Here is a 57671-nt window from a genome sequence, read left to right on the forward strand (position 1 = left end):
CCTGTGCCGGGCGGTCCAAGCAGTAACAGGTTATGCCCGCCAGCGGCAGTGATCTCCAGGGCGCGACGTCCTTGCTCCTGACCGATGATTTCGCTGAGATCCTGGCTTTCCTGTTGCAGCGCCTCAGGTTGATAATGCGCAACGGTGAGTGTCGATTGGTTATGCAGGAAAGCGCAGATCTCGAGCAGATGTTTACCGACAAGCGTTTCCCCTTGTTGGATCAATCCGACATCCTGTTGATTCTCTTCAGCTAACACCATCTGCCTGCCGGCCTGCAATGCGGCCATCGCTGCTGGAATGGAGGCCTGAACGCCACAGAGCGCGCCGTTCAGTGCTAACTCCCCCAGGAATTCATAGTGAGCCAGTTTCGCGTCAGGAAGCTGCTCTGAGGCCGCGAGAATCGCAATGGCGATGGGAAGGTCGTAGCGTCCTCCCTCTTTTGGCAGATCGGCGGGGGCCAAATTGATGGTGACGCGTTTAGCAGGGAAGGTGAATCCGCTATTGATAATGGCACTGCGCACCCGTTCCCGCGCTTCCTTCACCGTGGTTTCAGGCAAGCCAACCAGCGTTAAAGCGGGCAAGCCCTTGCTGATATGCACCTCAACCGTTACTAATGGCGCCTGCACACCGAGCGCCGCGCGAGTGAGAACCTTTGATAAAGACATAACCACTCCTTGTTGTCTTCATCATGCGAGGAGTAAATTCAGATTGCGAATGCGATTTAAAAACATCAGCGCCGGGTTCCAGTGAATCGACGGTTTTTACATTGTTTTCGCCGCAATTGAGGTCGATATCGCAGAAATAACAGAGAGGTTACGCAGTGTGCGTAATGAAAATTTTTCACAACTAAAAATAACCTTTAACTTACAAGGCGATAACCCACACCCATCGCTTGCGTCATAAAAAAACATTATGAAAATAATTGTCAATGCGTAGATAACTATGGTAACTCTGTAGGTATTACTTCGAACAATCGAAAAAACAGACAACACATGAAAGCCCTTCTACAAGTGATTAGCCTAGTCGTGATTAGCGTGGTGGTGATTATTATCCCACCGTGCGGGGCATCGCTTGGAGAAAGAAAGGCTTAAAAATCAAGCCCGGAATTCCAAAAACCCCCGCACCGAAAGGTCCGGGGGTTTTTTTTCGACCTGGCTAAATATCAGCGAATCAGCGAGGAACAGATTATGAGCAGTAGCATAAAATTCTGTTGTTCCACCAGGAATACAGGAGAATAACGATGACAGGTGCACAGTGGGTAGTTCAGGCTTTACGCGCGCAGAGTGTCGACACAGTGTTTGGCTATCCTGGCGGCGCAATCATGCCAGTGTACGATGCGCTCTACGATGGCGGCGTGGAACACCTACTGTGTCGTCATGAACAAGGTGCAGTGATGGCGGCAATCGGTTATGCGCGTGCCACCGGTAAGACCGGCGTTTGTATTGCCACTTCCGGCCCCGGCGCCACCAACCTGATCACCGGTTTAGCAGATGCGTTTATGGATTCAATCCCGGTTGTCGCGATCACCGGTCAGGTTTCATCTGCGTTCATCGGCACCGATGCCTTCCAGGAAATCGACGTTCTCGGCCTGTCATTAGCCTGCACCAAGCACAGTTTCCTGGTTGAATCCCTCGAAGATTTGCCTTCCGTGATGGCCGAAGCCTTTGCCATCGCCCAGTCTGGCCGTCCCGGTCCGGTTCTGGTGGATATCCCGAAAGACATCCAAATTGCCAGTGCCGATTTAACCCCACACTTGCTGCCGGTTGAAGAGGCGATCAGTCACTCGCCAGAGCATATCGCGGAAGCCCGCGCATTGATGGCGCAGTCGCATAAGCCAATGCTGTATATCGGCGGCGGTGTTGGCATGGCACAAGCGGTGCCTGCATTACGTGCCATGGCTGAAGCAACCGGCATCCCAACGGTGTCCACGTTGAAAGGCCTGGGAAGCGCAGACGCCAGCAGCGATCTCTATCTCGGCATGTTGGGTATGCACGGCACCAAAGCTGCCAACCTTGCCGTGCAATCCTGTGATTTGCTGATTGCCGTTGGTGCGCGCTTCGACGACCGCGTGACCGGCAAATTAGACACCTTCGCCCCGCATGCGAACGTCATTCATATCGATATCGATCCGGCCGAGTTGAACAAACTCCGTCGCGCGCACGTTTCGTTGCAAGGTGATTTGAACCAGGTGCTGCCCGCGTTGAGTATGCCAATGCAGATTGAAGGCTGGCGCACCGAAGTTAAAGCGATGAAAGCCGAGTTTGACTGGCGTTACGATCATCCAGGCGAGGCCATTTACGCGCCGCTGCTGCTGAAACAGCTCTCCGATCGTAAAGAAGACAGCGCCGTAGTCACCACCGATGTTGGGCAGCATCAGATGTGGGCTGCGCAGCATATGAGCTTCACCGCGCCAGAAAACTTCATCACCTCCAGCGGCCTGGGCACCATGGGCTTCGGTCTGCCTGCCGCCATCGGTGCGCAGGTTGCTCGCCCGGAAGACACCGTGATCTGCGTGTCAGGTGATGGCTCAATCATGATGAACATCCAGGAACTGGGCACCATCAAACGCGGCAAGCTGCCGGTGAAAATCCTGCTGCTGGATAACCAACGTTTGGGCATGGTGCGTCAGTGGCAGCAGCTGTTCTTTGATGGTCGCTACAGCGAAACCATCCTCACCGATAACCCCGATTTCCTCACGCTGGCCAGCGCCTTTGATATCCCAGGCCAGCACATTAGCCGTAAAGATCAGGTCGACGCCGCGATAGATGCTCTGCTGAACAGTGAAGGTCCTTACTTCCTGCATGTTTCGATTGATGAGCATGAGAACGTCTGGCCATTGGTACCACCGGGTGCCAGCAACGCAAACATGATGGAGAAAACCGCATGAATCAGCATCAATTGTCTATCGAAGCCCGCTTCCGCCCTGAAATATTGGAGCGCATTTTGCGTGTCGTCCGCCACCGTGGCTTCCAGGTGTGCTCGATGAACATGGCATCTGCGATCAACGCTGAGAACATTAATATCGAGATGACCGTTGCCAGCCAGCGTTCTGTCGATTTACTGTCTTCGCAGTTAAGCAAACTTATGGATGTCGCCTGTGTCGAGATCCAGCAACAGACATCACAACAAATCCGCGCTTAGTCGCCAAAGGAAATAGCAATGAGTACGAAGAAAGCAGACTTTATTTGGTTCAACGGGGAGATGGTTAAGTGGGAAGACGCCAAGGTCAGCGTCATGTCTCACGCACTGCACTACGGTACTTCAGTGTTTGAAGGCGTACGTTGCTACGACTCACACAAAGGCCCAGTGGTGTTCCGTCACCGTGAACACATGCAGCGTCTGCACGACTCCGCCAAAATCTATCGTTTTCCTATCGCCGCCTCTGTTGATGAGTTGATGGAAGCGTGCCGCGAAGTGATTCGTGTGAACAAACTGAAAAGCGCTTACATTCGTCCATTGGCGTTTGTTGGCGACGTAGGCCTGGGTGTGAACCCACCAGATGGCTACACCACCGACGTGATCATCGCTGCTTTCCCATGGGGTGCTTACCTGGGTGCTGAAGCACTGGAAAACGGTATCGATGCGATGGTGTCTTCATGGAACCGTGTTGCACCGAATACCCTGCCAACCGCGGCTAAAGCTGGTGGTAACTACCTCTCCTCACTGTTAGTTGGCAGCGAAGCGCGTCGCCACGGTTATCAGGAAGGTATCGCTCTCGACACCAACGGCTATATTTCAGAAGGTGCTGGCGAAAACTTGTTCGAAGTGAAAGATGGCATTCTGTTCACACCACCGTTCACTTCTTCAGCACTGCCGGGCATCACTCGTGACGCCATCATCAAACTGGCGATTGATCTGGGTATCGAAGTGCGTGAGCAAACGCTGTCGCGTGAATCTCTGTATCTGGCTGATGAAGTGTTCATGTCGGGTACTGCGGCAGAAATCACCCCGGTACGTAGCGTTGACGGCATTCAGGTCGGTGCGGGCAAACGCGGTCCAGTGACCACCAAAATTCAGAGCGCATTCTTCGGCCTGTTCACGGGCGAAACCGAAGACAAGTACGGCTGGTTGGATCAAGTTAATCCATAACAAGACAGTAACGCGGGTGCCGCTGCGCCCGCGTCATATTTCAGACTGGAGTAAATAGAGCATGCCTAAGTACCGTTCTGCCACCACCACCCATGGTCGTAACATGGCGGGTGCACGCGCCTTGTGGCGCGCCACAGGAATGACCGACGCCGATTTCGGTAAACCGATTATCGCCGTGGTTAACTCATTCACCCAATTCGTGCCGGGCCACGTGCACTTGCGCGATATGGGCAAGCTGGTGGCTGAGCAAATCGAAGCCGCCGGTGGTGTCGCCAAAGAGTTCAACACCATCGCGGTGGATGACGGTATCGCCATGGGTCATGGCGGCATGCTGTATTCACTGCCTTCGCGCGAGCTGATCGCCGATTCCGTGGAGTACATGGTGAACGCGCACTGTGCCGATGCCATGGTGTGTATCTCTAACTGCGACAAAATCACCCCCGGCATGCTGATGGCATCACTGCGCCTCAACATCCCAGTGATCTTTGTGTCCGGCGGTCCGATGGAAGCTGGCAAGACCAAACTGTCAGACAAAATCATCAAGCTGGACCTGGTTGATGCGATGATTCAGGGGGCTAACCCGAACGTCAGCGATGAAGACAGCGATAAAATCGAACGCTCTGCGTGCCCAACCTGTGGTTCTTGCTCAGGCATGTTTACCGCGAACTCGATGAACTGTCTGGCGGAAGCGCTGGGTCTGGCACAGCCGGGCAACGGTTCACTGTTGGCGACCCACGCCGACCGTAAAGAACTGTTCCTCAACGCCGGTAAGCGCATCGTTAGCCTGACCAAAAAGTATTACGAGCAGGATGATGAGCGCGTACTGCCACGCAACATCGCCACCAAAGCCGCGTTTGAGAACGCGATGACGCTGGATATCGCCATGGGCGGTTCCACCAACACCGTTCTGCACCTGCTGGCAGCGGCGCAGGAAGGCGAAATCGAATTCAACATGTCGGATATCGATCGCCTGTCGCGCAAAGTGCCGCACCTGTGCAAAGTGGCACCGAGTACGCCGAAATATCACATGGAAGATGTGCACCGTGCCGGTGGCGTTGTCGCGATTCTGGGCGAGCTGGATCGTGCCGGGCTGATCGACACCAGTGCGCGCAACGTTCTGCAGCAGAGCATGCGTGAAACCCTGGATCAGTACGACATCATGCTGACCCAAGACGAAGCCGTGAAGAAAATGTTCCGCGCGGGCCCAGCGGGTATCCGCACCACCCAGGCCTTCTCACAAGACTGCCGTTGGGACACGCTGGATGATGACCGTGAAAATGGTTGTATCCGTACCCGCGAACACGCGTTTTCTCAGGATGGCGGTCTGGCCGTGCTGTACGGCAACATCTCTGAAGATGGCTGTATCGTAAAAACCGCCAGCGTTGACGCTGAGTTGCTGACCTTCAAAGGCCCGGCAAAAGTTTACGAAAGCCAGGATGATGCGGTAGAAGCGATCCTCGGCGGCAAAGTTGTGGCTGGCGATTGCGTTGTCATCCGTTACGAAGGGCCAAAAGGCGGTCCGGGCATGCAGGAAATGCTCTATCCGACCACCTATCTGAAATCCATGGGCTTGGGTAAAGCTTGTGCGTTGATCACAGATGGTCGCTTCTCCGGCGGTTCTTCCGGTCTCTCTGTTGGTCACATCTCACCTGAAGCGGCGAGCGGCGGCACCATTGCGCTGATCCAGGATGGCGACATGATTGAGCTGGATATCCCGAACCGTCGTATCCATCTGGACCTGCCGGACAACGAAATCCACGCTCGTCGTGAAAAAGAGTTGGCGCGTGGCGAAGCGGCTTACACCCCGCACAACCGCGAACGTGCCGTCTCCTTCGCGCTGCGTGCTTATGCATCACTCGCGACCAGTGCTGATAAAGGCGCGGTGCGCGATAAGTCCAAGCTGGGAGGCTAACAACGAATGGCTGAGTCTCAACCGCTACCCGCGTCGCCTAACGGCGCGGAGTATTTGCGCGCGGTGCTGCGTGCGCCTGTGTATGAAATTGCGCAGGTCACGCCGCTGCAAAAAATGGAAAAAATTTCATCGCGTCTCGGCAACACCATTTTGGTGAAGCGTGAGGATCGCCAGGCTGTACACAGCTTCAAGCTGCGTGGGGCCTACGCGATGATTGCCGGACTGACCGAAGAGCAAAAAGCACGCGGCGTGATTACGGCTTCGGCCGGTAACCACGCACAGGGTGTGGCACTTTCGGGGAGTCGGCTTGGCATCAAATCACTGATTGTGATGCCGGTGGCCACGGCAGACATCAAGGTTGATGCAGTGCGCGCATTTGGCGGTGAGGTTTATCTGTTTGGTGCTAACTTCGACGAGGCAAAAGCCAAAGCCATCGAGCTGGCCGAGCAGCAGGGTTACACCTTTGTGCCGCCGTTTGACCATCCGGCAGTGATTGCCGGGCAGGGCACGCTGGCGATGGAACTGCTGCAACAAGATGCACATATCGATCGCGTGTTCGTGCCGGTCGGCGGTGGTGGCCTGGCAGCTGGCGTGGCGGTGCTGATCAAACAGCTGATGCCGCAGATCAAAGTGATCGCGGTAGAGTCGGAAGACTCAGCCTGTCTGAAAGCGGCGCTGGATGCGGGCGAGCCGGTGGATTTGGCGCGTGTCGGCTTGTTTGCTGAAGGTGTGGCGGTGAAGCGCATCGGCAACGAGACTTTCCGTCTGTGCAAAGAGTATCTCGATGACATCATCACTGTGGATAGCGATGCCATCTGCGCGGCAGTGAAAGACTTGTTCGAAGATGTGCGTGCGGTAGCGGAACCTTCGGGTGCGCTGGCGCTGGCGGGCATGAAGAAGTACATCCAGCAGCACGACATCAAAGGCGAGCGCCTCGCGCACGTCTTGTCGGGCGCCAACGTCAACTTCCACGGTCTGCGCTATGTGTCGGAACGCTGCGAAATTGGCGAACAGCGCGAAGCGTTGCTGGCGGTAACGATTCCCGAACAGCAGGGCAGTTTCCTCAAGTTCTGCCAGACGCTGGGTGGCCGATCGATCACCGAGTTTAACTACCGTTATGCGGATGCCGATAACGCCTGCATCTTCGTCGGCGTGCGTTTAACGCGCGGTCTGGAAGAGCGCAGCGAGATCATCAGTCAACTGAATGAGAGTGGCTATAACGTCGTGGATCTGTCGGATGACGAGATGGCGAAACTGCATGTGCGCTACATGGTGGGCGGTCGTCCGTCGAAACCGTTGCGCGAACGTCTGTTTAGCTTTGAGTTCCCGGAAGCACCCGGCGCGCTGCTGAAATTCCTGCAGACGCTGGGCGCGCACTGGAATATCTCGCTGTTCCACTATCGCAGCCACGGCACCGATTTTGGTCGTGTGCTGGCGGCCTTCGAAGCCAACGATCAAGAGCCGGATTTTGAAACGCATCTCACGGCGTTGGGCTACGAATGGCACGATGAGGCGAACAACCCGGCGTTCCGTTTCTTCCTCGCTGGGCAGTAGTTACAGCAGGTTCCAGAAAGCACTGATAAGCGGCTCCCCGAGCCGCTTTTTTTGTACACAGACGCCCAGTTCCAGCGGCGCGACCGACTCCACATTCTCCAGCGTCAGTACGCGATTGCGTACCGGCTCCGGGCTGTTCTCCAGCACCACATCTGGCAGCAGCGCAATACCACATCCCAGCGCCACCATTGAGACAATCGCCTCATGCCCGGACACCGTGGCATAAATTTGCGGATTGGGGATGCGATGGCGACGGAACCACAAATCGATACCGCGCCGCACCGGGCCTTGTTCCGGCACAATAAACGGAATCTGCGACCAATCAGGTTGCGCCTGTGTGGCCTGGCTGCGCACCGCACACGGCAGGGCGGGCGCGATCAGCACCAGCGGAAGAATGGCGAGCGGCGTGAAGTCGATGCTGGCGGGCAGCGATTCCGGACGTCCGGCAATGGCCAAATCTGCCTCGCCAGATTGCACCATCTCAATTGCGTCGGCGGCATCGCCGGTGGTGAGTTTGATTTCCACCTGCGGATGTTCGGCGCGGAAGCGGTCGAGAATCGGCGGCAAATGGCTGTAAGCGGCGGTCACCGAGCAAAATATGCGCAGTTCGCCGCTTAGGGACGGGCCGTTCAGATCCATCACGTGGCGCAGTTGTTGATATTGCAATAAGGTTTGTTGTGCAAACTGCTTGAGGCGTTCACCGGCTTCAGTGAGCGTGACGGTGCGGTTATCGCGCAGAAACAGCGCGTGACCCACATCTTCTTCAAGGCGCTGAATCTGGCGCGATAGCGTGGAGGGACTGACGTGCATAGCACGCGCGGTGCGACCAAAGTGACAGCTTTCGGCCAGATGAAGAAAGAGCTTCAGGTCTCGTAAATCCATGCGCGTTTCACCTCAAAGGGTTGTTGCAAATTCTGCAATGTGACCTTGCTAATATATCAATTTAAGCAATAGATTTCCTGTCATATGATGGGGTCATTCGCGGCACTGAACAGGGTGTCGTTACCGAACAAAAGCAATCACAACATCTAACCGGAGTACCCATGGCTAACTACTTCAACACATTGAATCTGCGCAACCAGTTAGCGCAGTTAGGCAAATGTCGTTTCATGTCACGCGATGAATTCGCGGATGGCGCAAGCTTCCTGAAAGGCAAAAAAGTCGTTATCGTTGGCTGTGGCGCTCAGGGTCTGAACCAGGGCCTGAACATGCGTGACTCCGGTCTGGACATCGCTTATGCACTGCGTGCTGAAGCGATCGCTGAGAAGCGTGCTTCTTTCCGCAAAGCGACCGATAACGGCTTCAAAGTAGGCACCTACGAAGAGCTGATCCCACAGGCGGATCTGGTGGTTAACCTGACGCCAGACAAACAGCACACCGCAGTGGTTCAGGCGGTTCAGCCTCTGATGAAAGATGGCGCAGCGCTGGGTTACTCACACGGTTTCAACATCGTTGAATCGGGCGAAACCATTCGTAAAGATATCACTGTGGTGATGGTTGCACCGAAGTGCCCAGGTACTGAAGTGCGTGAAGAGTACAAGCGTGGTTTCGGTGTTCCAACCCTGATCGCGGTTCACCCAGAAAACGATCCAAAAGGCGAAGGCCTGGCGATTGCGAAAGCTTGGGCTGCTGCAACCGGCGGTGACCGTGCTGGCGTCCTGGAGTCTTCCTTCGTTGCAGAAGTGAAATCTGACCTGATGGGCGAGCAGACTATCCTGTGCGGTATGCTGCAGGCCGGTTCTCTGCTGTGCTTTGACAAGCTGGTGGCTGAAGGTCACGATGCGGCTTATACCGAAAAACTGATTCAGTTCGGCTGGGAAACCATCACCGAATCACTGAAATTCGGTGGTATCACCCTGATGATGGATCGCCTGTCTAACCCGGCGAAAATCCGTGCTTACGCACTGTCTGAGCAGCTGAAAACCATCATGGCTCCGCTGTTCCAGAAGCACATGGATGACATCATCTCGGGCGAATTCTCTTCCGGTATGATGGCTGACTGGGCGAACGACGACAAAAACCTGCTGACCTGGCGTGAAGAGACCGGTGCAACTGCATTCGAGAACGCACCACAGTTCGACGGCAAAATCGAAGAGCAGGAATACTACGATAAAGGCGTTGTGATGGTTGCCATGGTGAAAGCGGGCGTTGAGCTGGCCTTCGAAACCATGATCGACGCAGGCATCATTGAAGAGTCGGCTTACTACGAATCACTGCACGAGCTGCCGCTGATCGCGAACACCATCGCACGTAAGCGTCTGTATGAAATGAACGTGGTTATCTCTGATACTGCAGAATACGGTAACTACCTATTCTCCTTCGCGGCAGTACCGCTGCTGAAAGAGTTCATGACCACGCTGCAGCCAGGCGATCTGGGTAAAGCAATCGAAGGCACTCAGGTTGATAACGCACAGCTGCGTGACGTCAACGAAGCCGTTCGTCAGCACCCAATCGAAGCGGTTGGCCGTAAACTGCGTGGCTACATGACCGACATGAAACGTATCGCGGTTGCTGGCTAAGCCACACGCGACACAGTTTTCAGCATAAGAAGAACCCCGGCTTGCCGGGGTTTTTTTATGCCTGAACAGATAGCTTCCCGCAGCCAATAACTAAAAAACGCGACTAAGCCGCAATGCCATGGCGATAACGCAGCCTGGGTCCGCTTAGGGTCTGGCGTCCTCGCGCCGCTAACGCGGTGCCCTCACGTCATTCGTCTGCCTGACGGAACGGCGGGGGATGGCACATCCCTGTGCCGCCCCGCCTTTCGCCCGCGTCCTGCGGGCTATCCTGGCATACTCATTCTGTTCGGCGCTGCGGATTGCCCGCCCCTAAGCGGCCCCAGCCTGCTCCTGAACTTTTGTGCGTTTTGTTAAAAAGGTCACAATGCGTATGGCCTCAAATAGCTGGAATAACGCCATTCAAGGCAATGTATTTTTGGCCCTATCTCAATTCTCACCCAATAAAAAACCCGGCCTGAGCCGGGTTTCATCATTTCAAACAGGCGCTATCACGCTTCGTACAGCGTCTGATGGCGCGTCTCTTTACAGGCAATCAGTGCAATCAGCGTCAGTACCGCCATGGAAGCCAGATAGAAACCGACTGCCTGCAAACCGTAGTTAGCGTTCAACCATGTCGCAATATAAGGCGCAACAGACGCACCTAAAATTGACGACAGATTGTACGAGAAGGATGCGCCGGTATAACGCACTTCCGTCGGGAACAACTCTGGCAGCAGCGCGCCCATCGGACCAAACGTCAGGCCCATAATGCTCAGACCCAGCAGCAGGAAGCCCATCACCAGAATCTGCGAGCCTGAACCCAGCAGCATTGGGAACATCAGCGCGAAAGCGATAATCATCAAAGTAATGGTGATCATGGTGCGACGACGGCCATAACGATCCGCCAATAGACCTGCAATCGGCACCATCACACCAAAACCAATCACTGCCACCATCAGCATCCACAGGAAGCTATTACGGGAGTAACCCAAGCCCGCAGGCGCTGGCGCAGTGCCGTAACTCATCGAGTACACGGTCATGATGTAGAACAGCGTATAGGTCGCCAGCATGATGAAGGTGCCAAGAATCGTAGCGGTCAGATGCTTGCTCAGCAGCGTGCCGATGGGCATTTTGACCTGCTTGTTCTCTTTCTGCACTTTGGCAAAAACCGGGCTTTCATGCAGCGAAACGCGCACATAGAGGCCAATCAGTACCAGTACGGCAGAAAGGATAAACGGCACACGCCAGCCCCAGTTCATGAACTGCTCATCGGTCAGCAACCAGGAGAGCAGCAGGAAAGTACCGTTAGCGAAGAAGAAGCCAATCGGCGCGCCGAGCTGTGGGAAAGAGCCGTAGAGCGCACGTTTCTTCGCGGGGGCATTCTCGGTTGCCAGCAGAGCCGCACCGCCCCATTCACCACCCAAGCCCAGACCCTGACCAAAACGCGCCAGCGCCAGCAGCAGTGGAGCGGCGACGCCAATGGTTTGATAGCTCGGTAGCAGGCCGATCAATACCGTGGAGACGCCCATGGTCAGCAGCGATGCTACCAACGTCGCTTTACGGCCGACACGGTCGCCGAAGTGGCCGAACAGCGCAGAACCAATTGGACGCGCGACAAAGGCGATAGCGAAGGTCGCCAGCGACTGTAGCGTCGCGACGGTGGGATCGCCCTGCGGGAAGAAAATGTGCGGGAAAATGATCACTGCCGCAGTGGCATAAATATAGAAATCGAAGAATTCGATCGCGGTGCCGACAAGCGATGCCACGACCACTTTGCCGCGTGAGTTTACGGGCGTGTCGTCGTGTTTTTTGTCGAGTGTTTCTGTGATGGAGGCTTGCATGACTGTTTCTTAATCGTAAATGTAGACAGAGAATCTTACGCACCTGTTTTGCGGCATTCAATGACGAAAACCCGCGCCAGAACAGGCATTTTCGGCGAAAAAGTGGATAATTTCTGAGTTGTGGCAATCGACGGGGGATGGGAACGGGAAGTGTCACTTTTTTGGCGGGAATCTCTGCAAAAGGGCCAAATTAAAGTGACCCTTTAGCGTTTCCTGCTGGTTTTTGCTGAAATAATAGCCCGCAGGAAACATTTTTAGCTGTTAGGGCAAATGTAACAAATTTGCGATGTTAATTGCCCTGATGCGGCTGCGGCATCTCTTTATCATCCTTGTATTTTGCGGTGGCGATCCACGCGGCGCAGAACAGTGTCAGACGGGCGAAGAAGTAAAAGAACGCCATTAATCCCAGCACCGAACCAAAGGCTGCGCCGGACGGTGAGGTGGCCAGCTTAGGCAGCGTCAGCGTCATGACAAACTTAATCACCTCAAAGCCAATCGCCGCCAGCAGCGTGCCGCGAAACAGCGCTTTTTTGCGCGGCTTGTGGCGCGGCAGAATCCAGAAAATCCACAGGAACAACAAATAGTTGGCAAAAATGGAGATCGACAGCGCAATGATGGTCATTGCCGGGCGCAGCCACTCGATATCCTCCAATCCCAACGCGTTAACGATGGCATTCTGCGCGGCACCGGCAATGGAGGTCAGCGACAGCGTAATCACCAATGCCAGCATCAGGCCGAGCAACGACACCAAATCACGCGCATATTTCTTCCACAACTTCTCTTGATCGTCCGGCTTCCGCTCCCACACATCGCGCGACTGCGCGCGCACCGCCTCGCGCAAATTGCCCATCCAGTTGATGCCAGAGTAGAGCGCCAGCAGCAAACCGGTTAACCCGACCGTCGCGCGTTGCTGAATCGCGGTGTTCACGGTATTCTTTAGGGTGGTGGCCAGCGTAGGATCGCTGATGCTGTTAACGATTTTGTTGATCAACTCGGTGAGTAAATCCTGATTCGACGCCAGCACAAAACCGACTGCCGCAAAGGAGACCATCAAAATCGGTATCAGAGATAGGAAGGAGAAGTAAGTGATCGCCGCACCAAACTGGCTGCCGAGGCGATCGTTAAACCGATCCAGCGCGCGCATAAAATGCGCCACCGCCGGAATGGCCTGGAACCAGGTCGCAAACCGCGACACGTTCTGGATTGAGCCATCCACGGTTTTGTTACCGGTATTGATATCAATAAGCGGCTTCTTTTCAGCCGTGGATTCTTGGTTAGGTTTGTCTGTCATAGACGGTCAGCATCCTGTTCACTGCGAAATTAAAATTATAGCCCTTTATGTCACATACTCCTGCAACACCTGACTCAGCCACTCCATAAACACCCGCACGCGGCGTGCTACGTTGCGGCGATGTGGGTAAAGCAACGAAATCGGCATCGGCTTAGCCGGGAAGTGATGCAGCACTTCCACTAACTGGCCTGATTCCAGCAGTGGCTGCACGCCAATCGCGGGCACCTGAATAATGCCTAAACCCGCGATGCAGGCGGCACGATAAGTTTCGGTGCTGTTCACCGTCACCACGCCGCCGGTCTGAACATAGTGGCACTGCTTACCATCAAAATATTCAAACCCCAGAGAGGGCTGTCCCAGCTGCTGGGTGTAATGCACCATCGCGTGCTGTGCCAGATCTTCGAGGCGCACCGGCATGCCGAAGCGGGAAAGGTAGTCGGGACTGGCGCAGTTAATCAAGGCATGTGATCCGATTTTTCGCGCAATCAGACCCGAATCTATCAGCTCGCCCACACGGATCACGCAGTCAAAACCTTCACGAATCACATCCACCTGGCGATCGCTGCTGCTAAGCTCAATTTCGATGCCGGGATAATGCTGCAGAAACTCGGGCAAACGCGGCAGGATAAATCCGGTGGCCATGGCCACCGACATATCGACGCGCAACTTGCCGCTCAGGGTGGCGGGGTCGTGCTGGAACAGGCTGTCCATATCGTCGAGCATCGACAACAGATCAAGACAACGATCGTAGTAGACCAGCCCATCCTGGGTGAGATGAACACGCCGGGTGGTGCGATGCAGCAGACGCGTGCCCATTTGATTTTCCAGCGCCTGAAGCTGGCGCGATACGCTGCCTTTTGGTAGTCCAAGACTTTCAGCTGCACGGGTAAAACTGCCCATTTCTGCCACCCGCACAAAAACCTGCATTGCGTGAATTTTATCCATGTTGTTCACCGATTGTTGTTGTTAGTGAAACAGTGCTGCGTATTCCTCTGCGTTTATAGATCAATTTATAACGAATATCCTTATCCCGTGTTCAATTTTCCACCTGGAGCGAAACATGAGTCATAAAATTGCATTGATTACCGGCGGCAACCGCGGTTTGGGCAAGAATGGTGCGCTGAAACTGGCGGCCAAAGGTGTCGATATTCTTTTCACCTATCGTGGTCACGCGGAAGAAGCGCAGGCCGTGGTGAAAGAGATTGAGGCGCTGGGCGCGCGTGCTGTGGCACTGCAGCTGGATGTTGGTGACAGCAGCACCTTTAACACTTTCGTGGCACAGGTGAGAGAGGCACTGCAAAAAACCTGGCAGCGCGACAACTTTGATTATTTAGTGAACAACGCCGGTCACGGTCACTACAAGCTGTTTGCAGAAACCACGGAAGAAGAATTTGATGCGCTGATCAATGTGCATTTCAAAGGGCCTTACTTCCTGACGCAGAAGCTGCTGCCGTTGATCGTTGATGGTGGTCGCATCCTGAACATCTCCAGCGGATTAACGCGCATGACGTTGCCGGGCTCAGGCACCTATGCTTCGGTGAAAGGGGCGATGGAAGTGCTGACGCGCTATCAGGCCAAAGAGCTGGGCGAGCGCCGCATTCGCGTCAATATTCTGGCACCGGGTGCGATTGAAACTGACTTCGGCGGTGGACGCGTGCGTGACACCAAAGATCTTAACGATCACATTGCCTCGGTGACATCGCTGGGCCGTGTGGGTCAACCGGATGATATTGGTGACGCGATCAGCGCCATCCTGAGTGAGGAAACCGGCTGGATCACCGCGCAACGTATTGAAGCTTCAGGTGGGCAGGCGTTGTAATCATGCACGCTGAGTGACGTGGCATTCATGCACGATAAATCGCGGCGCTACGCACTCCTTTGGATGGCCGTAGCGCCGCAATTTATTGCGCGTGTTTGAGATCTCAATCGCCCTGCTACGCAATCATGCGGTTGGTCGTTAATTGCCCATGTTTGAGATCTCAATCGCGCCGCTACGTAGCCATGCAGAGGGCCGTAGCGGCGCAATTTATTGCGCGTGTTTTTAGATCTCGATCGTCCCGTCAATCACGGTCACTGTCTGGCCGCCAATCCAGATGTTATCACCGCTAAAACTCACCTGAATTCGCCCTTCACGCTGGATAGCGCTGCCTTGACGCGCACGATAATCCTCGGTTTTCCCCTGGGCCGCGAAATAGCGCGCCAGACAGGCGTTGGCGCTGCCTGTTACCGGATCTTCGGTCAGGCTGCCGTTCTCAACCAGCAGCGCGCGCACCTCATACTGCTCACCGCACTCCTCTGGCAGCGGGCCAAACAGCGCAGTGCCATTGACGTCGGCATGTTTTTGCAAACGCAGCAGATCCGCTGCGCTGGCCTGCACATCCAACACCGCCTGCGCGCTGTTCATCGGGATCAGCAGCCAGCGAATCCCCATATCGACAATGGTCGGCGTCTGGTGGGTATCAAAGGCTTCGCTATTCAGTGCGCTGCTCATCAACGCGTCTTCAAATGGCGTCAGCGTGACGTCGGGTGCGGCGAAGGCCAGTGCGCCATCCTCGCTAATGCGCACATCCACCAGGCCAACGCCGCACTCCTGCACGATCTTACCCGGTGTTTTCACTGTCCATCCCGCTTCCAGCAAGGCGTGAGCCGTGCCCAGCGTCGGATGACCGGCAAAGGGCAATTCCCCTTCAGTGGTAAAAATGCGCACCCGATAATCGGCCGCAGCATCCTGTGGTGGCAGGACAAAGGTGGTTTCCGACAAATTGGTCCAGCGGGCGATAGCGGCCAGTTGGGCGTCACTTAATCCCTCTGCATCCATGATGACTGCCAGCGGATTACCTTTAAACGCTGATGAGGTAAACACATCCACCTGCTTAAACGCGACTTTCATTTTCTCTCCTTGCTGGTTGAGGCACTCTGAAATCCTGATTTACATCCTGCAGATTGCTAATGTCAGTCAACAGGACTATGAATAGGTTAAGAATTCTGGAATCGGAGTCCGCTATGTTAAAAGTTCTTGGTCGTACTTCTTCAATCAACGTGCGCAAAGTTCTGTGGTTGTGTTCAGAACTGGATCTCGCGTATGAGCTCGAACCCTGGGGTGAAGACCCGCAATCGCTGCACTCGGCGGAATTCATGGCGCTCAACCCTAATGCCATGGTGCCGGTGATCATCGAAGATGACTTCGTGATGTGGGAATCCAACGCCATTCTGCGCTATCTCGCCAACAGCAACGGCGGCGACTGGCTCTATCCTGAAAACCCACGTGCGCGTGCACCGGTGGATCAATGGATGGACTGGCAAGCCACCGAACTCAATACTTCCTGGCGCTATGCGTTTATGTCACTGGTGCGCAACTCACCCGCCCATCAGGATCCGCGTTTGCTGGCCGCCGCGATTAAAGGCTGGACGCACACCATGAATATTCTTGACCAGCATCTGCAAAAAACCGGGCGCTACGTCGCAGGACGTAACTTCTCGCTGGCAGACATTCCGGTGGGGCTTGCGGTCAATCGCTGGTTTGAAACCCCACTGGAGCACCCTGAATTTCCAGCCGTGCAACTCTATTACGAGCGTCTGACCGAGCGTGAGGGTTACACCACCTGGGGCCGCAACGGCAAGCCTTGATCCTGTCCCGGTGCCAGGCCTGTGATTTCGCAGGCTAGCGCACCGGTGCGTTTTAGTGCCCACGTATAACGCTCATCAAACGGATAACAGCAGGAGAGGCGCAGTGCATGTTTATAACGGTCGCTCAGCGAGTAGAGCGCTCCCGGCGTCACGCAAATCTGCTCCTGCAATAACCGGTGGAACATCTCCACGGTATCCACTTTTCCGGGCAACTCCACCCAAAACACAAAACCTCCTTTGGGCAGGGTAGCGCGGGTTCCCTGCGGAAAATGGCGCGCCATGATGCCGCGCGCCGCATCGAGATTGGCGGCATAGCGACGGCGCAGCGATCGCAAATGATGGTCGTAGCCACCGCTTGCCAGAAATTCGGCGAGGGTCTCACACAATAGGCGCGACTCAGACATGGAAGAGACGGCTTTCAAACGGGCGATGGCCTGATGGAAGCGGCCGGCAGCGGTCCAGCCCACGCGGAAATCCGGCGCCACCGTTTTGGTAAAGCTGGTGCAGTAAATCACCCAGCCCTCGCTATCAAAGGCTTTCACCGGCGGTGATAGAGGCCAGTCAAACTGCAACTCGTCATACAGCCCATCTTCCAGCAATGGAACGTGGTAAGTATTCACTAACTTTGCCAGCCGCTTCTTATTCTCCAGTGGCATCACATAGCCAAGAGGATTCTGCGCGCCGGGCATGGCGATCAGCGCCTGAATACGCTTCTCCTGCAGCAGCATCTCCAGCGCGTCCAGTGACAGCCCTTGCTGTGGATCGGTGGGGATTTCCAGTGCTTTCAGGCCCAGTGAGGCCAGCAGTGGGAACAGGAAGAAGTAAGTGGGGGATTCCAGCCCAATGCAATCGCCAGGTTTCGTGACCGCACGCAGCGCCAGTTGTAAGGCTTCCATGCAGCCGTGGGTGAGGGTGATCTCTTGCGCAGTCAGATTGATGCCGGTGTGCAGACTGCGGCGCGCTATCTCCTCCCGTAAGCGTTCACTACCAGGCGGAAGCGCATAGCGCCCGATGATGTCGGGATTGTGCCGTAAAATGCCTGAGGTAATTCGGCCTAAGCGTGCTGCCGGATAGAAGGTGCCATCCTGCGGACAGGCCAGAGAGATATTGGTGTAATCGGCATTATTCTGCGCGGCAAACACCTGCTCAATCAGTTCCAGTTTCTGCGTGCTGGGGTCGTTGATTTTCGCGGGCAGCGGTTTGACCGGACGCGTCACGGCCGGCATCACACCACGCACGTAATAGCCCGATTGCGGACGCGCTTCTATCAGGCCGCGATCTTCAAGAATTTGCCAGGCATTGAGCACAGTATTGACACTAACCTGATGCGATTGTGCCACGCGGCGAATAGCGGGCAGCCGTTTGCCCGGCTTCAGCGTGCCTTGATGAATCGACTCGGCAAAGCTATCTGCCAGCTGCTGATACAGCGTTTGACCGGATGAAAGGGGAAGGGACACAAAAGCCTCTGCGTGCAATGGGTACAATCTAAAATAAAGCAAACTGTATCCATTACAATAGTTGTTTTGTGTCTCTGTTTCCATTGCCCGGCACGCATTAGCATGATGTTAACTTTGAACCATCAGGAAGCGCATCATGCTCGACCCTTCATTCTTCAGCTACGTCACGGTGATGTCGATCACCCCCGGACCGAACAACCTGCTGCTCGCCACATCGGGCGTCAATTTTGGTTTTAAACGCACGCTGCCCATGCTGTTTGGCATTCTGCTCGGCTGTGCGATACAGATGCTGCTGGCTAGCATGGCGTTGGATGTGTTGCTGCACTGGATGGCATCCATTCGTTTGCCATTAACGGTGGTGGGGTGCAGCTATTTGCTGTGGCTGTCATGGAAAATCTTTCGGGCCGCAGCACCAGAAGCGCGTGAACGTCCGCGCCCGATGACGCTGGTGGGCGGCATCTGTTTTCAGGCGGTGAATCCCAAGGCCTGGCTGATGGTGACTAACGTGGCGCTGATGTACGCCAACAGCAACGGCGTCATTACGGTATTGCTGGGGTTTGCCGCATTGAACTTACCCTGCATCCTGATCTGGGCCGCGATGGGGGATCGTCTGCGCAGTCATCTGCAGGTGGCGTGGAAACGTCAGGCGTTTAACAGTCTGATGGCGCTGTCGCTGGTGGCCACCACGGCCTGGATGCTGTACGACGCGGTGCTGCTGAGTTGAGCTGAAGTGCACTCATAAAAAAGGCCGCTTGCGCGGCCTTATCAGTATTCACAGCAATCAGGATTGACTGGTTACTTCCCCACCACGTGCGCCGTCTCGCGGGCTTCGTCGTTGGCTGCGTCAGGCGTAACGATTGGTGCGTAATCGAGCTGCAGTACGCGGCTGGTTTCCGCCAGAATCTTCTCGGTCAGCGCTACGTCACCGTTCATTTTACGGCCCCAGGTTGGGATCACCGCGCGGATTTTGGTCTGCCACTCAGGTGAACGCATCTGCTCAGGGAAGGCTTTCGCCATCAGCTCCAGCATAATCGGCGCTGCAGTAGATGCCCCTGGCGAAGCGCCGAGCAGGGCTGAAATCGAACCATCTTCAGAGGTCACAACTTCCGTGCCTAAACGCAGTACGCCGCCCTCTTTCTCATCGTTTTTGATGATCTGTACACGCTGGCCGGCAGTGACCAAACGCCAGTCTTCCTGCTTAGCCTGCGGTACATAAGCACGCAGCGCTTCCATCCGATCGTCATCGCTTTGCAGCACTTGATCGACCAGATATTTCACCAGGTCGAAACTCTTCAGGCCGACCTGCATCATCGGTAACAGGTTACTGCCGTTCATCGCGCCGAACATATCGAGCAGCGAACCCTGTTTCAGGAATTTGGTCGAGAAGGTGGCGAACGGGCCAAACAGCAGCACCTGCTTACCATCCAGCACACGCGTATCCACGTGTGGTACCGACATCGGCGGTGCGCCAACGCTGGCTTTGCCGTACACCTTCGCCATGTGTTGTTGCACCACTTCTGGATTCTCGGTCACGAGGAAGGAACCGCCCACCGGGAAACCGGCGTAGCCTTTCACTTCCGGGATGCCGGATTTTTGCAGCAGTGGCAGCGCGGCACCGCCCGCACCGATAAACAGCTGCCGCGTGATCAGCTGGCGATTTTCACCGCTGGCCAGATTATGCAGCGTCACTTGCCAGCGGCCATCGCTCAGGCGCTTGATATCACGCACTTCCTGACGCAGACGCAGGCGGAAATTGGCTTTCTTCTGTAAAGAGGCAATCAGTTGACGCGTCACTTCACCGAAGTTGACGTCGGTGCCCATTTCGGTCCAGGTGGCAGCCACTTTCTGTTTGCTGTCACGGCCATTCATCACCAGCGGAATCCACTGGGTGATCTGGTCGCGATCTTCTGAATAGTTCATGCCACGGAACAGGGTACTTTTTTGCAGCGCCTGGAAACGTTTGCGCAGGAACTCAACGTTATCGTCGCCCCAGACGAAGCTCATGTGCGGCGTACTGTGGATAAAGCTTTTTGGATTGCGCAGATTGCCTTTCTGAACGTGGTACGCCCAGAACTGGCGAGAAATCTGGAACGATTCGTTGATCGCCACCGCTTTTGCAATGTCGATGCTGCCATCCGCCTTCTGCGGCGTATAGTTCAGCTCGGCCAACGCAGCGTGACCGGTCCCGGCATTATTCCAGCCGTTAGAGGATTCCACCGCGACATCGTCAAGGCGTTCCACCATCTCAATCGACCAGTCTGGCTCCAGATCCTGCAGCCACGCGCCTAAGGTGGCACTCATCACGCCTGCGCCGATCAGCAGTACGTCGACATCCTTTCGTTCCTGAAGGTTTGCGCTATCCATACCAGCGGCGGCGAGCGCCAGGTTTACCGCAGTAGTACTCATGAGGCGACATCTCCTCTCTCTGTTGACCTGAAGTTCAACAGGTTCGCAGGCGAAACAGCCACGCTTCTTTCGAGCGCGTCGCGCTATTTCTCAAAGGTTAAGACTCAGGTTTAAGTCAGGGGACGATAACGGTTAACTGCACGTTATGCATATGCATTTGAATATAACATTCTCGTATCGGAATTAAACGTTTGTTTATTTTTTAAAGGCCGAAATGATTCAGCATAAGAATTAATCAGCTCAACCCTGCTGTCATAAGGGATTTTTATCCCTTAATCAGAGGGTTATGGTAATGCAGTTGTTGCGATATTGTGAGAGGAATGCGCAGGCTAATGTTCAGAGAGTGAGCGGCGTCACATCTTAATTGCATGATTAATATCAATTTATAGTGGATTGATTTTTTATGCGGTTTTTATGTTGCGTGATATTTCGCCAGATCGTGTAAAACTAATGTTACATTTTTGTGGGTGTTAATTTTTCGCCGCGTCAGACAGGGGTCAGAGGAAAAAAGCATTACGCGGCGGTGGGGATCACTTCTTAGCGAGGCGACGCCATGCAAAGCGGATGACAAAAAATTCAATCGCGCCCAGCAGCAGGAACCACAAGCAAAACACGATAGTGTAGAGCTGATTCAGGTCCTGCAAACGCAGCATCTCCTGAATCCGTCTGGACAATTCCAGGCCGAATTGCGGCGCGGGCAGCAGTAGCGCGGAGAGAAAGCCCAGCAGCAGGATTCCGCCAGGGATAATCAGCGTTTCAAACGGGTTTTTCATCGCAGGTTTCCTATCAATTAGCGCGGGCATTAGCGCATAAAAGCGTGCTGGCGTGCAATCCCTGTGCCGGGTAACCCTAAGAAAATTCTTCTATTCCATCCACTTAGCGTCATAAATAGCGCAAGTTAAGAGTTATAGCCTTTGCTATACTTAAATCCATGATTTTACTGTCTTTTTTTTGGTGATTTTGCGTGCTAGACTGCGCGCACTTTTTCATTACTGAACAATAGATGCGGAAAATCTCTCGCTTGAAGGCATTTTTCGCGGCATTGATTGAAAACCCATGACATTTATCGCAACTCTGATTCTGGCCTTTGGTATGTCGATGGACGCCTTCGCCGCTGCACTGGGCAAAGGCGCGTCGCTGCATCGCCCGAACTTCAAAGAAGCGCTGCGCACCGGCCTGATCTTTGGTGTGATTGAAATGTTGACGCCGCTGATTGGCTGGGCGATCGGCCTGGCGGCCAGTCGCTACATCATGGCATGGGATCACTGGGTGGCGTTTGCCCTGTTAACCGTTCTTGGTGGCCGCATGATAATGGAAGGTTTCCGTCAGACGGCGGATGATCCCTGCGAAGCGCCGCAGCGTCATGGCTTTATGGTACTGGCGATGACCGCCGTAGCAACCAGCCTTGATGCGCTGGCGGTGGGCGTCGGCCTGGCATTCCTGCAGGTGAATATTGTGCTCACTGCACTGACAATTGGCGCCGCCACGACGATTATGGCTACCACGGGCGTGATGGTCGGACGCTTTATCGGTCCGATCATGGGTAAATGGGCTGAAGTGTTAGGGGGTGTCGTATTAATAAGCATCGGCTGCACTATTCTCAGCGAGCACCTTGGCCTGTTCAGCTAATTCAGGCATCTGCCAAACCCCTCATTTTGTGATCTGGCTCAAAAATAATTGCGTGAAAAACGCGCGTTAGTTATACTTTTCGCGTATTTCTTCAACAATTTTTGAGCCAGGTATCCAATGAAACGTTTTTTCCGCTACGTGTTTCGTGCATATGTTGAGACTTTCAAGCACGTCCCGCCAGGCGCACTGCATTAATCGCACTTTATACCCTCGATAATCGCGGTCAGGGATCGACCTGTGGTTATCAATGATTTTCTTATCTCCCCCGCTCAATAACGCCGCGAATTTTCTCTCTATCAAAGGCTTAGTATCGTTAACCATCAGTTTTCGATCTGGCTATAGCCTGACGTTATACCCTGCTACCAAACAAGCATTCGTCACCTCTTAACCCGCATGGAATAGTCGATTCAGACCCTCTAACCCGTCTGAAACGAGAAACATCATGTTGATCCCACAACCCTATTTATTGTTCCTTGGCGATGTCACCGACCCACTGGCCGCTAAAACGGCGCGCGGCATTCACGTCTGGCGCCCTGAGCAGTGCGTCGGCGAAATTAAACTGCCGGGCTGTACTGTCAGCTTAGGTCTGGACGTGCTCGATATCGCCACGGCAAAAGAACGTGGCGCGAAAACGCTGGTACTGGGCACCGCCAATGCGGGGGGCTATCTGCCCGAGCACTGGCTCGACACGGTTAAAGGCGCCATCAAAGCCGGTATGAACGTGGCGAGCGGTTTGCACCATCGTCTGGTGGATGAGCCAGAGCTGGTCGCGTTAGCCCAGGAATTTGGCGTTGAGCTGTTTGACCTGCGTCATATGCGTCCAAAACTGAATGTTGGCAGCGGCAAAAAGCGGACAGGTAAGCGTGTACTTACTGTCGGTACGGACTGCTCAGTTGGCAAGATGTACACCTCGCTGGCGCTGGAAGCGGCAATGCGTGAACGCGGTATGAAGGCGGATTTCCGCGCGACCGGGCAAACCGGCATTCTGGTTGCTGGTGAAGGCATTGCGATTGATGCGGTGATTGCCGACTTCATCGCCGGTGCAGTGGAAGCCCTGTCACCCGCCAATGATGCCGACCACTGGGATATCGTTGAAGGTCAGGGCTCGCTGTTCCATCCTTCTTATGCGGGCGTCAGCATGGGCCTGATTCACGGTGCGCAGCCGCACTGGCTGGTGATGTGCCACGAAATGGGCCGTCCGCACATGCGCCATTTACCGCATCAGCCGATGGTGAGTTTGAAAGATTGCGTGGAGGCCAACCTGCGCGCAGCCGATGTCACCAGCGACAATGTTCAGCTGGCTGGTTTTGCTATCAACACCTCCAACTACAGCGAAGAAGAGGCCCGCGCCTATTGTGCGGAAGTCAGCGCTGAATTCGGCGTGCCTGCTACCGATCCGGTGCGTTTTGGTATCGCAGATATCGCCGCCCTGCTGCAGGAGCGTGGCTAAGATGCGGCGCATGCAGATTGAAGTGCTGGAGCTGCCGCTGGCGCGTCCCTTCGCTATTTCGCGTGGCACGCGTACCGCCGTTACGGTCATTCGCGTCACGCTGGAGCAAAACGGCTTTATTGGACGTGGCGAGTGCACGCCGACGCCGCGCTACGATGAAACACCAGACAGCGTTGAGGCGCAGCTGGAAGCGATGCGTGAAGATGTCGAAGCGGGCTTAAGCCGTATCGATCTGCAAAGCCGTTTATCTGCCGGTTCAGCGCGTAATGCGCTGGACTGTGCGCTGTGGCGTCTGGATGCCGCGCTGGCTAAGCAGACGCTGTGGCAGCAGTGCGAACGCACTGCACCGCCTTCGGTGATCACGGCGGAGACCTTAAGCCTCGACTCCATCGAAAACATGGCGGCCGCAGCGGCTGATGCCGTGTCGCGTGGCGCCATCCTGCTGAAAATCAAACTTAATCGTGACGAAATATTAGAGAAGGTGGCAGCCATCAGAGAGGCTGCGCCGCGTGCAACCTTGATCATCGATGCCAATGAAGCCTGGTCGGGCGTCGATCTGCATAGTCTGCTCACTGCGCTACAGGCTTACAACATCGCTATGGTTGAACAGCCGCTGCCTGCCGGACAAGACCAGGATCTGCAACGATTTAACCACCCGATACCGGTGTGTGCTGATGAGAGCTGCCATACGCGTGAAGACATCGCCGAGCTGCGTAATCGCTACGAGATGATCAACATCAAGCTGGATAAGTGCGGCGGCCTGACCGAAGCCTTAGCGATGGTCGAAGAAGCGCAGAAGCGGGATATGCGTCTGATGGTTGGCTGCATGCTGGGCTCCTCACTCGCAATGGAAGCTGCGCTGCCGGTGGCGATGGCTGCAGAACACGTCGATCTGGATGGCCCCATCTGGCTGGCCGCCGATAGCTCACCCTTCCTTTCCTACGCTCAGGGCCGAATCTGGCTGTAACCGCAAGAGGCAACGATGACGGACACTTTACTTACCCCCAACGCCGCCAGCGTTGCCGGTCCCGCGCCGGTACTCGCGATACAGGATCTCAGCGTCTCGTTTCGCGGCCGCAGCGGCGAAAATCAGGCACTGAAAGGCATCACTTTTGCCATTTATCCCGGTGAAATTGTCGCCGTAGTGGGTGAAAGCGGCTCGGGAAAATCTGTCACTTCGCTGGCGGTGATGGGCCTGCTGGCCGCTTCAGGCCGTATCGATCGCGGCAGTATGCAGTTCCGCGACCGTCGCGGCACAACCCACGCACTGGAAAAGTTGGACGACACTCACCGCCGCACTTTACGTGGTCGTGAGATGGCGATGATTTTTCAGGAGCCGATGACCTCACTCAATCCGGTGCTGCGAGTGGGCGATCAGTTGACGGAAGCGCTGCGTGATCATCAGATGTGCGATAAAGCCGCAGCGGATGCGCGTGCGCGGGCACTGCTGCGCCAGGTTCGCATTGCCGATGTTGATCGCGTCATGAAAAGCTACCCGCACTCGCTGTCGGGCGGCATGCGTCAGCGCGTGATGATTGCGCAGGCGCTGGCGTGCGATCCACAGCTGCTGATTGCCGATGAACCGACCACCGCGCTGGACGTCACCGTGCAGGCACGCATCCTGCACATCCTGCGCGACCTGCAACGCGAGAAGCAGATGGCAGTGCTGTTTATCACTCACGACATGGGCGTGGTGGCGGAAATCGCCGACCGCGTGGTGGTGATGTTGCGCGGTGAAGTGGTGGAACAGGGCACGGTCGCCGACATCTTCAATGCGCCGCAGCATCCTTACACCAAAGCGCTCCTGGCCGCCGTGCCGAAATTGGGCGACATGCGCGAACAGCGCTGGCCGCAGCGCTTCCCACTGTTGGGCGCCACTCAGCCCGCCGATAGCGGTGAACAGCGCACCGCCCGTTATGACGAAACCCCGCTGCTGGATGTGCGCGGTTTAAAAGTTTACTACCCGATTCGCAGCGGCATCTTTTCTGCCTTGACTCATCAGGTGCACGCAGTGGAGCAGATCGACTTCAGCCTGTGGCCGGGCGAAACCCTGGCGATTGTCGGCGAGAGCGGCTGCGGCAAATCCACTACCGGCCGCGCGCTGATGCGTCTGATTAAAAGTCAGGCCGACAGCATTCATTTCCAGGGCAGTGAAATCGCCAACCTGAAAGAGGCGGAGTTTCAGCCGCTGCGCCGCGAAATTCAGATGGTATTTCAGGATCCCTACGCCTCTTTAAACCCGCGTCTGACCGTGGGCTTTACCATTGCCGAGCCTCTGCTGCTGCACGGCCTGGTGAAATCGCTGGAAGAAGCCACGCCGCAGGTCGATGCCTTGCTGAAAAGCGTTGGTCTGTTGCCCGAACATGCCACGCGCTATCCCCATGAGTTTTCCGGCGGCCAGCGTCAGCGTATCGCGATTGCCCGTGCCATGGCGTTAAAACCCAAAGTTATCATCGCCGATGAGGCCGTTTCAGCGCTGGATGTCTCCATTCAGGCGCAGGTGGTCAATCTGATGATGGACCTGCAAAAGCAGACCGGCGTGGCGTGGATTTTCATCTCGCACGACATGGCGGTGGTGGAGCGTATCGCTAACCGCGTGGCGGTGATGTATCTCGGCCAGATTGTCGAGCTTGGCCCGCGTCAGTCGGTGTTCAACCAGCCGCAACATCCGTATACCCAACGTCTGCTGGCCTCGGTGCCGGTGGCCGATCCACAGAACCGTCAGACCCGTACTTTCGAAGATAGCGAAATTCCTTCGCCGCTGCGCAAGTTGGGCGAAACGGTCACCAAACCCCGTTATCGCCAGGTTGCACCGCAACACTGGGTCGCTGACGACATTGCATCGCGCTAACGCTCAATACCAGGAGATTTCATGAAAACCCTTTTTCGCCGTTCGTCACTGGCTTTTGGCTTGACCCTCGCGCTGGCTGCCGCCGCGCAGGCGCAGGATCTGCGTATTTCGATGTATGCCGATATCACCGGTCTTGACCCACACGATACCTCGGACAACGTCAGCTATTCGGTACAGAGCGGCATCTTTGAACGCCTGTTCCAGTTCGATGCGCAGATGAAGCTGCAACCCTGGCTGGCGACCAGTTATACCCATAATGACAACGCCACCGAATTTACCCTGACGCTGCGTAAAGGCGTCACATTCCAGGACGGCACGCCGTTTGATGCTGAAGCGGTCAAGGCCAACCTCGATCGCCTCGCCGATCAGACCAAAGGCCTGAAGCGCAATAGCCTGTATAAGATGATTGCCAAGGTCACGGTGCTGGCGCCGGATCAGGTGAAAATCGACCTCAATCAATCCTTTGGTGCCTTCATCAATACCCTGGCGCACCCATCAGCGGTGATGTGGAGCCCGGCGATCCTCAAACAATACCCAGAAGAAGCACAGTTGCGCCTGCATCCGGTCGGCACCGGTCCGTTCAGGTTTGTCGACTGGCAGCCGGGCAAGGCCGTTTCGCTGGTGAAGTATGATGGCTACTGGCAAAAAGGCTGGCCGAAGGTGGATAAAGTGACCTTCTCGCCCAGCCCGGAAGATGCCACCCGCGTTGCCGCACTGAAATCAGGGCAGGTGGATGCGATCTGGCCGCTGCCATCGGATCTGATAGCCACCGTGCAGAGCGACAGTAAATTAGCGATCCAGCGCGATCCGAGCATCTATCTCTACTACATGGCGATCAACACCCAGCACAAGCCATTGGCAGACGTGCGCGTGCGTCAGGCGATCAACTACGCCATCGACCGTAATCTGTGGTTGAAAGTGGCGTTTGCCGGTATGGGCAAACCCGCTTCTTCCGCGATGCCGGAAGGGGTGCAGTTCTATCAGAAGCAGAGCGAGCCGAATTATCACTACGCTCCGGATGAAGCCAAAGCCTTGCTGAAAGCGGCCGGATACCCGAACGGTCTGGATTTGAAACTGTGGACCACTAACACCACCGCCAGCGTGCGTGCGGCGCAGGTGCTCAAAGCCCAGCTGGCGACCGTCGGCATTCGTGCCACAGTGACGCCAATGGATTCCGGCACACGCAACGCCAAGCTGTGGGGCGTAAAAGATCCCAAACAGGCAGAGTTTGACCTCTATTACGGCGGTTGGTCGACCTCAACCGGTGATGCGGACTGGGCATTGCGTCCACTGTATGCCACCGAATCCTGGGTACCGACCTCATATAACGTCTCGTACTTCAGCAATCCGGATGTCGATAAAGCCATTGCCGGTGGGTTAGCCACTGCCGATCCAGCCAGACGCGGTGAAGCCTATGCGGAAGCCCAGAAACTGCTGTGGAAAGAGGCGCCAGTTGCCTTCCTCGGCACGCCGGACAACCTGGTGGGCAAACGCAGCAACCTGACAGGCGTGTCCATGCTGGCAGATGGCAACTTCCTTTATACCCAGGCGGCCTTTAAGTAAGAACTTGTCGTGATGGGTCGTCGCAAATGGCGACCCTACGGCTCATCAGCACATTTTACGTAGGGTGCGCATTTATACGTACCTGGTCGCCATCCAAAAGGAACTGCATGTTCGCATACATTATTCGCCGACTGCTGGAGATGATCCCGGTCTTGCTGGTGGTCTCGCTGTTGGTGTTCGGCTTTATCAAGCTGCTACCGGGCGATCCCGCACGTATTTACGCCGGGCCAGACGCACCGATTGAAGCGGTCGAAGCCGCGCGTCAGCATCTTGGACTCAACGATCCGCTGCCGCAGCAGTACGTTAACTGGATCGGCGGACTGCTGCGTGGCGATCTTGGCGTCACTTACCGCACGCAACAGCCGGTGCTGCAAGTGATCAAGCAAGGCTTTATGCCAACCCTATTGCTGGCGCTGGCGGGCTTCGCCTGGTCGGTGATCCTCGGCCTGTTTCTCGGTGTGCTGGCCGCACTGAAGCGCGGTAAATGGCAGGACTGGACATTGATGAGCGTCGCCGTCGGCGGCATCTCGATGCCCACTTTTTGGTTGGGCCTGTTGCTGATCCAGTTCGTTGCCATGCCCTTCGGCCTGTTCTCGGTGAGCGGGTTCAACAAGGCCAGCGACATCATCCTGCCTGCTATCACTTTGGGGTCCTCGGTGGCCGCTGTGATGGCGCGCTTCACCCGTTCCGCCTTCCTCGAAGTGGCGCAGGAAGATTATGTGCGCACCGCCAAAGCCAAAGGGCTGCGCAATCGGCTGGTGACGTGGAAGCACGTGATGCGTAATGCCCTGATCCCAGTGATCACCATGCTCGGCTTGCAGTTCGGTTTTCTGCTCGGCGGATCGATCGTCGTAGAGAGCGTTTTCAACTGGCCCGGTTTGGGCTGGCTGTTGATCGAGTCGATCAAAGCACAAGATCAGCCGGTGATTCAGGCGCTGGTGATGCTGTTCGTGTTTGAATTTATTGTGATTAACTTGCTGGTGGACCTGCTCTACGCCGTGGTCAATCCAGCCATTCGCCTGCGACAGGAGTCGTGATGAGTACAGAATCTCTCTCTGCCGCAACGTCACAGACCATCCGCTCACCGTGGCGCGATTTCCTGCACGCCTTTGTGCGTAATCCGCTGGCGCTGGTCTCCGGTGGTTTTGTATTGCTGCTGGTTATTGTGGCGATCTTCGCGCCCTGGCTGGCGCCGTGGGATCCGATGGCACCGGACTGGATGGCCTTATCATCACCCCCTTCAGCGGCACACTGGATGGGCACCGATGACCTGGGACGCGACCTGCTGAGCCGCATCATCTACGGTGCGCGCATTTCACTCTATGTTGGCGTGCTGTCGGTAACGCTGGGCATGGTGGTGGGCGTACTCCTCGGTTTGCTGGCGGGCTATTACGGTCGCTGGATCGATATGCTCATCATGCGCGGTTCCGACGTGCTGTTTGCTTTCCCCGGCATGCTGTTGGCGATTGCGGTGGTGGCGATTCTCGGTCCGGGACTGAATAACGTGATTATCGCCGTAGCGGTGTTCAGCGTGCCGGTATTTGCTCGCATAGTGCGCGCCTCAACGTTATCGCTCAAACAGGCTGCGTATGTCGAAGCGGTGCGCTGCGCCGGGGCACCCGATCGCGTGATCCTGCTGCGCCACATTCTGCCCGGCACGCTCTCCAATGTGATTGTCTATTTCACCATGCGTATCGGCACCAGTATTCTAACGGCAGCGGGGCTCAGTTTTATCGGCTTAGGCCCGGAACCGGATGTGCCTGAGTGGGGTAATATCCTGGCAATGAGCCGCAGCATGATGATGGGCGGTTTATGGCACGTCAGCGTGTTCCCCGGCCTGGCGATTTTCATTACTGTGCTGGCGTTTAACCTGCTGGGTGATGCGCTGCGCGATACGCTCGATCCCAAACTAAAGAGTTAAACATGGATTTCCAACAATTGCAGCGCGATGGGCTGCTGCAACGCTGGCGCAGCGAGCGACAGCTGGGACAACCGCGCAGTGCTTGCGGCGCCACCAATCGCATTAGCGATGTGCCCGGCGTGCGCGTCGGCCATCACACGCTGGCAGACGGTGAGAGACAAACCGGTGTGACGGCGATTGTGCCGCCGGGCGATAATCTGTTTCTCAAGCCGTTACCCTGCGGCGCGGCGGTCTTTAATGGCTTTGCCAAGCCGGTCGGGTTGGTGCAAGTGGAAGAGTTAGGCGTGCTGCAAACGCCGATCTTGCTCAGTAACACGCTGGCAGTCGGCACGCTGTTTACCACGTTGGTACGCGATGCCATCAGCCGCAACCCGGAGCTGGGTCGCAGTTTGCCGACCGTCAATCCGCTGGCGCTGGAATGCAACGATGGCTGGCTGAACGACATTCAGGCGCTGGCGGTGACCGAAGCGATGGCGCAGGATGCATTGGACTCGGCGCAGGCCGATTTCGCCCGTGGTAGCGTCGGTGCCGGACGTGGCATGAGCTGTTTCAGTTTGAAGGGCGGCATTGGCAGCGCATCGCGCTTAATTCCTTCACTGAATGCCACTTTGGGCGTGCTGGTGCTGGCTAACTTTGGGGCACTCAATGCGTTCACGCTGGATGGTGTGCGCATGGGTGACATGATTGGGCCGCTGCTGCCAGAACTGGCGCCGCAGCGCGATGCCGGCTCCATCATCATTATCATGGCCACCGATGCGCCGCTGGATGCCCGCCAGCTCAAGCGTCTCGCCAAACGCGCCGGTGCCGGATTAGGTCGTTTAGGCAGCTACTGGGGCCATGGTTCAGGCGATATTGCCGTGGCCTTCTCCACGCAAACACAGCCAATTCCGCCGGAGGATGCGGCGCTGGAACCGCTGCTCGCCGCCGCTGCCGATGCCACTGAACACGCAGTGCTGGATGCGTTGTTAAGCGCCGAAGCGGTCAGCGGTTTTCGCGGCCATCATCGCCCGTCACTGACGCAAGTGCTGGATGAATTGGCTAAATCTTAGGGTTGCGATTGGCTGTACTGCTAATGACAGGATCGCCATTCATAGCGTAATGCTTGTCACTTCAGTGCGTTTCGGTCGCCATTAATGGCGCCTTTTACAGCAGCGCTTGCGGTCAGCCTGAATGCTGCACTTGACCCACAATTGCCCGTAGGGTCGCCATTTATGGCGACCGTGTTTCAATCCGCTTGGAATTTGCCTGACTTATGAAAATATTCATCTCTGCTGACATTGAAGGTATCGCGGGCGTGATGCGTCCGGAACAGTGCTCACCCGGCCATGCGGAATACCAGCTGGCACGCGGGTTGATGGAACAGGAAGTAAACGCCGCCATCGACGGTGCATTTGCCGGCGGAGCCACCGAAGTGGTGGTGGCTGACAGCCATGCGCAAATGACCAACCTGCGCGCGGAAAATATCGATCCGCGTGCGCGCATGGTGCAAGGCAAGCCGCGTGGCTTGTCGATGGTGGAAGGCATTGAGCAGCAGCCGTTTGATGGCCTGTTCTTTATCGGTTATCACAGCGCGGCGGGCGAGCCAGGCGTGCTGGCGCACACCATTAACGGCCGTGCTTTTTGGCGCATTCATATCAATGGCAAAGTGATGGGCGAAAGCGATATCTACGCTGCCGCCGCCGCCGAACAGGGTACGCCGCTCTGGCTGGTTAGCGGTGACGACCAGCTACAAGGCTGGATCGCCGAACACTATCCGTCGGTGGATTACGTCTGCGTGAAACGCGCGATTTCCCATACCTGCGCCGAGTCCATCAGTCCGCAAGCGGCACAAAACGCCATTCGTGCTGCCGCCACCGCAGCGGTACAGCGTGCGCGCCAGGTCAGCACCACACGTTTGACCGCGCCGTATGAGATGCAGTTGCAGGCCAGTAAACCGGTGCTCGCGGATTTGTTCAGTCTGATTCCCGGCGTGACGCGTATTGATGCCGTAACCGTGGGCTATTGTGCCGATCAAATGGGCACCTTGATCAGCCTGCTGAGTGCGTTCTCCTATCTGGCCAGCACCCAGTCATAATGCAGCCAGCATCGAAGGCCACTGAATGTGTAGCGGCTCAATATATTGCGCATCTGCCAGCAACAATGCCGCCAGCATCGAAGACCGCTGGATGTGTAGCGGCTTAATACATTGCGCATCTGCCAGCAACAATGCCGTCAGCATCGAAGGCCGCTGGATGTGTAGCGGCTTAATACATTGCGCATCTGCCAGCAACAATGCCGCCAGCATAGAAGGCCACTGAATGTGTAGCGGCGCAATTTATTGCGCACCTTGCATCAACAATGCCGCTCCAGGAGAGCGCGATAAATCTCACCGCAGCGGGGTTGAGCAAGGCATGGTGCAGGCATATTCCTGGCAGGTCGTACCGCATTTCCTGCTGGCTTTTGGTAACCTGCGCGCAATTTATATATAACAACGAGGCAGTCATGCAGCTCTGCAGTTTTTATCTTATTGACCAGGAAAGAAAAAGTTACGGAATCGTGCGGGAAGAGGGCATTATTGACGTCGGTTCGCGCCTCGGCGCGGAGTGCCCGGACCTGAAATCTTTGTTACAACGCGGTGCGGTCAGCGACCTGGAAGCCTTTCGCTCATTGCCTGCGGATCACCCATACAGCGCGATTCGCTTTCTTCCGGTAGTGGAAAATCCTGGTAAAGTGTTCTGTGTCGGCATGAACTACGCGGACAAGCGTAAAGAGTTTGCCGAGACTATAGAAGCGCCAACGCTGTTTGTGCGTTTTGCCGATTCACTGGCAGGTCACGAGCAGCCGCTGTTAAAACCGGCCACCACGCAGGAGTTCGATTACGAAGGCGAACTGGCAGTAATCATCGGCAAAGATGCCTATCAGGTTAAAGCGGCCGATGCGCTGCAACATGTGGCGGGTTACAGCTGCTTTATGGATGCCACGGTACGCGACATGCAGTTTACCTGGTTTACCGCCGGTAAAAACTGGCAGCAGACCGGTGGCTTTGGTCCGTGGATGACCACCTCAGATGAAATCCCCGATCCGCAGCAGCTGGCGATCAAAACCTGGCTGAATGAGCGTGAAGTGCAGAACGACACCACCGCCAGCATGGTGCATCCGGTGGCGAAAATTATCGAATACATTTCGGCGTTCAGCCCGCTGTCAGCAGGTGATGTGATCATCACCGGTTCACCGGGCGGCGTCGGTAAGAAACGCACGCCACCGCTGTTTATGTTCCCCGGCGATGTGATTGAGGTCGAGATCGAGAAAATTGGTCGTCTGCGCCACCACGTTGTTTAAGCCGTGATGCTTGAATGCGCAGATTGCCATTTAAGGCGTAATGATTATTCATTCCGCGGCAGAGGATAACGCCGTCTGGTGCCGCTCAGGGGCTTGAAGACGGCCCGGCAGCAGCAGAGGTGCGCTGGCCCGCACCCCAGCATGCTAACCCAAACGAAAAAAGCTGCCATTTTTAAAAATGGCAGCTTTTGCGCATGTGGTTTTCATTGACCCGCTTCACGTCATCAATGGCGTCCGCTTAGCGCGTAAATCTCACCACGCGGCTGCGATTGAGCAGCAGCCGCAGCGAGTCACCTTCGCGCGCTATCACAAAGCGTTTTTCCCAAGGCCCATCCTGTGCAGTGGCGAGCACGCGATCGCCGCTCAGCGATTGCAACGTGGCATGAATGGCCGCTGGGCCAATGCCCATGATCAGCCGGTCACCCTCAATCACCATTTCACTGCGCCACGGCTGCGCGAACCAACGGCCTTGCAGCTGTTCAAGGCTGGCACTGTCTGCTTCTACCGGCACAAAACGACGCGGCGCATGACCGATTTCACCGACAATGGCATCGCCTTCATGACGCAGTTTTATCGGGAAGGTGCTGGACAGCGACACGGCATCACCGTGTGGGTCGGCGCGCCATAGCGTTTCACCAGCGCCAAGCCAGGTCGCCGTGACACCTTTGATCTCCAGCCAGTCGGCGGCGTTTTCCGCCACGTATAAGCCCGGCGTCAGATCATGACCTTTCTCCGGCAGCGTACGATTCAGCAGTGCCGCCATGACACGCAGTGCACTTTCTGACGTCGTCACATCTTCGCGGTTGGCGACAATCGCCACGCCCAGCTTCAACTCCGGATGCAACAGGAAGTAGCTCTTGTAACCCGCATGTGAACCGCCATGACCAAACAGCGTTTGGCTGCCCAGTGTGGAGCTGGTGATGCCTAGCCCGTAGCCGCTGATTCGGCCATCATTGAGGTTGCGCGGTGCGCTCAAACGTTGCAATACCCCTGCGCCGGGACCACTATCCGCTAACAGGCTTTGCAGCCAGCGCGTCAGATGATTGACGCTGCCAGTGACACTGCCCGAGGCGGAAAGGTGTAATCCGGCGCTGGAGAGCTGCCACTGTTGGCCATTTTGCCAGTAACCCGGCACCAGTCCCGGCACGATATCGAACCAGGTTTCCGGCGCGATCAAACTGATATCCAGCGGCTCGCAGATATATTGCTGCAACAGATCGTTGAACAGCACACCTTTGGCTTTCAGCGCCTCTTCCACCAGGCGGTAACCGGTGTTGGTGTAAGAGATCTCGCTGCCCGGTGGATAGCTGAGCTCGCCTTCCTGCGCGACAAAATCCAGCAGGTCGGCAGCACTGGTGGCGTTGTACACCGACAATCCCAGCAGCGACAGGGTCTCGCGCACATCAGGCAGGCCACTGCTCATATCCAGCGCCTGGCCGACGGTGATCTGGCCGTTTGCGCCCGTAAGCTGCGGTAGATGCTGCACCAGCTTATCGTCGAGTTGCAGATAGCGACGGCCCGGCCCGGTGACCAGCGCGGCAAACAGATGCTTGGTTATCGAGGCAAAACGCACCACGCTGTCAGCGCTGAAGGGAGTTTGCTGCGCCAGATCGGCCAGACCGGCGCAGTGTGTCGAGTGAATCTGATGGGCATCAAACAGGACTATCGCACCACCCGGTGCGCCGGGCTGCTGCCAGCCTTGTGTTATCTGCTGTGCCACCTCGGCGGCCTGTTGCCAGTTCGCGGTCATGCTGGTTCCTCCAGCGTCATGCTGAGATCAAACAGTTGAGCGGTATGCGGATGCTGGATGCGCCGCGCGCGCAAATCTTCCGCGCTCAACTGCTCCACCATCTCACCGTGCTGCATCACCCCAATGCGCTGGCACAGATGGGTCACCACCGCGAGGTTATGCGTCACCATAATGTAGGTGAGTTTGCGTTCGCTGCGTAGATCGCTGAGTAAATTCAGGATTTCGGCCTGCACCGAGACATCCAGCGCCGACGTGGGCTCATCCAGCAGCAGCACTTCCGGTTCGGCAATCAATGCGCGGGCAATCGCCACGCGCTGACGCTGACCACCCGAAAGCTGGTGCGGATAACGAAAACGTACCGCTGCGGGTAAGCCAACTTCACTCAGCGCCTGGCTGATACGCTGTTCGGCGCGATCAAGCTGATGCACCAGCAACGGCTCATGCAAAATGCGGTCGATAGTTTGACGCGGGTGCAGCGAACCAAAGGGGTCTTGAAACACCATCTGTACCTGGCGATAGAAAGCACGGCTGCGTTTGGCGCCCAGCTCCATGCCACCAAATTTCATGCTGCCTTGCCAGTCGGCATTGAGCCCGGCGAGAGCGCGCAGAATAGTGGATTTGCCCGAACCACTCTCGCCGACCATGCCAAAGCTTTCGCCGTTGGCGACGGCGAAGCTCACACCTTTCACTATCTGATGCGCACCAAAGGCGATGCGCAGGTTATCGATTTCAATCATGAAGCTGCCTGTAAATTCTGTGCGTTCGTTGAACGGTACGCATCCCTACGCATCCTGCGGGCGTAAAGCGGGCATGGGGTAAAACCGCGTTGATGGGCAAGGCGTTATTCCCGCCACGCCGCATCGCGCTGCAAAACCGGTAAACGCTCGCGCGGATGTTTTAATGAGGGTAAACAGGCCAGCAATCCACGGGTATACGGGTGTTGCGCCTGCTGCAATTGTCCCGCCTCCAGCAGTTCGACAATGCGTCCGGCGTACATCACCGCCACGCGATCGCAAAAGTGCGACACCAAAGGCAGATCGTGACTGATCAGGATCAACCCCATGCCGCGTGCTGAAACCAGATCGTCAATCAGCTTGAGGATCTCTGCCTGTACCGTGGCATCCAGCGCGCTGGTAGGCTCATCGGCGATCAGCAGTTCTGGATCCGGTGCCAGCATCATGGCAATCATCACGCGCTGGCCCATCCCGCCGGAAACTTCATGCGGATAGCGCTTTGCCACCGCGGCGGCATCACGAATCTTCACCTGCTCCAGCAGATCAATCGCTGCCAGCATCGCTGCTTTGCGGCTGCCGCCTTTGTGCTCGCGCCAGGCTTCCGCAATCTGCTGCCCAATGGTCATCACCGGATTGAGCGAATATTTCGGGTCCTGCAGGATAAATCCCACGCGTTTGCCGCGAATTTGGCGCAGCACTTTTTCGCTGGCGCCGCGCAGATCGATACCGTCAAAACGCAACACGTCGGCGGTCACTTCGGCATTGCCTGGCAGTAGCTGCATCAGACAGCGTGCGGTCAGAGATTTGCCGGAACCGCTCTCACCCACGATGGCGAACTTCTCGCGGCCCACGCTAAAACTCACGCCGCGCACCGCTTCAAAGATTTCCGTGCGACTGCGAAAGGCAATGCGCAGGTTTTCAATTTCCACCAGCATTTAGCGCTCCTTAGGGTCCAGCACGTCACGCAGACCGTCGCCGAGAAAGTTAAACGCCAGTGAAGTCATGAAGATGGCGATGCATGGCATCAGCGGCACCCACCATTCGCTAAACAGGAAGCGGCGCGCGGTGGCAATCATGGTGCCCCATTCAGGTGACGGCGGCTGCGCGCCCATACCCAGAAAACCGAGGCTGGCGGCGGTGATGATGATGGAACTCATATCGAGCGTGACACGCACAATCAGGCTCGGCACGCACAGTGGCATGATGTGGCGCAGGATAATGCGCAACGGCGAGGCACCGGTGAGTCGGCTGGCGGCGATAAAATCGCTGTGGCGGAACTGCATGGTTTCGGCACGTGCCAGACGCGCATACGGCGGCCAGGCGGTTAAGGCAATCGCCAGAATCGCGCTCTCAACGCCGGGTTTTAGCGCGGCCACAAACGCCAGCGCCAGAATCAAACGCGGAAAAGCGAGAAAGATGTCAGTAATACGCATCAGCGTCTTATCCACAATCCCACCCGCGTAGCCTGCGATACAGCCAATCAGCAGGCCGAGTGGGGCGGTGAGCAGCACCACGGCGATCACCATACCGAGCGTGGTACGTCCGCCATAGATAATGCGCGTCCAGACATCGCGGCCGAGTTCATCCGTGCCGAGCCAGTGCGCCGCTGAAGGCAGCGCCAGGCGGTTTTCCAGATGCTGTGTGCCAGGGTCAAAGGGGGTCAGCCATGGGGCAAACAGCGCCAGCAATAGCATAACGGCAATGACCGCCAATCCGGCCATCGCCAGCGGGTTGCTGCGCAGGCTGAGCCACAAGCGATAGCGTCGGCCCCACACCGCCTGACGGCGATTGGCTGGCGTATCGTCCAGCAGCCAGTCACGAGAGAAGAAGATCATTTTACGCGCGGGTCCCAAAGTCGATAGAGAAGGTCAGCCAGCAGATTCAGCAACACATACACGGTGCCGACCAGCAGCGTGGCACCGACCACCGGGTTCATGTCAGCGTTCATCAGCGAGGTGGTGAGATACTGTCCGAGGCCGGGCCAGGAGAAGACGTTTTCGGTGACGACCGCGCCCTCCAGCAAGCCGGCGTAGGTCAGCGCCAGCACGGTGACCAGCTGCACCGCCACGGTAGGGAAGGCATGCCGCCAGATCACCCGGCGCGATGACAGCCCTTTAGCACGTGCGGTGATCACGAACTCGCCGCTCAAGGCATTGAGCATAAAGGTGCGCGTCATACGCGTGATGTAGGCCATGCTGAAGTAGGCGAGGATCAATACCGGCTGCGCCATATGTGCCAGCGCATCCCAGAAGGCGTCGGTTTCACCCGCGAGCAGCGAGTCGATGGTGAGAAAGCCAGTGACCTGCGGCACCATATCCTGCCAGATGATGTCCTGCCTACCGGGCCCCGGCGCAATACCGAGTACCGCGTAGAACACCAGCAGGCTCAGCAGCGCCAGCACAAACACCGGCAGTGAATGTCCCGCCAGGCACACCACGCGGATGGTCTGATCGACCCAGGTGCTTTGCCGCACTGCCGCCCAGACGCCCAGCGGAATACCGACCAGCGCAGCGATAATAATCGCCGCTGTCGCCAGTTCCATGGTGGCGGGAAAGAAGCGTGCAATATCGGTGGTCACCGGATTTGAGGTGAGAATCGATTTACCCAAATCGCCATGGAGTAATTGGTTGAGATAGTGGCCGAACTGAATGTAGAGGGGCTGATCCAGCCCCATTTCAATGCGCACGCGATCCACCACGGACTGCGGTGCGTTATCACCCACCGCCGCCAGCACTGGATCGGTGGGCATCACTCGACCAATAAAGAAGGTCAGCACCGACAGACCAAACAGCGTCAGCACCAGGCTTCCCAGGGTGCTGACGATTTTCTTCAGTAAAGGCATCAGGCTTTTTTCACCTGATCGTATGGCCATTGCTCCAGCACCGTCATGTGCACATCAGCGATGTTTTTGCCGCAGGCGACATTCTTGGTCTTCTGCATCATGTAGATGAACGGACTTTTCTCGCGGCCCAGTTGCTGAATCTGCTGATAGAGCGCAATACGCTTCGCCGGATCGGGTTCGTGCAGCGCCTGCTCGGTGAGTTTATTGAACTCTTCATCTGACCAGCTGCAGCGCCATGCCAGCGTGCGGCTGCGGGCATTTTCGCTGTTATCGGTATTCACACAGAAGGCTTCGGTGTTGGAGTTAGGATCGAAATAGTCCGCGCCCCATACGGTCAGCGCCAGTTGATGCTGGCGCGCACGCATCTTGGTTAACACCTGACGGTTCTCGGCGGCAATCAACGACACTTTGATGCCAATGGCGCCCAGTTGGGTCTGGATCGCCTGAGCAATATCGGGATACGGCTGCATTGAGTAGTGGTCGAGGGTGATCTCGAATCCATTGGGATAACCCGCCTCCGCCAGCAGCGACTTAGCTTTTGCCACGTCTTTATGGAACGGCATGTCGTCCAATGCCGCCGGGAAGCCGCTTGGCAGGAAGCTTTGATGGGTAATAAAGCTCATCGACAGAATGTTCTTCTGGATGCTGTCGTAGTCCAGCGCCCACTTCAGGGCTTGCCACACCTGCGGCTTTTTCAGGTATTCGTTATTGGTGTTGCATGACATCAGCATGATGGCTGACAGCGACTGATTGACCAGCGACACGTTGCTGTCGTTCTTCACCTGCAACAGCTGCTCGGTGGTGAGATCGTAGGCCGCATCGACATCCCCTTTCTTCACCATCAACGCCTGGGCTGCTGGATCGGTGATGTGCTTCAGGATCACGCGCTTAATCTTGCTCTGCGCAGCATATTGCGGGCTCAGTTCCAGAATCACCGTTTCGCTGGCTTTCCAGGTGCGCAGGGTGAAGGCGCCCGAGCCGGCGCTGTGCTGTTTCAGCCACGCATTACCGAAGTCGTTGTTCTGCTGGTTGGCTTCACAGGCTTTCTTCGACACGATGCTGCCGACGGTGGCGGAGAGGCAATACAGCAGGAAGGTTTCGGCTGCTGGCGCACCCAGTTTCATCTCCAGGGTATGCGCATCTTTCGCGGTGACCAACTGCGTCACATTGTCTTTGGTGAAGCCAAACTGGTTGATGATAAAGGCCGGGCTTTTATCCAGTTTGACGATACGTTCAATCGAATAGGCGACATCTTCTGCGGTGAGCGCTGTGCCATCGGCGAATTTCGCTGCCGGGTCGAGGTGGAAGGTATAGGTGCTGTTATCACTGCTGACATCCCAGCTTTTTGCCAGCTGGCCGATCACCTTGTCGGCTTTTTGTGGATCGGGCGTGACCAGGCGCTGGTACATGTTGCCGCAGATCTGGCCGCCGGTGGCTTCAAAGCTTTCGTGTGGGTCGAGGCTGGTGATGTTGTCCAACTGCATCGCCATCACGAACATACTCGGTGGCGTATCAGCGAAGGCGGTATTGAGACTCAGATAGGAAAAAGCAGGGACGGCGGCGCATCCTGCGAGAAAACGTCTTCTGGTTACCATGACAACTCCAAGTTATTGATTATTAAAATTAAATTTATTTATTTTGCTGTTTTTTGTCTTGACTTTCCCGCTGTGCGAGAGGATTAATAATGGGATTAAGCCATTTGTTTCATGCGTAAAGACTTGCCTCTTTTTGGTGCAATTTGCCCCGCCATCTGGCAGCGCTTGCGCTTTCTCCCGAATATGGAACCGATAAAACATGTCTGACATCTTCAACATTCCGGTCTTTGACGGTCACAACGATGTGCTCAATAAACTCTGGCAGCACCATCAGCCTGACGCAGTTCGGGCCTTCATGCAGGGCACCGGACGCGGTCAGATGGATCTTCCCCGTATCCGCCAGGGAAATATGTTAGGTGGGATATTTGCCACCTGGGTGCCATCTCACCCTCTGATTGCAAGAAGTGCGCCAGACCTCTCAGATTTTCCTCAGGAAATTATTGGCGCTGCGCGCGATGCCAATTTTTCGATGCTGGCGCTGCTGCTGCGAATTGAGCAGGCCTCTGAAGGACAAGTGAAGATTTGCCGCAGCGTGCGCGATATTCGTGACTGCATGGCAAAAGGCGTGCTGGCGGTGGTTATGCACGTGGAAGGGGCGGAAGCGCTGGATACCGATGGCGAATTGCTGGATATCCTGTATGCCAGCGGCCTGCGTACCCTGGGTCCGTTATGGAGCCGACCCAATCAGTTTGGCGAGGGCGTGCCGTTCCTCTATCCGTCTTCACCCGATGTCGGTAACGGTTTAACCGCAGCGGGTAAGCAGCTGGTGCGTGACTGTAATCAGCGCCGCATCATGGTTGACCTGTCGCATATGGATGAGAAGGGCTTCTGGCACACGGCGGAGATCAGCGATGCACCGCTGGTGGCGAGTCACTCCAACGCCCATGTGATCAGCGCCCAGTCGCGCAATCTTACCGATCGCCAACTGGCGGCGATCAAAGAAACCCACGGCTTTGTTGGCGTGAACTTCGCCGTACCTTTCCTGCGTGAAGATGGCGATCGTCATGCACCCACCACCGTGGATGCCATCGTGCAGCATGTGGAGTATCTGCTGGAAAAAGTGGGTGAAGATGGCGTGGGCTTTGGTTCCGATCTGGATGGCGCCACCATGCCGGGCGACATGAAAGATGTGGCCGGTTTCCCGTTGGTGGTGAACGCGCTGGCGGCACGCGGCTATTCACGTGAACTGCTGGAAAAAATTTGCCACGGCAACTGGCTGCGCGTGCTCGAAGCGACCTGGGGCGAGTAATTATGCGATTACGACACATTGAAGTCTTTCAGGCGATTGTGCAGACCGGCAGCATCAGTGCGGCGGCGCGATTGCTCAATGTGTCGCAGCCGAACGTGAGTCGCGTCTTGACGCATGCCGAGCAGCAACTGGGTTTTGCCCTGTTTGAGCGTCGTGCGCAGGGCATGGTGGTCACCGCAGAAGGTCGGCGTTTACTGCCCGAAGTGGAAGATCTCTACCAGCGTTTACACTCCATCACCCAACTTACCGAGCAGTTGCGGCGCGGCGAGGGGCAAACAGTGCGTGTGGGTGCTGCACACGCTTTTGGTCAGATGGTATTAGCCCCCGCACTGGTCAACTGGCGACAGCAGGCTGCATCGGTGAGTGTGGAGTTAGTGACCGAACACTTCAGCACGCTGTGTCAGATGATCATGGATAACCAGCTCGATTTCGCGCTGGTGTTTGGTCAGCAGGTGGATGCCGATCTGCTGGCGGAACCGCTGTTTCAATCCTCAATGGTGGCACTGTTGCCGCAGCATCACACCCATAACGAACCCGCCACGCTGGAGTGGCTGTGTGCCAATAACCTGTTGATGATGCAGAACCAGGATCCACTTGGGCGCGTGCTGCACCGTGCGTTGCGTGACAAAGGGCTGGACCCGGCGGTGTCGTTGTCGATCAAAACCTATTCAGTGATTGCTGATATGGTGCTGGCAGGCGGCGGTGTGGGCGTGGTGGATCTGTTTACCGCCTGCCGCTATGCAGACCAGCTAAAACTGCTGCCGGTGGCACAACCGCTGCCGTTTGAAGTGATGTTGATCAGCCGCCGCGATCAGCCGCAATCGCAGTCAACGTTGCAGCTGAAACAGGTGATTCGCAATAAGCTGTGGGAGATTGCGCGACAGTGTGAAACGCGGTTTTTTACCCGGTCGCCATGAATACCGTAATGCTTGCCACTTAAGCGCGTAGGGTCGCCATTAATGGCGACCCTACAATGGCTTGGTGCGGTTTTCGTAGGGTGCGCATTCATGCGCACCGGGAATCAAACCCCATCGGTAATCGGTTTACGCACCAGCACCAAATACGCCAGTGCACCCACCACGGCCACGCCTGCACAAATCATCAGCGCAAGGCTAAACGATTTGGTGGTGTCCAGCACCCAGCCAGTGATCACCGGCGCGAATGAGGCGAAGACAAAGCTGGCGAAGTTCTGGATGCTGCCCACGGAAGCCGTCATACGTGCGGTGACGTTAGCGTGAATCAAGCCCCAGCACGATGTCCCGGCAAAGTGAATGCAGAACAGCGCCATGCCAATCAGCGTCACTGCACTGGTGGTGTCTGTTGCACGGGTGACGAAGGTGGTGAAGGCCGCAGACAGCAGCATGCCGCTGACAATCGATATCTTACGCACTTTCACCGCATCCATTCCACGGCGCACCAGCGCATCCACCACATAGCCGTTTAACAGCATGCCCGCCGCGCCAAACAGGAACGGAATCGCCGCCAGCAAGCCGGTGCTTTTCAGATCCAGATGGTAGGTCGATTGCAGATAACCCGGCAGCCAGGCGATATAGAGCCACGCGGTATAGTTGATGCCGCTGAAGCCAATCATCATGCCCCACATGGTGCGCTGCTTGAACAAACCGCGCCACTCGGCAAAGCTCAGCGGCTCTTTGCGTGATGCCACGCTGCCGGCTTGCAGATAGTGAATCTCTTCACCGCTCAGCTTGCTGTTATCGCGGTTGCGATACATCAAATACCAGCCAATGGCGAGGAACATCCCGAGCACGCCGATGGTGACGAACATGCCGCGCCAGCCCATCACCAGCATCATCGCCGCCAGAATCGGTGGCGCAATCGACAGACCAATCATCGATGCCGCGTTAAACATGCCCATCGGCATGCCGCGATCTTTGATGTTGAACCAGTCGTTGATCACCTTAACGCCGCACGGGTTCATCGGCGCTTCACCGATGCCCAATCCGATGCGCACCAGCACAAACTGGGTGAAGTTATGCACCAGACCGGCAGCGGCCTGGAACAGTGACCAGACAAACATCCCCAGCGCCAGCATGATGCGCGGACCTTTACGGTCCAGCAGCGCGCCGCAGGGCAACTGTGCCAGGCCGTAGGCCAGCGAGAATGCCGACAGCAGCACACCAATTTCGGTGGCGGATAAGCCCAGTTCTCCACGAATGGTCATGTTTGCCACTGACAGCGAGCTACGATCGAGATAGTTGATGATGGCAGCAAACAGCAGCAGCAACATGGCGGTCAGCTGAATCTTCTTAATGCGCGGTGAGCGCACCACATCGCCGCGTGCCGGGACAAAGTCTTGTCCATCGGCGACGGATGTTGGCGCAGCGTCACGGCCACGTGCAGATGTATTTTCCATTGCAACCTCACAGGTCTGGGGTCTTATCGTTATCGAGGGTTGGGGTCCTGCGGCAGCGAAACGGTGCTGCCACAACGGATTGCTTTGGAGACTAGAAGTAAACCGGTTGGGATGTTGCGAGGATGTTTCAGATTCGTGCGGGCGCTTCAGAATTGTGGTTTTTAATCGGTTTTTAATTGTACTGACGAATGCAGCGGATCATCGATGACTTCGCCGTACCAAGATGGTTATGTAACGCGCACAAAGCTTCGACGTCCCGGCGGCTGATTAGCGCGGTCAGAATAGCCATATGTTCCTCCAGTGCCACGATGTTACGCTGTTTTAAATCCGTTTCATCCCATTGATAATGCGAGTGAAAAATCACAGATATGATCTCCAGTGACTGATTGAAGAACGGATTATTAGCCGCTGACAGAATCAGCGTATGCATCTCTTTATCCAACGCGGCAAAGTGGCGGTAATTACTGGCGATGGTGTCACGCATGGCACGGTGGCGATCTAACAGGTCGCGCGCCTGAATCCAGCGCTCATCACTGGAGGGTAGGTTGAGAAAGCGGGTAAGTGCATGTGTTTCCAGCATTTCACGCAGTTCGAACAGGTTCTAAGCGTATAGTTGATCAAACTTTTTCATGCGCCAATGGCCGCGCTTGACCGGTTCCAGCAGATCGTAACGCATAAACCGCAGCAGAAACTCGCGCACCACCACAGGACTGGTTTTCACCTGTTGCGCCAACTGCAACTCGCTAAAGCTATCGCCGGGCATGAGTTGGCGTTGATTGATCAGATTAAAAAACGTCTGTTCAAACTGTCGCGCTTGCTGGTCAATCGGAGGCGTTAATGCACTAAAGCCATCCTCTTCGCTGGGATCGCGCACGATAACGTAGGTTTCCTCAACCTTATCCAGCACGCCGCGCTCATGCAGATGCTGCAAGGTATGGCGCACGGTGGTACGGCTGATATTGAACATTTCAGCCAGCGCAGCCTGCGGTGGCAGCGGAGAACGGATGTGCCGCTTGGCGATGCCTTCCAGCATTTGATTGATCACGTTCTGGCGTAAATTCAGGCTTCGGCTCATGCGATTCTCCGGTTTTTTATTTATTAAAAACCACACAAAGCCCAAAAAAATTGGCCTGCCTCACAGTTCGGGATGTGCAAAAAGCGGATATCAGCGATTTTCGCCATAACTGCGACATCAGCACAGGAGAATCCCATGACAACAATGAAAACTCTGGTGGTTGCCGAACCACGCAAAATGGTGTGGCAGCAGCGAGAGAAACCGACAGCGGCCGCCCAGGAGGTTGTGATTAAACCGATCGCCGCCGGGATTTGCGGCACCGATATTCATGCCTGGGCGGGTAACCAGCCGTTCTTTAGCTATCCACGCGTGCTGGGCCATGAGCTGTGTGGCGAAGTGGTGGAACTGGGCAGTCGGGTAACGGATTTCCACGTGGGCCAGCGCGTGGCGCTCATTCCTTATGTTTCATGCCAGCAGTGCGATGCATGCCTGAGTGGGAAGACCAACTGCTGCGAAAATATATCGGTGATTGGCGTACATCAGGATGGAGGCTTCTGCGAGTTCCTTAGCGTACCCGCCAGCAACCTGTTAGCTGTTGATGATGTAGAGCCGGAAGCGGCGGCACTGATCGAGCCTTTTGCCATCAGTGCACATGCGGTAAGACGTGCGGCGGTGGCGGCGGATGAGCAGGTGTTGGTGGTCGGTGCTGGGCCAATTGGTCTGGGTGTCGCGGCAATAGCGGCTGCGGCGGGTGCCCAGGTGGTGGTGGCCGATACCAGCGAACCGCGACGCGCGCATGTCACAGACAAACTGGGGCTCGCGACCCTCAACCCGATGGCCGAGGATTTCGAAGCCACGTTGCGTGCGGAGTTTGGTGGACGTCTGGCGGCGAAAGTGATTGATGCTACTGGCAATCCAGCGGCGATGAACGGTGCGGTGAAGCTGATTCGTCATGGCGGCACCATTGTGTTTGTCGGCTTGCATAAAGGCGATTTGGTGATTCCTGACATTGAGTTCCACAAACGTGAAACAACGTTGATGGGCAGCCGCAATGCCACTCACGAAGATTTCGCGAAAGTCGGTGAACTGATGGCGAGTGGGCAGCTACGTGCCGACATCATGCTGAATCGGCATTATGATTTTTCTACTTTGGCGGAGACCTTTGAGTCAGAGGTGATTAACAATCGTGAGCTGATCAAAGGTGTGATTCATTTTGCGAGGTAGTCGGTGCGCTTAACTGCGCGCCAATGCGGGCCAGAGCACCTCTGCTGCTGCCGGGCTGTCCTCGCGCCGCTGACGCGGTGCCTTCGGCTTCCACGTCGTGCCTACGGACCGTTCGGGTAAGGCCATCCAGGCCAACCCGAACTGCCAGTCGCATCCCTGCGACTGGCCCAACGTAAAAGCCTCAGCGCTGCGGATAGCCCTTGCAGCAGCAGAGGCGCTCTGGCCTCAACCATCGTGCCGTTTTTGACAATACGCACTGAAAGTTCAGAGCAGCCAGCCCCGGAACGGTACCAGACTGCGTTATCACCCGGCGCTTAACGGGCAAGCATTACGCCATTGATAGCGATCATCAATCTCATGCCCGCAATGCGGCAAAAAAGTGTTCTCGCACCGCTTCAGCATCCACGCCGAGGCACAAGCGCTGTGGGCGGAGTCCGGCAAACGGATCTTCACGTGAGGCGAGGGCGCTGAGACGCCGTACTGTTTGGCCACGACTGATGCCTTCCGTTATCACGCGCACTGGTGCTTCGGTCACGGTAAACGCCTGCGGCAATGCCAGCCAGGAAAGTGTCAAGGTGTCATGCAGCGCCATGCCATCAAACCCTTCTTTTTGCAGGCTGTAGGCCAGATAAGGACGGCAGATGGCGCTCAATACCGGTTGATTTAACTGCCGCACTTCATCGCCGGTAATCAGCACCTTGTGCGTCACATCCAGCGGGAGTACCACCACCGGCAGCGCCGAGGCCAGCACCTGATCGGCAGCATGCGGATCTTTCCAGATATTGAACTCGGCAAACGGTGAGACGTTACCGGAATGGCCGTCAGTGCCAAAGGCACCGCCCATGATCACTAACTCTTTCACCAGTGGAATGATATCCGGCGCTTGATTGATGGCGCTGGCGATATTGGTCAGCGGACCAATCGCCACGATGGTGATGGCATGAGGCTGCGCGCGCACGCTATCAATAATGAACTGCACCGCGCTGGGTGCTTCTTCACTGTGTGAGTTCTCGAACGCATCACCCAATCCATCCAGACCGTGCAGCGTGGCGGGTGCCGAAGGGGCCAACGCCAGCGGACGCGAGCAGCCGCGATACACCGATGCTTCAATCCCCATCATTTCGCAGAACAGCCGGGCATTTTTCACCGCCTGGCCCACCGCCACATTACCGAATACCGTGGTGATGCCCAACAGCTGCTGAGTCTTAGCCGCATAGGCCAGCGCAAAAGCGTCATCCACGCCAATATCAGTGTCAAAAATCAGGGTACGCATCGGGATCTCCAATTTTGTATAAATGGAAGTGAAGCAAAAATATCAAGATGATGAATGTGCTATAAACGCGAAAATTAATCAGGAATATGCATGATAATAAAATCGCTGATATTCATTGCGCCATCTGGTCAAGGCCAGCGTTACCAGGAACTCTGTGCTTTACTCACCTTACTTGCTCTCTCAGAGAAAGATAAAGCAGCAAATACGGGAATGACGCGAGAAGAGTTGTTGAAAGACCTTATCCAGGTCACGAGGGATTAGCCCTCCGATATTGTCACCCCCGCTGCGCCAGCGTATTATCGTCCCCCTAAGGTGATGGCGTGCCACCTTCCCCAACCGCCGTTCTGGAAACAGACGGCTGATGACGCCTGACAACACTCGTATCCCTGCGCGGGAGACGGCGGTGTGTCAGGCGTTTTTCTGTCCTGCCGCGGCCCTGCGCGTAACTCATTTCAGGAGCTCCAAAAGTATGTTGAAGTCGTTACTGGCTGTTGTGCTCGGTGGTGCCGTGGGCTGCACGCTGCGCTGGCTCATCTCGATTCGCTTTAATGCACTGTTCCCTAATCTGCCGCCGGGCACCTTGATGGTGAACCTGATCGGTGGATTTATTATCGGTGGCGCCATGGCGTGGCTGATGAAAAATCCTCACCTCGATCCCGCATGGAAGCTGCTGATTATCACCGGCTTCTGCGGGGGCCTCACCACCTTCTCGGCCTTTTCCGCAGAGATCATGGTGATGCTGCAATCCGGTAAATATCTGTGGGCAATGTCGAGCGTCATGGTTCACGTAGTGGGGTCTGTGCTGATGACCTTCGCCGGCTTTGCGGTGGTGAATCTGCTGGGATAAAGGCCCTGCGCATCACGGGCTTGAAATAACGCCTAAGAGGTAGATACTGGTCGCTGTTCTGTTTGCGTGACAAGCAGAACCTGTCACCGATTTATCCGGACGATTAGGGAGCCCGTTGATGCGAAGTAACCCCAAATTCCTTAACCTGGTGTTGTTAAACGGTGAACCTGAGCAGAAACTGCGCGCGGCCCGTGCCGCCGGTTTCGAACAGGTCGAAATCTGGCGGGATGATGTGGAGGCCAGTACGCCGCAGCTGGCCCAAGAGTTAAACCTGGGATTTACCAATGTTCAGGTACTGCGCGACTTTACCGGCAGCCCTGACCGCGAACGTTTACAGAAGCGTGAAGAGCTGCGGCAGTTTATCCAGATTGCGCAGTCTATCGGTTGCAACACCATTCAGGCACCGGCCACCACGCGTGAAGATTGCGTGGCGGAGCGCATCGATGAAGATCTGCGTTGGATGGCCTCGGAAGCCGCGCGCTATAACATGCGCATCATGTACGAACCCATGGCGTGGTGCAGCGTGGATAATACGCTGCCGCTGGCGTGGGAACGATTGCAGCGTCTGGACCAGCCGAATATTGGACTAGTGGTCGATCTGTTCCACATCTGTGCTTTAGGCGGTGATGCCTCGCAGCTGGATGGCATTCCTGCCGATCGTATCTATGAAGTGCAGCTGTGTGATATGGCAGAGATGCCGCCGCAAGAGAGGGGCGCGCTGAGCGATTTTGCGCGTCACCAGCGCTTATTGCCCGGTGACGGCATTATTGAAGTGGATCGCTTTGTCGATAAGCTAAAAAGCGCCAGCTATCGTGGCCCGGTCGGCATTGAAGTGTTTAACGATGGGCTGAAAGCGCAACCGCCGGAAGTGGCCGCGCAACAAGCCTGGCGCGCATTGAATCGCTACTGGCCTTAGTCCTGCAAACACTGGGCAATGAATGCGGCTGCCTGCATCGCACCCTGTGACGAAATGGTGTGGCCGGTAGCGGCTTCATAGCGCGCTTCCACCGTGACGCCTGCCGCCTGCAGACGCGCTACCGCAGATTCACTCTCGCTAAACGGAATCACATCATCCACTTTGCCGTGAATCAGCAGGGCCGGGGTCTGCGGGTTGGGTGTTAATGCACCCTCAAAAGACAATCGGCCGGAAAACGCCACCACGCCCGCCAGCGGATAACGGCCAGATGCCAGTGCATCCAGCGCCATGATCGAACCCTGAGAAAAGCCCACCAGAATCACTTTATCCCAGGCATCCGCCATACCGTGCTGCGCCATCAGCTGTTGCAGTGTTTCATCAAACGCCGCCCGGGCTTGACGCACGCGAGCAGGACGATTTTCTGGGGTAATGCCCGTCAGGCTAAACCATTGATAACCCATCGCATGTTCAAATGGATAGGGCGCGTTCGGCGAGGCAAAGGCCACATCCCGCAGCAGGCTGGCCCAATGCTGGCCGAGTACCGCCAGATCGTCGCCATTACTGCCCACACCATGTAAAAAAATCACCAACGCTTTTACCATCATCCTGCTCCTTAAAGTCCGTAATCCGCCATATCCGGGCCCGCCGGCACAATCCCATTCGGGTTCAGCGCCTTAATCGAATAGTAACCCTGTTTGATATGGTCGGTGTTCACTGTCTGACGCACACCTGAAACTGCCAGCATACTCTTCAGATAGCGATCGAGCAGCGGATAGTCGCGCAGACGGCGCAGGTTGCATTTGAACAGGCCATGATAGGCAACGTCAAAACGCACCAGCGTCACGAACAAACGGATATCGGCTTCAGTCAGGCGCTCGCCGAGCAGGAAGGTACGGCCATCTTTCATACGCTGTTCAAGTTCGTCTAACTGGCTGAACACATCATTAAACGCCTGCTGATAGCTCACCTGCGTAGTGGCAAAACCAGTGCGATACACGCCGTTGTTAAGACGTGGATAGATCGATGCGTTGATCGCGTCGATCTCAGCACGCAGATCCTCTGGATAAAGATCGAGGCTGTTGTCTGCCAGATCGCCAAACCCGCTGTTGAGCATACGCAGGATGTCAGCAGATTCGTTGTTCACAATGGTCTGCGTCTTTTTATCCCACAGTACTGGCACGGTCGCGCGGCCGGTAAAGTCAGCATCGGCGCGGGTATATAACTCATGGATGTATTCGGCTTTATTGAGCCAGTCACGATCAGCACCCGGATAATCACCAAAATGCCAGCCTTGTGCACCCAATTGCGGCTCGACCACCGAGACGCTGATGACGTTTTCCAGCCCTTTCAGGCTGCGCGCCACCAGTGTGCGTGAAGCCCAGGGGCAGATCAGCGCAACATACAGATGATAGCGATCCGGCTCGGCGGCAAATTCGCTGGAGCCGTCTGCGGTAATCCAGTGGCGAAAACTGGACGTCTGACGGACAAATCCGCCCTGTTTATCGGTGGCTTGAACCGGATGCCACTCTGCGCTCCACTTACCGTTAACCAACATATGCTCGACTCCTCTCTGGTGATGGAGTGAGCATACCGCGCTGCTGGTTAGGTGATAATCCGGGCAAAACGGCTTTCATTGCTTCCAAATTGGAAGGAATCAGCCGGGAGGATGCTGCTGGAAATGATCGGCGAGGAAATCAATCAGTAAGCGAGTTTTCTGCGCCAGATGGCGGGCGGGAGGATAGAGGGCAAACAGCCCCATCGGCGGCGTGGCGAAGTTTTCCAGCAGCGAGACGATTTCACCGCGTTGCAACGCCGGTGCGGCAATAAAACCCGGCAGACGGGCGATACCTAATCCGGCAATCGCTGCCTGCAAACAAGCTTCGGTATTGGAGAAACACAAGCGGCCACGAATCGGCATGCTGACACTGTCGCCGCAGGGTGTAACAAATGGCCAGTGCCAGGGATCGCGGAAGTTGGTGTCGCTAATACATTGATGCGTCGCGAGGTCACGCCAGTGCTGCGGTGTGCTGTGTTGCAGTAGATAGCCCGGCGAGGCCGCCACGCGAATCGGCACATCGCCCAGACGACGTGCAATCAGACTGCTGTCATCCAGCTTGCCAATGCGAATCGCCATATCGAAGCCCTCATCGACGATGTTCACTGCACGATCGGAGAAGTTAACATCCAGTTCAATGAGCGGATAGTGACGTGCAAACGCCACGAGTACGCTGGCGAGCACCGCGGTACCAAAGGTGCCGGGAGCGCTGATTTTTAAGCGCCCCGTCGGCGTGGTGGCGTTTTCTCGCACCGTGGCATCCAGCGTGTCGAACGCCTCCAGCAGCGTTTTCACGCGTTCGTAATAGGCACGACCCACTTCCGTGGGTGACAGTGCACGCGTGCTGCGTTTAAACAACTGCACGCCCAGTTCTTGTTCCAGCCGGGAAACCAGCTTGGACGCCTGCCCGCTGCTGGTGCCAAGGCGCTCGGCGGCACCAGCAAAACTGCCGACTTCCAGCACAGCGACAAACATGCGGTCACAATCGAGGCGATCCATGGCGGTTCCTGAGGTGAAAAGGGTGAGTATACGTGATTGGGCGGGATTTCTGTTTATCGCGTGCGCTCAATGTAATCGTTGCCATAAATTGCGATATTGCAGGAACGAAGGATGTGTCTTTATGCGCACCTCACCGAACAATGCCGCTATACATTCAGTGCGCCGCATCTTTTCCCGCGCAGCAAAACCTGTTGAACTAGCACCTTGCCTTTAGCTGGCCGGGAGCCATGCATGTCTTTGCTTCATCTGTCATCGCTGGCGGAGATTTCCGCCCTCGAATGGGATGCGCTGTTACCTGACGATCAACCGTTTCTACGCCATGCCTTTCTGCTCACGCTGGAAGAGAGCGGCAGCGTGCGGCCGGAAAACGGCTGGCAACCGGATCACTTACTGTGGCGGGAAAAGGGCGTGCTCAGCGCCGCGCTGCCGGGCTATCGCAAACGCAATTCGCAAGGTGAATACGTATTCGATCATGCGTGGGCCGATGCCTGCCACCGCGCCGGCATTCAATACTATCCAAAATGGCTGGGTGCGATCCCGTTTAGCCCGGTCACCGGTGCGCGTTTATTGGGTGAAGGAGCCGCTATCAGCCAACTGCTCGCGGCGTTGCCTGATGAACTGGTACAGCATGGCCTGAGCGGTGCACATATCAATTTCACCACGCCGTTCGCCAACGATGTGATGGAACAGCAGCCCGACTGGCTCGCGCGTCTCGGCATCCAGTATCACTGGCATAATAAAGGCTACCGCGATTTTCAGGACTTCCTCGACACGCTGATGTCACGCAAACGTAAACAGCTGCGTAAAGAGCGGGAGCAGGTGCAAAGCAGCGGCTTTGAGTTCAACTGGTATCGTGGTGACGAACTCAGCGAAGATCAGTGGGATTTCGTCTACACCTGCTACGCCAACACCTATGCGGTACGTGGTCAGCGTCCTTACCTCACCCGGCAATTCTTTAGCCTGCTGGCCGAACGCATGCCGCGCTCGATTCGCGTAGTCATGGCCACGCTGCAGGGCCATCCGGCCGCCATGGCGTTCTATCTGGTGGATGGCAATTCGCTGTACGGGCGTTACTGGGGCTGTCTGGCAGAGTTTGACCGTCTGCACTTTGAAACCTGCTTTTATCAGGGCATGGATTTCGCCATTGCCGAAGGATTACAGCGTTTTGATGCCGGTGCGCAGGGCGAGCACAAACTGGTGCGCGGCTTCGAACCGCAGATTACCCATTCATGGCACTACCTGTGCCATCCGGGATTGCGTGAAGCCGTAGAAGAGTATTTAGTGCAGGAACGAGCAGGGATTCGCGCCTATGCCATTGAGGCGCGCGAAGCCCTGCCGTATCGACGCGGCGATTAATCTTCGCCGACAAAGCCGCCGGTCTGATGTTGCCACAAGCGCGCATATAGCCCATTGTGCGCCAGCAGCTCGCGGTGGTTACCCATCTCAACAATCTCGCCTTTATCCAGCACCACCAGTCGGTCCATTTTGGCGATAGTTGAGAGCCGGTGCGCAATCGCAATCACCGTTTTGCCTTGCATCAGCGTTTCCAGGCTCTCCTGAATCGCCGCTTCTACCTCAGAATCGAGGGCGGAAGTCGCCTCATCCATAATCAGAATCGGTGCGTCTTTCAGGAGCACGCGGGCGATGGCGATACGTTGACGCTGACCGCCCGACAGTTTCACCCCGCGCTCACCCACATGTGCATCCAGCCCGGTGCGGCCCTGTGGATCGGACAGCAGCGGAATGAACTCGTCGGCGCGGGCGCGAATAATCGCCGCCTGCAGTTCATCTTCCGTGGCGTTCGGTCGCCCGTACAACAGGTTTTCTCGAATCGAACGATGCAGCAGTGAGGTGTCCTGAGTAATCATGCCAATCTGGCCGCGCAGACTCTCTTGCGTCACTTCGGCGATGTTGTGATCGTCAATCAGGATACGCCCGCCGTTGATGTCGTACAGTCGCAGCAGCAGGTTCACCATTGTTGATTTACCCGCGCCGGATGGCCCAATCAAACCGATTTTTTCACCCGGTTTAATATTCAGGTTGAGGCGATTGATCACCTGGCGGCTGCCGCCGTAATCAAAGCGTACATCTTCAAATCGAATCTGCCCGCTCGTCACCTGCAGGTTTTTCGCCTGCGGTTCATCCTGCACACTCAGCGGCTGCGCGATGGTGTTCAATCCATCCTGCACCATGCCGATGTTTTCAAAGATGCCGTTCACCACCCACATAATCCAGCCGGACATGTTCACCAGGCGAATCACCAGGCCGGTGGCTAATGCAATCGCACCGACGCTGATCAGCGACTGGCTCCACAGCCACAGTGCCAGCCCGGAAGTGCTGACAATCAACAGGCCATTCAGCGTCGACAGCGTGATATCCATGGTGGTGACCATGCGGCTGGCGTGCTGGGTTTTGTCGGTTTGCTCCTGAATCGCTTCGCGCGCGTAGCGCTTTTCCAAATCGTTGTGCGCGAACAGTTTGATGGTGGCGATGTTGGTGTAGCCATCGACTATGGTGCCCATCAATTTAGAACGCGCTTCTGAAGAAACCACCGAACGCTGCTTTACGCGCGGCACAAAGAAGCTCAGCGAGACGCTATAGGCAACGATCCAGATAATCAGCGGAATCATCAAACGCCAGTCGGCTTCGGCGAACAGCACCAGTGACGTCACGGCGTAGATCACCACATGCCAGATGGCATCCACCAGCTGCACTGCGGAATCGCGCAGGGAGTTACCGGTCTGCATGATGCGCTGAGCGATGCGCCCGGCGAAATCGTTCTGGAAGAAGTTCAGGCTCTGACGCAGCACGTAGTTGTGGTGCTGCCAACGGATCATGCTGGTCATGCTCGGGTTAATGCTTTGATGCACCAGCATATCGTGCAGCGCGATAATCACCGGCCGCAGAATCAGCGCGACAAAACCCATCCATAGCAGTACCTGCCAGTTGTCGGTGAACAGCGTGGCGGGCGTTGAGTGATTCACTAAATCGATGATGCGGCTGAGGTAGCTGAACAGCGCCACTTCAATCAGCGCCTGCGCTAATCCCACAATCAGCAGGGCGACAAAGCTCGGCCACACCTGACGCAGATAATAGAGGTAAAACGGCCAGACGCTGGAAGGGGGAGAATCGGTTGGTGCATCCTGGAAAATATTGATAAAACGTTCAAAACGACGATACAACATACAGTCACTCTTTCCGTTTGGTAAGAGTTAACAGCTTAGTGCAATTGAAAGGGATTACCGACATGGATCTGATCATTCGCGGTCGCGAACCAACCGATGCGGCTGCATACCAACGCCTTTACAGCCACCCTGAGGTCTTTCGCTGGACCACGCAGTTGCCGTTTCCCAGTGTGCAAACCTGGCAGAAAAAATTCGAGAACATGGACGCGGCAGGCTATATCGGCTTTGTGGCCGAAATTGATGGCCAGATGGTGGGCGAGCTAACGCTGTTTGTTGAGCAGCGGCCGCGCACGCGCCACAGCATCAGTTTTGGTATCAGCGTCGATCCGGCGTTTGGCGGGCGGGGCATCGGTGAGAAACTGATTCGTAACGCCATGGATTATGCCTTTAACTGGCTCGGCATAGTACGTATTGAGCTGGAAGCGTTTCACGATAACGCACGAGCGCTGCGCCTCTATCAGCGTCTGGGTTTTGAGCAGGAAGGGGTGAAACGCAAAGCCTGTCTGCGTGAGGGCGAGTATCACGACATCGTGGTGATGGCGAAACTGCGCGATTAAGTGACGTGCGGGCTTTGATCAGGCGCGCATAAAGGCGTCATTAAGGCTTGTGCGGTATTTGGCCAGGTGCGCATAAAGGCGTCATTAAGGCTTGTGCGGTATTTGGCCAGGTGCGCATAAATGCGTCATTAAAGCTTGTGCGGTATTTGGGCAGGTGTGCATAAATGCGTCATTAAGGCTTGTGCGATATTTGGCCAGGTGCGCATAAATGCGCACCCTACGGAGGGGATGAGGGGTTCGTAGGGTCGCCATTTATGGCGACCGTGCAAACGTTACTGACTCTTCTCCACGTACTTCTGCATGTTCTCTTTGGTCACCAGCTCGAACGGGATCCAGACGTGTGAATCCACTTTCTCGCCTTTAATCAGCTTCTGCGCCACATCCACCGAGGCTTTACCCTGACCAATCGCATCCTGGAACACGGTGACCTGCATTTTATCCTGCGCCATGGCTTTCAGACCATCCGGCGTGGCATCGATCCCGCCGACCAGAATCTTCTTGTTGCTCTTCGCCAGCGCCATCGCAGCACCAATCGCCATTTCATCGTTGTTAGCGGCGACGATATCAATCGCCTCGCCGTTACCGATCCAGTTGAGCATCAGATCCATGCCTTCATTACGTGCATAGTTGGCCGGCTGCTTCTGCACCACTTTCATGCCCGGATATTTCGCCACCACCTGCTCCACATCTTTGGTGCGTTGCAGCGCGCCCGCATCAGTCAGATTACCGATCATGATCGCCACATTGCCTTTGTAGTTGGCCATTTTCGCCAGGGCTTCCATTTGCAACGTGCCGGACTCGCGCTCATCCGAACCGACAAACACCACGCCCGTGGGCAGCGTTTTGTCGCCTGGCGTGCGGTTGACATACACCAGCGGGATTTTTGCCTGTTGTGCCAGCCTGGTCAGCTGCGGCGTGCTGGCGGAATCCACCGGATCGACGATGATGGCGTCGACGCCCGCCCCGATAAAGCTCTGCACCTGATCGGTCTGACGGCCAACGTCGCCGCGCGCATCTTCAAATTGCACATCGAGTCCGCGCGCCTTGGCCTCTTTATCAATCGACTGGCGAATAATGGTTAAAAAGTTCTGATCGAAATACGCCATTGATACGCCGATTTTCTCTGCCAAAGCGGAGGCAGAACTGGACAGCAGGCCAAGCAACAGTATCGCCTTGAGGGTTTTCATCGCGGACTCCAGGGTAAGCTTGTTATTAGAATGAATGTTTCAATGAGAGTTAAAATGGCTCAATGAAATCATTTTCAGACTACGGGGCGGTAAGGACCCTGACAATCAACATGTATGGATTTTGCAGCTAAGCGCACATTTTGCTCGCGGGTGCATCATGCTGGCGGCCTCATGTGACGAGCCGGTGGATGATGATTTGCAGGCTCATAGTGATGTTGCGAAGGTTTTTCTCAGAGCTGGCGCACATTCCGGTGCAAAAGCATCGGCTTATTTAAGGTTCTGTGCAGCGCCGCACCCTGCTTTGTGGCAGATGCCAAAACGGACGCAAAATTACCGCAAGGATTCCTCCATTCGCACAATGACCACCTCACATCTGGCTCTCTATAGTTGCTGAACAGTGAAATTTAAGCGGTATTCCTGAACATCATCGCTTCGGAGCAGGACGCTCCTTCATCAAGGGGTTCAGCCATGTTACTAAGCAAAAACCGCAATGAGAACAGCCATGTGCGTATCTGGATCCTCTGCCTGATCCTGTTTCTGTCCGTGGTGGCGTATGCCGATCGTTCGATCTTGTCGATCTCCGGATCGGCGATCAAAGAGGAGTTTGGTCTGTCGGCGATCCAGCTGGGCCTGATCCTCTCGGCGTTTAGCTGGGCGTATGTGATCGGTCAGATCCCCGGTGGGATATTCCTTGACCGCTTCGGCACTAAAAAAGTCTACGGCGTGACGCTGGCGCTGTGGTCGGTTTCTACCATTTTAATGGGCTTTATTGGCGAATTTTCCAACGGCATGACCATGGCGCTGGTGTTGATGTTTGCGCTGCGCTTCGCGCTCGGCCTGATTGAAGCGCCGAGTTTTCCGGCCAATGCCCGTGCGGTAATCATGTGGTTCCCCGGCGCCGAACGTGGCCGAGCCTCATCGCTGTTTGCCTCAGCGCAGTATTTTGCCGTTGCCATCTTCTC

General features: G+C 56.0%; 51 protein-coding genes, 1 pseudogene and 1 riboswitch (2 of these 53 cut by a window edge). Of the genes and pseudogenes, 28 read left to right on the plus strand and 24 right to left on the minus strand.

Annotation, left to right across the window (positions count from 1 at the left end):
- Window positions 1–665 carry the beginning of a YifB family Mg chelatase-like AAA ATPase gene (locus tag LH22_RS03070; RefSeq protein ID WP_038644123.1) on the minus strand. 856 nt of this gene lie to the left of the window's left edge, so only the first 665 of its 1521 coding nucleotides appear in the window; its start codon is at window positions 663–665; its stop codon lies beyond the left edge, outside the window.
- Window positions 666–992: 327 nt separating this feature from the next.
- On the opposite strand from LH22_RS03070, the gene ilvL reads away from it, so the two are divergent.
- The 6 genes from ilvL (at window position 993) to ilvA (ending at window position 7555) form a co-directional block, all read left to right on the plus strand.
- Window positions 993–1091 carry an ilv operon leader peptide gene (gene ilvL / locus LH22_RS20005; RefSeq protein WP_071531048.1) on the plus strand — a complete coding sequence of 33 codons (99 nt, stop codon included), beginning with the start codon at window positions 993–995 and terminating at the stop codon, window positions 1089–1091.
- Window positions 1092–1240: 149 nt separating this feature from the next.
- The gene (gene ilvG, locus LH22_RS03075; RefSeq protein ID WP_038644125.1) at window positions 1241–2887 is read left to right on the plus strand and encodes an acetolactate synthase 2 catalytic subunit; all 1647 of its coding nucleotides are present in this window, start codon (window positions 1241–1243) and stop codon (window positions 2885–2887) included.
- Entirely contained in the window at window positions 2884–3141 is a 258-nt protein-coding gene (gene ilvM / locus LH22_RS03080; RefSeq protein WP_034820026.1) for an acetolactate synthase 2 small subunit, read from the plus strand. The genes ilvG and ilvM overlap by 4 nt, the downstream gene beginning before the upstream one ends.
- A gap of 18 nt (window positions 3142–3159) precedes the next feature.
- Window positions 3160–4089 carry a branched-chain amino acid transaminase gene (locus LH22_RS03085; RefSeq protein ID WP_034820022.1) on the plus strand — a complete coding sequence of 310 codons (930 nt, stop codon included), beginning with the start codon at window positions 3160–3162 and terminating at the stop codon, window positions 4087–4089.
- A gap of 61 nt (window positions 4090–4150) precedes the next feature.
- Window positions 4151–6001, plus strand: coding sequence for a dihydroxy-acid dehydratase (gene ilvD / locus LH22_RS03090; protein ID WP_038644127.1), 1851 nt, complete (start codon window positions 4151–4153; stop codon window positions 5999–6001).
- Between the two features lie 6 nt (window positions 6002–6007).
- On the plus strand, window positions 6008–7555 hold the full coding sequence (gene ilvA, locus LH22_RS03095; RefSeq protein ID WP_038644129.1) for a threonine ammonia-lyase, biosynthetic: 1548 nt from the start codon (window positions 6008–6010) through the stop codon (window positions 7553–7555).
- Here the strand turns inward: ilvA and ilvY are convergent, their stop codons facing one another.
- Entirely contained in the window at window positions 7556–8437 is an 882-nt protein-coding gene (gene ilvY / locus LH22_RS03100) for an HTH-type transcriptional activator IlvY (protein ID WP_034820008.1), read from the minus strand.
- A 161-nt stretch (window positions 8438–8598) separates the two neighbouring features.
- Between ilvY and ilvC the strand changes: the two genes are divergently transcribed.
- On the plus strand, window positions 8599–10074 hold the full coding sequence (ilvC, locus tag LH22_RS03105; protein WP_038644132.1) for a ketol-acid reductoisomerase: 1476 nt from the start codon (window positions 8599–8601) through the stop codon (window positions 10072–10074).
- Between the two features lie 488 nt (window positions 10075–10562).
- Here the strand turns inward: ilvC and LH22_RS03110 are convergent, their stop codons facing one another.
- The 3 genes from LH22_RS03110 to LH22_RS03120 all read right to left on the minus strand — a co-directional run bounded on the left by LH22_RS03110 (window position 10563) and on the right by LH22_RS03120 (window position 14130).
- Window positions 10563–11894, minus strand: a complete 1332-nt coding sequence (locus LH22_RS03110; protein WP_038644134.1) for an MFS transporter — start codon at window positions 11892–11894, stop codon at window positions 10563–10565.
- Window positions 11895–12183: 289 nt separating this feature from the next.
- Window positions 12184–13185 (minus strand): inner membrane protein YhjD, encoded by a 1002-nt coding sequence (gene yhjD, locus LH22_RS03115; protein WP_038644136.1) that lies wholly within the window; start codon window positions 13183–13185, stop codon window positions 12184–12186.
- 45 nt (window positions 13186–13230) lie between these two features.
- Complete coding sequence (locus tag LH22_RS03120) at window positions 13231–14130, minus strand: LysR family transcriptional regulator (RefSeq protein ID WP_038649800.1); 900 nt, start codon at window positions 14128–14130, stop codon at window positions 13231–13233.
- Between the two features lie 115 nt (window positions 14131–14245).
- Here LH22_RS03120 and LH22_RS03125 point away from each other — a divergent pair, with 115 nt between their 5' ends.
- The gene (locus LH22_RS03125; protein ID WP_038644138.1) at window positions 14246–15004 is read left to right on the plus strand and encodes an SDR family NAD(P)-dependent oxidoreductase; all 759 of its coding nucleotides are present in this window, start codon (window positions 14246–14248) and stop codon (window positions 15002–15004) included.
- Window positions 15005–15226: 222 nt separating this feature from the next.
- Here the strand turns inward: LH22_RS03125 and LH22_RS03130 are convergent, their stop codons facing one another.
- The gene (locus tag LH22_RS03130) at window positions 15227–16075 is read right to left on the minus strand and encodes a PhzF family phenazine biosynthesis protein (protein ID WP_038644140.1); all 849 of its coding nucleotides are present in this window, start codon (window positions 16073–16075) and stop codon (window positions 15227–15229) included.
- Between the two features lie 113 nt (window positions 16076–16188).
- On the opposite strand from LH22_RS03130, the gene LH22_RS03135 reads away from it, so the two are divergent.
- Window positions 16189–16812 (plus strand): glutathione S-transferase family protein, encoded by a 624-nt coding sequence (locus LH22_RS03135; protein WP_038644142.1) that lies wholly within the window; start codon window positions 16189–16191, stop codon window positions 16810–16812.
- On the opposite strand, the gene LH22_RS03140 is transcribed toward LH22_RS03135, so the two are convergent.
- On the minus strand, window positions 16779–18269 hold the full coding sequence (locus LH22_RS03140; protein ID WP_038649803.1) for a PLP-dependent aminotransferase family protein: 1491 nt from the start codon (window positions 18267–18269) through the stop codon (window positions 16779–16781). The genes LH22_RS03135 and LH22_RS03140 overlap by 34 nt on opposite strands.
- 136 nt (window positions 18270–18405) lie before the next feature.
- On the opposite strand from LH22_RS03140, the gene LH22_RS03145 reads away from it, so the two are divergent.
- The gene (locus tag LH22_RS03145; protein WP_038644144.1) at window positions 18406–18993 is read left to right on the plus strand and encodes a LysE family translocator; all 588 of its coding nucleotides are present in this window, start codon (window positions 18406–18408) and stop codon (window positions 18991–18993) included.
- Window positions 18994–19064: 71 nt separating this feature from the next.
- Here LH22_RS03145 and mqo read toward each other — a convergent pair whose 3' ends face one another.
- Both mqo and LH22_RS03155 read right to left on the minus strand, forming a co-directional pair.
- Window positions 19065–20675, minus strand: a complete 1611-nt coding sequence (gene mqo / locus LH22_RS03150) for a malate dehydrogenase (quinone) (protein ID WP_038644146.1) — start codon at window positions 20673–20675, stop codon at window positions 19065–19067.
- A 530-nt stretch (window positions 20676–21205) separates the two neighbouring features.
- Window positions 21206–21448, minus strand: coding sequence for a DUF1158 family protein (locus tag LH22_RS03155; protein WP_038644148.1), 243 nt, complete (start codon window positions 21446–21448; stop codon window positions 21206–21208).
- A gap of 283 nt (window positions 21449–21731) precedes the next feature.
- Here LH22_RS03155 and mntP point away from each other — a divergent pair, with 283 nt between their 5' ends.
- The 9 genes from mntP (at window position 21732) to LH22_RS03205 (ending at window position 32163) form a co-directional block, all read left to right on the plus strand.
- A complete protein-coding gene (mntP, locus tag LH22_RS03160) occupies window positions 21732–22304 on the plus strand; it encodes a manganese efflux pump MntP (protein WP_038644150.1) in 573 nt (190 codons plus the stop codon).
- Window positions 22305–22746: 442 nt separating this feature from the next.
- A complete protein-coding gene (gene dgcN / locus LH22_RS03170) occupies window positions 22747–23754 on the plus strand; it encodes an N-acetyltransferase DgcN (protein ID WP_038644154.1) in 1008 nt (335 codons plus the stop codon).
- Between the two features lies 1 nt (window position 23755).
- Complete coding sequence (gene dgcA, locus LH22_RS03175; protein WP_038644156.1) at window positions 23756–24721, plus strand: N-acetyl-D-Glu racemase DgcA; 966 nt, start codon at window positions 23756–23758, stop codon at window positions 24719–24721.
- A gap of 15 nt (window positions 24722–24736) precedes the next feature.
- Window positions 24737–26605, plus strand: coding sequence for an ABC transporter ATP-binding protein (locus tag LH22_RS03180; RefSeq protein WP_038644158.1), 1869 nt, complete (start codon window positions 24737–24739; stop codon window positions 26603–26605).
- A 21-nt stretch (window positions 26606–26626) separates the two neighbouring features.
- Complete coding sequence (locus LH22_RS03185) at window positions 26627–28168, plus strand: glutathione ABC transporter substrate-binding protein (RefSeq protein WP_038644160.1); 1542 nt, start codon at window positions 26627–26629, stop codon at window positions 28166–28168.
- A gap of 107 nt (window positions 28169–28275) precedes the next feature.
- Window positions 28276–29205, plus strand: coding sequence for an ABC transporter permease (locus tag LH22_RS03190; protein WP_034819965.1), 930 nt, complete (start codon window positions 28276–28278; stop codon window positions 29203–29205).
- Complete coding sequence (locus LH22_RS03195; protein ID WP_038644162.1) at window positions 29205–30089, plus strand: ABC transporter permease subunit; 885 nt, start codon at window positions 29205–29207, stop codon at window positions 30087–30089. The genes LH22_RS03190 and LH22_RS03195 overlap by 1 nt, the downstream gene beginning before the upstream one ends.
- Window positions 30090–30091: 2 nt before the next feature.
- Complete coding sequence (locus tag LH22_RS03200; protein ID WP_038644164.1) at window positions 30092–31138, plus strand: P1 family peptidase; 1047 nt, start codon at window positions 30092–30094, stop codon at window positions 31136–31138.
- A gap of 203 nt (window positions 31139–31341) precedes the next feature.
- On the plus strand, window positions 31342–32163 hold the full coding sequence (locus tag LH22_RS03205) for a M55 family metallopeptidase (protein ID WP_038644166.1): 822 nt from the start codon (window positions 31342–31344) through the stop codon (window positions 32161–32163).
- On the opposite strand, the gene LH22_RS03210 is transcribed toward LH22_RS03205, so the two are convergent.
- A complete protein-coding gene (locus tag LH22_RS03210; RefSeq protein WP_038644168.1) occupies window positions 32158–32373 on the minus strand; it encodes a hypothetical protein in 216 nt (71 codons plus the stop codon). The genes LH22_RS03205 and LH22_RS03210 overlap by 6 nt on opposite strands.
- Window positions 32374–32570: 197 nt before the next feature.
- Here LH22_RS03210 and LH22_RS03215 point away from each other — a divergent pair, with 197 nt between their 5' ends.
- Window positions 32571–33407 carry a fumarylacetoacetate hydrolase family protein gene (locus LH22_RS03215; protein WP_038644170.1) on the plus strand — a complete coding sequence of 279 codons (837 nt, stop codon included), beginning with the start codon at window positions 32571–32573 and terminating at the stop codon, window positions 33405–33407.
- Window positions 33408–33645: 238 nt separating this feature from the next.
- Here LH22_RS03215 and LH22_RS03220 read toward each other — a convergent pair whose 3' ends face one another.
- The 6 genes from LH22_RS03220 to LH22_RS03245 all read right to left on the minus strand — a co-directional run bounded on the left by LH22_RS03220 (window position 33646) and on the right by LH22_RS03245 (window position 40328).
- On the minus strand, window positions 33646–35157 hold the full coding sequence (locus LH22_RS03220; RefSeq protein ID WP_038644172.1) for a serine hydrolase domain-containing protein: 1512 nt from the start codon (window positions 35155–35157) through the stop codon (window positions 33646–33648).
- Window positions 35154–35894, minus strand: coding sequence for an ABC transporter ATP-binding protein (locus tag LH22_RS03225; protein ID WP_038644174.1), 741 nt, complete (start codon window positions 35892–35894; stop codon window positions 35154–35156). Before LH22_RS03225 ends, LH22_RS03220 begins: the two co-directional genes overlap by 4 nt.
- Before the next feature lie 104 nt (window positions 35895–35998).
- The gene (locus LH22_RS03230) at window positions 35999–36826 is read right to left on the minus strand and encodes an ABC transporter ATP-binding protein (protein ID WP_038644176.1); all 828 of its coding nucleotides are present in this window, start codon (window positions 36824–36826) and stop codon (window positions 35999–36001) included.
- Window positions 36827–37726 carry an ABC transporter permease gene (locus LH22_RS03235; RefSeq protein ID WP_038644178.1) on the minus strand — a complete coding sequence of 300 codons (900 nt, stop codon included), beginning with the start codon at window positions 37724–37726 and terminating at the stop codon, window positions 36827–36829.
- Window positions 37723–38733, minus strand: coding sequence for an ABC transporter permease (locus tag LH22_RS03240; protein WP_038644180.1), 1011 nt, complete (start codon window positions 38731–38733; stop codon window positions 37723–37725). The genes LH22_RS03235 and LH22_RS03240 overlap by 4 nt, the downstream gene beginning before the upstream one ends.
- Entirely contained in the window at window positions 38733–40328 is a 1596-nt protein-coding gene (locus LH22_RS03245; protein WP_038644182.1) for an ABC transporter substrate-binding protein, read from the minus strand. The genes LH22_RS03240 and LH22_RS03245 overlap by 1 nt, the downstream gene beginning before the upstream one ends.
- A gap of 199 nt (window positions 40329–40527) precedes the next feature.
- Between LH22_RS03245 and LH22_RS03255 the strand changes: the two genes are divergently transcribed.
- Together LH22_RS03255 and LH22_RS03260 are read left to right on the plus strand one after the other, a co-directional pair.
- Entirely contained in the window at window positions 40528–41577 is a 1050-nt protein-coding gene (locus LH22_RS03255; RefSeq protein WP_038644185.1) for a dipeptidase, read from the plus strand.
- Between the two features lie 2 nt (window positions 41578–41579).
- Window positions 41580–42494 (plus strand): LysR family transcriptional regulator, encoded by a 915-nt coding sequence (locus LH22_RS03260; RefSeq protein ID WP_038644186.1) that lies wholly within the window; start codon window positions 41580–41582, stop codon window positions 42492–42494.
- Window positions 42495–42598: 104 nt separating this feature from the next.
- Here the strand turns inward: LH22_RS03260 and LH22_RS03265 are convergent, their stop codons facing one another.
- Together LH22_RS03265 and LH22_RS03270 are read right to left on the minus strand one after the other, a co-directional pair.
- Window positions 42599–43951 carry an MFS transporter gene (locus LH22_RS03265; RefSeq protein ID WP_038644188.1) on the minus strand — a complete coding sequence of 451 codons (1353 nt, stop codon included), beginning with the start codon at window positions 43949–43951 and terminating at the stop codon, window positions 42599–42601.
- A 172-nt stretch (window positions 43952–44123) separates the two neighbouring features.
- Window positions 44124–45026, minus strand: a pseudogene (locus LH22_RS03270) (FCD domain-containing protein).
- A 135-nt stretch (window positions 45027–45161) separates the two neighbouring features.
- On the opposite strand from LH22_RS03270, the gene LH22_RS03275 reads away from it, so the two are divergent.
- Window positions 45162–46190 carry a zinc-binding alcohol dehydrogenase family protein gene (locus tag LH22_RS03275; RefSeq protein ID WP_038644190.1) on the plus strand — a complete coding sequence of 343 codons (1029 nt, stop codon included), beginning with the start codon at window positions 45162–45164 and terminating at the stop codon, window positions 46188–46190.
- Between the two features lie 355 nt (window positions 46191–46545).
- Here the strand turns inward: LH22_RS03275 and LH22_RS03280 are convergent, their stop codons facing one another.
- Window positions 46546–47463 (minus strand): nucleoside hydrolase, encoded by a 918-nt coding sequence (locus LH22_RS03280; RefSeq protein WP_038644192.1) that lies wholly within the window; start codon window positions 47461–47463, stop codon window positions 46546–46548.
- Window positions 47464–47765: 302 nt separating this feature from the next.
- Window positions 47766–47841, plus strand: a riboswitch (Fluoride riboswitch).
- A gap of 91 nt (window positions 47842–47932) precedes the next feature.
- On the opposite strand from LH22_RS03280, the gene crcB reads away from it, so the two are divergent.
- Window positions 47933–48310: a fluoride efflux transporter CrcB gene (crcB, locus tag LH22_RS03285; RefSeq protein WP_038644194.1), complete on the plus strand. Its 378-nt coding sequence runs from the start codon at window positions 47933–47935 to the stop codon at window positions 48308–48310.
- 118 nt (window positions 48311–48428) lie between these two features.
- On the plus strand, window positions 48429–49226 hold the full coding sequence (locus LH22_RS03290) for a sugar phosphate isomerase/epimerase family protein (RefSeq protein WP_038644196.1): 798 nt from the start codon (window positions 48429–48431) through the stop codon (window positions 49224–49226).
- Here the strand turns inward: LH22_RS03290 and LH22_RS03295 are convergent.
- From LH22_RS03295 to LH22_RS03305, 3 genes are all read right to left on the minus strand, one after another.
- Window positions 49223–49828: an alpha/beta hydrolase gene (locus LH22_RS03295; RefSeq protein WP_038644198.1), complete on the minus strand. Its 606-nt coding sequence runs from the start codon at window positions 49826–49828 to the stop codon at window positions 49223–49225. The two genes, LH22_RS03290 and LH22_RS03295, sit on opposite strands and share 4 nt — an antisense overlap.
- 11 nt (window positions 49829–49839) lie before the next feature.
- Window positions 49840–50781 carry a glutathione S-transferase family protein gene (locus LH22_RS03300; protein WP_038644199.1) on the minus strand — a complete coding sequence of 314 codons (942 nt, stop codon included), beginning with the start codon at window positions 50779–50781 and terminating at the stop codon, window positions 49840–49842.
- A gap of 99 nt (window positions 50782–50880) precedes the next feature.
- Window positions 50881–51780 (minus strand): LysR family transcriptional regulator, encoded by a 900-nt coding sequence (locus tag LH22_RS03305; RefSeq protein WP_038644200.1) that lies wholly within the window; start codon window positions 51778–51780, stop codon window positions 50881–50883.
- 231 nt (window positions 51781–52011) lie between these two features.
- Between LH22_RS03305 and LH22_RS03310 the strand changes: the two genes are divergently transcribed.
- A complete protein-coding gene (locus tag LH22_RS03310; RefSeq protein WP_038644201.1) occupies window positions 52012–53136 on the plus strand; it encodes a GNAT family N-acetyltransferase in 1125 nt (374 codons plus the stop codon).
- Here LH22_RS03310 and LH22_RS03315 read toward each other — a convergent pair.
- Window positions 53133–54965: an ABC transporter ATP-binding protein gene (locus tag LH22_RS03315; RefSeq protein ID WP_038644202.1), complete on the minus strand. Its 1833-nt coding sequence runs from the start codon at window positions 54963–54965 to the stop codon at window positions 53133–53135. The genes LH22_RS03310 and LH22_RS03315 overlap by 4 nt on opposite strands.
- A 62-nt stretch (window positions 54966–55027) precedes the next feature.
- Here LH22_RS03315 and LH22_RS03320 point away from each other — a divergent pair, with 62 nt between their 5' ends.
- Window positions 55028–55522, plus strand: coding sequence for a GNAT family N-acetyltransferase (locus LH22_RS03320; protein ID WP_038644203.1), 495 nt, complete (start codon window positions 55028–55030; stop codon window positions 55520–55522).
- A 272-nt stretch (window positions 55523–55794) separates the two neighbouring features.
- Here the strand turns inward: LH22_RS03320 and LH22_RS03325 are convergent, their stop codons facing one another.
- Window positions 55795–56709, minus strand: coding sequence for a sugar ABC transporter substrate-binding protein (locus LH22_RS03325; protein WP_038644204.1), 915 nt, complete (start codon window positions 56707–56709; stop codon window positions 55795–55797).
- Window positions 56710–57177: 468 nt separating this feature from the next.
- Between LH22_RS03325 and LH22_RS03330 the strand changes: the two genes are divergently transcribed.
- Window positions 57178–57671, plus strand: the beginning of a protein-coding gene (locus LH22_RS03330; protein ID WP_038644205.1) for an MFS transporter. Its footprint extends 901 nt past the window's final position; 494 of the gene's 1395 nt are visible here — the first part of the coding sequence; its start codon is at window positions 57178–57180; its stop codon lies beyond the right edge, outside the window.

Source organism: Pantoea rwandensis, from assembly GCF_000759475.1.
GTDB classification, from domain to species: domain Bacteria; phylum Pseudomonadota; class Gammaproteobacteria; order Enterobacterales; family Enterobacteriaceae; genus Pantoea; species Pantoea rwandensis_B.

What these genes read in the sequence shown, in the direction of transcription:
- ilvL (WP_071531048.1), top strand. Translation starts at nt 993, where the DNA reads ATGAAAGCCCTTCTACAAGTGATTAGCCTAGTCGTGATTAGCGTGGTG.
- ilvG (WP_038644125.1), top strand. Translation starts at nt 1,241, where the DNA reads ATGACAGGTGCACAGTGGGTAGTTCAGGCTTTACGCGCGCAGAGTGTC.
- ilvM (WP_034820026.1), top strand. Translation starts at nt 2,884, where the DNA reads ATGAATCAGCATCAATTGTCTATCGAAGCCCGCTTCCGCCCTGAAATA.
- LH22_RS03085 (WP_034820022.1), top strand. Translation starts at nt 3,160, where the DNA reads ATGAGTACGAAGAAAGCAGACTTTATTTGGTTCAACGGGGAGATGGTT.
- ilvD (WP_038644127.1), top strand. Translation starts at nt 4,151, where the DNA reads ATGCCTAAGTACCGTTCTGCCACCACCACCCATGGTCGTAACATGGCG.
- ilvA (WP_038644129.1), top strand. Translation starts at nt 6,008, where the DNA reads ATGGCTGAGTCTCAACCGCTACCCGCGTCGCCTAACGGCGCGGAGTAT.
- ilvY (WP_034820008.1), bottom strand. Translation starts at nt 8,437, where the DNA reads ATGGATTTACGAGACCTGAAGCTCTTTCTTCATCTGGCCGAAAGCTGT.
- ilvC (WP_038644132.1), top strand. Translation starts at nt 8,599, where the DNA reads ATGGCTAACTACTTCAACACATTGAATCTGCGCAACCAGTTAGCGCAG.
- LH22_RS03110 (WP_038644134.1), bottom strand. Translation starts at nt 11,894, where the DNA reads ATGCAAGCCTCCATCACAGAAACACTCGACAAAAAACACGACGACACG.
- yhjD (WP_038644136.1), bottom strand. Translation starts at nt 13,185, where the DNA reads ATGACAGACAAACCTAACCAAGAATCCACGGCTGAAAAGAAGCCGCTT.
- LH22_RS03120 (WP_038649800.1), bottom strand. Translation starts at nt 14,130, where the DNA reads ATGGATAAAATTCACGCAATGCAGGTTTTTGTGCGGGTGGCAGAAATG.
- LH22_RS03125 (WP_038644138.1), top strand. Translation starts at nt 14,246, where the DNA reads ATGAGTCATAAAATTGCATTGATTACCGGCGGCAACCGCGGTTTGGGC.
- LH22_RS03130 (WP_038644140.1), bottom strand. Translation starts at nt 16,075, where the DNA reads ATGAAAGTCGCGTTTAAGCAGGTGGATGTGTTTACCTCATCAGCGTTT.
- LH22_RS03135 (WP_038644142.1), top strand. Translation starts at nt 16,189, where the DNA reads ATGTTAAAAGTTCTTGGTCGTACTTCTTCAATCAACGTGCGCAAAGTT.
- LH22_RS03145 (WP_038644144.1), top strand. Translation starts at nt 18,406, where the DNA reads ATGCTCGACCCTTCATTCTTCAGCTACGTCACGGTGATGTCGATCACC.
- mqo (WP_038644146.1), bottom strand. Translation starts at nt 20,675, where the DNA reads ATGAGTACTACTGCGGTAAACCTGGCGCTCGCCGCCGCTGGTATGGAT.
- LH22_RS03155 (WP_038644148.1), bottom strand. Translation starts at nt 21,448, where the DNA reads ATGAAAAACCCGTTTGAAACGCTGATTATCCCTGGCGGAATCCTGCTG.
- mntP (WP_038644150.1), top strand. Translation starts at nt 21,732, where the DNA reads ATGACATTTATCGCAACTCTGATTCTGGCCTTTGGTATGTCGATGGAC.
- dgcN (WP_038644154.1), top strand. Translation starts at nt 22,747, where the DNA reads ATGTTGATCCCACAACCCTATTTATTGTTCCTTGGCGATGTCACCGAC.
- dgcA (WP_038644156.1), top strand. Translation starts at nt 23,756, where the DNA reads ATGCGGCGCATGCAGATTGAAGTGCTGGAGCTGCCGCTGGCGCGTCCC.
- LH22_RS03180 (WP_038644158.1), top strand. Translation starts at nt 24,737, where the DNA reads ATGACGGACACTTTACTTACCCCCAACGCCGCCAGCGTTGCCGGTCCC.
- LH22_RS03185 (WP_038644160.1), top strand. Translation starts at nt 26,627, where the DNA reads ATGAAAACCCTTTTTCGCCGTTCGTCACTGGCTTTTGGCTTGACCCTC.
- LH22_RS03190 (WP_034819965.1), top strand. Translation starts at nt 28,276, where the DNA reads ATGTTCGCATACATTATTCGCCGACTGCTGGAGATGATCCCGGTCTTG.
- LH22_RS03195 (WP_038644162.1), top strand. Translation starts at nt 29,205, where the DNA reads ATGAGTACAGAATCTCTCTCTGCCGCAACGTCACAGACCATCCGCTCA.
- LH22_RS03200 (WP_038644164.1), top strand. Translation starts at nt 30,092, where the DNA reads ATGGATTTCCAACAATTGCAGCGCGATGGGCTGCTGCAACGCTGGCGC.
- LH22_RS03205 (WP_038644166.1), top strand. Translation starts at nt 31,342, where the DNA reads ATGAAAATATTCATCTCTGCTGACATTGAAGGTATCGCGGGCGTGATG.
- LH22_RS03210 (WP_038644168.1), bottom strand. Translation starts at nt 32,373, where the DNA reads ATGCTGGCGGCATTGTTGCTGGCAGATGCGCAATGTATTAAGCCGCTA.
- LH22_RS03215 (WP_038644170.1), top strand. Translation starts at nt 32,571, where the DNA reads ATGCAGCTCTGCAGTTTTTATCTTATTGACCAGGAAAGAAAAAGTTAC.
- LH22_RS03220 (WP_038644172.1), bottom strand. Translation starts at nt 35,157, where the DNA reads ATGACCGCGAACTGGCAACAGGCCGCCGAGGTGGCACAGCAGATAACA.
- LH22_RS03225 (WP_038644174.1), bottom strand. Translation starts at nt 35,894, where the DNA reads ATGATTGAAATCGATAACCTGCGCATCGCCTTTGGTGCGCATCAGATA.
- LH22_RS03230 (WP_038644176.1), bottom strand. Translation starts at nt 36,826, where the DNA reads ATGCTGGTGGAAATTGAAAACCTGCGCATTGCCTTTCGCAGTCGCACG.
- LH22_RS03235 (WP_038644178.1), bottom strand. Translation starts at nt 37,726, where the DNA reads ATGATCTTCTTCTCTCGTGACTGGCTGCTGGACGATACGCCAGCCAAT.
- LH22_RS03240 (WP_038644180.1), bottom strand. Translation starts at nt 38,733, where the DNA reads ATGCCTTTACTGAAGAAAATCGTCAGCACCCTGGGAAGCCTGGTGCTG.
- LH22_RS03245 (WP_038644182.1), bottom strand. Translation starts at nt 40,328, where the DNA reads ATGGTAACCAGAAGACGTTTTCTCGCAGGATGCGCCGCCGTCCCTGCT.
- LH22_RS03255 (WP_038644185.1), top strand. Translation starts at nt 40,528, where the DNA reads ATGTCTGACATCTTCAACATTCCGGTCTTTGACGGTCACAACGATGTG.
- LH22_RS03260 (WP_038644186.1), top strand. Translation starts at nt 41,580, where the DNA reads ATGCGATTACGACACATTGAAGTCTTTCAGGCGATTGTGCAGACCGGC.
- LH22_RS03265 (WP_038644188.1), bottom strand. Translation starts at nt 43,951, where the DNA reads ATGGAAAATACATCTGCACGTGGCCGTGACGCTGCGCCAACATCCGTC.
- LH22_RS03275 (WP_038644190.1), top strand. Translation starts at nt 45,162, where the DNA reads ATGACAACAATGAAAACTCTGGTGGTTGCCGAACCACGCAAAATGGTG.
- LH22_RS03280 (WP_038644192.1), bottom strand. Translation starts at nt 47,463, where the DNA reads ATGCGTACCCTGATTTTTGACACTGATATTGGCGTGGATGACGCTTTT.
- crcB (WP_038644194.1), top strand. Translation starts at nt 47,933, where the DNA reads ATGTTGAAGTCGTTACTGGCTGTTGTGCTCGGTGGTGCCGTGGGCTGC.
- LH22_RS03290 (WP_038644196.1), top strand. Translation starts at nt 48,429, where the DNA reads ATGCGAAGTAACCCCAAATTCCTTAACCTGGTGTTGTTAAACGGTGAA.
- LH22_RS03295 (WP_038644198.1), bottom strand. Translation starts at nt 49,828, where the DNA reads ATGGTAAAAGCGTTGGTGATTTTTTTACATGGTGTGGGCAGTAATGGC.
- LH22_RS03300 (WP_038644199.1), bottom strand. Translation starts at nt 50,781, where the DNA reads ATGTTGGTTAACGGTAAGTGGAGCGCAGAGTGGCATCCGGTTCAAGCC.
- LH22_RS03305 (WP_038644200.1), bottom strand. Translation starts at nt 51,780, where the DNA reads ATGGATCGCCTCGATTGTGACCGCATGTTTGTCGCTGTGCTGGAAGTC.
- LH22_RS03310 (WP_038644201.1), top strand. Translation starts at nt 52,012, where the DNA reads ATGTCTTTGCTTCATCTGTCATCGCTGGCGGAGATTTCCGCCCTCGAA.
- LH22_RS03315 (WP_038644202.1), bottom strand. Translation starts at nt 54,965, where the DNA reads ATGTTGTATCGTCGTTTTGAACGTTTTATCAATATTTTCCAGGATGCA.
- LH22_RS03320 (WP_038644203.1), top strand. Translation starts at nt 55,028, where the DNA reads ATGGATCTGATCATTCGCGGTCGCGAACCAACCGATGCGGCTGCATAC.
- LH22_RS03325 (WP_038644204.1), bottom strand. Translation starts at nt 56,709, where the DNA reads ATGAAAACCCTCAAGGCGATACTGTTGCTTGGCCTGCTGTCCAGTTCT.